Below are 43,150 nucleotides of genomic sequence, written 5' to 3'. Positions count from 1 at the left end.
CTTGGTTCTTTAAACCTGTCAGCTCCAAATATCGGGATAGTGCTCTACTAAGGCTATCGATGGATCGCTGGCAGGTTTTCAATTATACCACCCTTCTTGGTTAAATACAATCGATCAAATCTAAGGTAGTTATCGGGAGACAAGAAAGTCCGATCCTAGGCTAACGCACGAGGCCCGGGCCGGCCCGGCGGACTTTCAATCCCCGCGCGCTTGCTAATCAAGTACTTTGTTCAGTTTAAGGGATTAACCACCTCACCCCGACCCTCTCCTCGAGGAGAGGGAGAATCACTCGCGGAAGGATTACTTTTCAGATTCAAGGATTCACAGCCCCAACGGGGTGCCATCCCATAGCGAAGGGTGTAGCCCTTCGCACATGCAGAGCCGATTCCCCGAAGCCCCGAAGGGGCGGCATCCTACATCTATTGTATGAAACAACCTCCTGCGTTCGGAAACGCAGGATAACGCAACTCACTCCCACACACTTACGCCCGAGGTTTTGTACCCGATACGTACGGCACGGGCGGCGACTTTTTGGCCGGCGGGAATGGGCTGATGGTACAGTCTCCAGGCCTTTCCCCCAATCTCCTCTCCTACCTGGTAGGCAATGCTCGCTCCCTCGGTCCTGGACCGCAAATGCAATTCCTTCCCCTTTTGCTCAAAAACCACCCCCGCCGTCTCGGGCTGCAGCATCCCCGGCCACATCATCTCCACCAAATCATGCTCGGGCACAAAGCCCAAATCCCCCACCTCCAACTGCCATCTTGCCAAAGCGGCGCGCAGCTCTTCCAATTTCTCCCTGTACGCCGGATCTTCCGCCAAATTATGCACCTCATAAGGATCCTTTTCTAAGTCATAGAGTTCCTCGACGGGCTTGGTGTTCATAAAGATATAGGCGGCATCCCCTGTCAATTCCCCCGCCAAGTCCATCTCGATCAGGGTCTTGGTCATGTCGATTTGTTCCCGGTAGGCATTCCGATAGATCAGCGGCAACTCAGGCCGAAAGTTCCGAATGTACACAAAGCGCCCATCAATCGCCGAACGGCTCATATCCACAGCCTCGTCGAAGCGGTCCGCCGAACCGAGGGCATAGCGATGGGGTGTCGCCGCCTTGTATTTCCCCAAAAAGGCTTTCCCCTGCATGTAACTCGGCACGGGAATATTCGCGAGGGAAAGCACCGTCGGACCCAGGTCCATCAGGGAAACGATTTGGTCCACCCGCGTACCCGCATTCCGCTTGTCGGGAAAGCGGACCATAAGCGGCACGTGCAGGCCGGAATTACCCACGGCACGCTTCTGCCGCAGCAGGGGTCCCCCGTGGTCCGACCAAAAGAAAATGATGGTCTTGTCCATCAGCCCGGCCTCCTCCAACTCGGCCAAGAGCTTCCCGATCTGGGCGTCCAACTCCACAATATTGGAATAGACCCGCCCGACATCGCGCTTGACGATGGGTAATGGGGGAAAATAGTCCGGCAGGGGCACCTTGGCAGTATCGGCCAACATGGGATCTTCCTTTTTCATAAATACCCGTGACTCGTGGGTGATCTCAAAATTGAAGACGGAGAAAAAGGGCTGCCCGGGCTTGCGGTTGCGGAAGTGGGCATCCCGGCCAATCTCGTCCCAAGCCGTGAGGGGCGCATTGAACTGGTAGTCGGTCTTGGCGGCATTGCTGGTGAAGTAGCCCGCCGCACGGAGGTATTCGGTAAAGCACTTCACATAAGGGGGTGGCACGGCGGCATATTCGGGCACATTGCGGCCGCGGATATCCTTCTGCCCATAGTAGCTTTTGTAGGTCTCGTTTTCGGGTTCTCGGAAGGCGTAGTGCGGTCCCGTGCGCATGTTATGGGTGCCAATGCTGACGGGATACATGCCTGTGATGATGCTGCTGCGGCTGGGTGCACAGACGCCCACCGTCGCATAGGCCTGCGTAAAGGTCATCCCTTCCCTGGCCAAGCGGTCCAGGTGTGGCGTGGACACCGTCCCATCCCCGTACATCGACAGCAGCGGGCTGATATCCTCGACCGATATCCAGAGGATATTCGGCTGCTCGCCGGACTGGGCAGCAGCCACACCAAAAAGCCCCATCAGTGCCATCACCAGAAAATGCTTCATAAGCTCCATCCTTTGTTTCCCTCAAGCTCGCAAAAAACGGGAACGATCGCAAATCGTCCTCTCGCAGGGGCTGAATTTCCCTACTTGAAGCAATAAGCTTTAAGGTATTGGCTACCAGATTCTTCTGGATTCGACCGAAATCTAAAGCAAATAGCACACTATCAGTTTGCCATTAACGAATCTTCAGTCAATTTCTTTCCTTAGAATTTAAAAACAAATAAACTATGAAACTGAGGTCATTACTTTTGCCAGGATTATTCTCGATTATCTGTGCTTCACTTTGCTTAGCACAAGAAAAAAAACTCATCGGTAAGGTGAATTTAGGAGGAGATGCTGATTATATACTTCAACTGCATATCGAAAATGAGGAGTATATTTATTCAATTTTTGATGTAAAGAACGATAACTCAGAGCTCACTAGTTTTAAACTAATTTTTAATGATCAAAGCACCTTTGATTTAAACTTCAAAAAAGCGATAAACAGTCTAAGCGCATTTTCTGATGATTTTAAGAAGAAAGCATTGAGTGAGTCCCAAATGTATTATTACGCGCTCAATGTGATAAGACCTGCACTACCGCAGGATGAAAATGGGCCGTTGGCTATGACGATAAAATTTGGAGATAAGGCTACTGTAAGAAAAATATCCCATGGGAAATCCAATTTTGTAAAAGAAAACGATGTAAGAAATTTCCTATTGGAAAATCGCTTGAATAAAGAAACAAAACCCGATTCGATTTCATTATTTCAAGATCCTAAGAAACAGGTACTAGAAATAACACTAGAAGAAGCCGAAACTCGATTTCTAAATGAAGTAAAACAGTCCTTCTCCCATAAGGAGTCTATGGAAATTAAAAGGATTCAAAATTTGTTGAAAAGCTACAGTTCCTTTCAAAATACCTCTAAAGACGTGTATAAAGAACAATATTCTTTAATGGTCAGAGAGTTAGAAAAAACTCAGAAATCAAGTTTAACAAGGCCAAACAAAAGAGAAAAATATCTTTCAATTCTTCAAAATTACCTTCTCAATTCAAATTATTACACGGAAGAAGTACTTAAAGCACAAATTAGAGAAAACCAAAAAACCAAAAAAGAAGCATATTCCTCCATTTCAAAGACGGAAGATGAGATCAAAAAATTAATGACGCAAAGGGATGCGAATTCTAAAATGATAACAAAAATAACTAAGGAAATAGACTCATTGAAGATGGAGCTTTCTTCAGGTATTAATTCGCTATACAATAAAATTGACGGATTAAACTATAGCATAGAAACATCTTCAACAACCGAAACCAATTTGAGGCCAGAAGTGGATTCAATTAATTCTAAATTAAAAATTTTTTTCAGGTCGCTAGAAAGCGAATTCAATCAATCAAGAAGCTCAAGTTTTGTATCTAGAGGATTTAAAACAGTTGAAGCTAATGATATCGATGACGCTCAACTCATCGAGACAAAATTCTTTCTTCCTGAAATAAGAAATCTAAACAAAGACCTCCAAAAAACTTCTACTATCGCAAAACATCTTAAGGAAAGAAATGAACTGCTTGGAAAATTGAATGAAAAAGATTCTGGTTATTTTAATTCCCTTAAAGAGCAAGAGAATACCCTATCGGAAAAAAGTGCAGAAAAAACCGAATTGGAGAATTTTAACAGGAAAATTGAAGAGTTCTATATTAATCAGCTTTACAAAACGGGGACTTTTGAAGTTAAAATATCAAATGTGCAACTTGAATTCAATGGCGGGTTTATCGAGAATATGGTTGTAATGACAGAACCTATGTTTCCTTTTTCAGATGACATAGAGACTCACTCTCTACCAAAGGGAATCCCAAGTATGATGAAGTTCATCAATCAATATCCTTTGGGTTTTTCTGCGAAACTGGATCTTACCGAATTGAACGATGAAAAATTGATAGCAGTCATTTACGACAAAACCCAGTTTTCTCTTGATTTTAAAGATGTCGTTACCAATGTGGAGGAATTATTGGTATTGGATCGGACTGACTACAGTCCAATGGACGGAACGATCAAAATAACTCCGAGTACTACGCAGGAAAAAGAGTTATACAAGAATAAAAGCACTGAAATACTTCAGGCTAAGGTATTTTCTGACCTCGCAGGGATTAATGGAGAAAAACCTAATGGACTAATTCAATTTGAGGTTGATAAGGAAATACCTCTTGTAACCAGGCGCTACGGCAAATCCGATATTATTTCCCCATTTAGATGGTTTATCCATAGAAAATTCAATGTAGGATTCTTTAACTATATACGACCTGAATTTGTGGTTTCGAAAATTGAAAGCAACCTTAGGGAATTAGAATTAACAAGAGTAGATCCCAACTCGCTAGTAGCTTCAACATTGGACATCCGTCAGTTTGAGAAAATCAGCGTCGGTGCTGATTTGAACCTAACATTTATGGATATGCCATTTGCGAAATCTACATTTTACTTAAACGCAGGATTCAGATTTGGACGTACCGACCTCAAGGTGCCAGATAATGATACCGGTGTGAATAATACAAGGGGTTTCACAAATACCTTCCAGTTTAATCCCGAGATTGGATATCGAATCAATGGTGATGAAAGATACGGTCTCGTCTTTAACTATTCTCCAAACCTGATAGTTTCGGACGAACGAGGGTTCAATCAAATTGCAGATGTATTTGATGCAAAAGCAGAGCCTAAAGTAGAGCCTAAAGAAGAGAATCATCTCCATAGAATCACACTGATGGCCTACTTCAATTTTAATCCTGGTACCAGGGGTCGATTTTTCTTCAGGTTTAGGTCATTTCACCAATGGGACAAATGGTCAAATAATTTCTCCCAGTACCAACTAGGGTATTCCACATTTATAACGAGATAGACGGCTTTACCGCGATTACTAGTCCGAAGCGCCTGCATCTTTCAGTGAATGGTGCAGCTCTTCGCGAGCTTGTAGCCAACTTCATCCAATCCCATTCAACGAACAATTGGATTGATCAGCCGCACCCAGTCCAATTAGTTACGTGATTTTTCAAAACCTCACCGACCTTCATTTTATTTAAGAAAAACTCCATATACAAAAAATGCACACCTAAGGACCTTCATCCAGCGCCGGACTGAAAGGATCAAACAAGCATCGAAGGAATACGGCCTACACTGGAACTACCCAATTACAAAATCTCCAAAGGTACAACTACGAAAATCTCCAACGTTGCAATCCTCGAGCGGCCGGAAATTCACGCAATCAACTCAAAATGTGTGAGTTATTGTTCCTGATAAAAATATTTAGCATATTGTTACACGGTTTGTTCCAAAGCCGACCATTAGTCACATTAATGTCATTTTTGTCTTTATCTGATTTATTTCTTTCCAAATGGTCTCCCAACAAAAAAACCTGAACATTTCGGATAAATCCGAGGGATTAATCCACCTCCGCAACACGCTGTTGTATGCAGCACTAACGGGTGTTGTTACGACAATACTCTATGCGGCATTCTTTTTCAGCTTCAAAATCTTTGCTTTGTGCTTCATCGTTGCGTTGGCTTCGTTCAGTGGCAGTTTTTTTATCGGGATTCTCTTCGGTATGCCAAAAAGGAAAGGGAATGAGGACGACGGCTATTCCCTCAACAATAGCCTCGTTGAAATATCTGAATGGCTTACAAAAATCATCGTGGGACTCAGTCTCGTCAACCTTATCAAAATCCCTGGATTTCTACTCAGTTTCGGAGAATACATGGTCAAGTCCATTGGGTCACCTGCCAATACCTCTATCGACGTGTTTAGCATTTCGATACTGGTTTATTTTGGATTCCTAGGACTGTATTTTGGCTACAATTACATGAGACTGTTTTTGTCTCTTCAGTACAGAATGGTCGACGACGAACTACTTAACGTCAAAGCCGAGCTTGAATCAAGCAAAGAGGAAGTGAAGGTCCTTGAGAAGCAAACTTCTGTCATGCGTGAGCTGGCTAACGAGTCATTGCAGTCCGAAAATGAAGTAAAACAACTATCTACCGTCGTTGCACAAGATGTTACAAGAATTGAAGAACTTAAAAACATTGCCAGCGAAAGGGCCAAAGTAATTGGTAGTCAAGTGCCGGATGATCCACATAAGGCGAAATGGGGAGGCCTTCCCGAAAGGAACTATCGCAAATTAGAGGGAACTGTTAAAGAACTATTTCTAGGGTTATATGAGGTTACTTTGGAAGTCAGCTCGACCGATCCGGTCCAACACCCGTTATTCGATGGAGAAATTGTGATTTTTGCTCTACACCCATCATTTAAACCAGAAGTGAGGTTGGTAAAGGTGGTAGAAGGGGTATCGAGGCTCAAACTTATTGCCTATGGTTCATTTACGGTGGGCGTATTTGCCGATTCAGCCGGCACCGAACTTGAATTGGATCTTTCACAGCTTCCCGGTGCAACAGAGTATTTTAAAACTCATTGATTTCACCATTCATCTCCCTCGCTGGGTGGGATTTGTAATCCCACCCTCCTATCCTTCCAATTTGTAATTGGCTAATCCAGGTATTATCAAAAAATCTACGCCTTTCCTCCTAATCATGGATCGCGCCCTGAAAACCTGCTTTCGGAAATACAGGAAAACGTGGCGAAAAAAGGAACGGGTTAGATTCCTCGTGCCTACCATTGGCAACGTGTCGGGCGTCACCCAGAGGTCCCGGTTCGTGGAGATGAGTTTCCTCAATCACGGAGATGCTTCTCCCGTACGGCTGTCGGGATCCGCAAGCTACGGTTCAGCATGACTGGCCACAGCTGTCATTCCCTATCTGTAAATGCCCAATTTTAAAAACTCGGAATGACAAGAAAAAGCCTTCGTTATTCAAACAGTGATTGGATCATGCAACTGAAGATACCCTCCTATTCCTGCCAAATTGTAACTGGCTCAATACCATTTCTCACTTTCAGAGCTGGACGGGATTACTATTCTCTCTTTCTCTTGTCACTTTTTTCTTGACAAAAAAGTAACCAAAAAGTCAAGAAAGTCCGATCCTATCAGCGCGCAAGGCCCTAGCCGGCCCGGCGGACTTTCATTCCCTGCGCGCGATCGATTGAGGTAATTTGTGCAGTTTCAGGCGCAGAAAATATCCCGCCGCTTGAATTTAATTCCACTAATTTGAAACACCACCCCCCGCTGGGTGGGATTTGTAATCCCGCCCTCCTATCATTGCCAATTTGAAATTGGCTAATTCGGCAATTTTCGAAAAATTTAAGCCTTTCTTCTTAATCATGGATTGCGCCCTGAAAACCTGCTTTCGGAAATACAGGAAAACGGGATAAAAAAGAGGAAAAGGGTTAGATTCCTCGTGCCTACCATTGGCAAGGTGTCGGGCGTCACCCAGAGGTCCCGATTCGTGGGGAGGAGTTTCCTCAATCATGGAGATGCTTCTCCCGTACGGCTGTCGGGATCCGCAAGCTACGGTTCAGCATGACGGGCCACAGCCGTCATTCCCTATCTGTAAATCCCAAGTTTTAAAAACTCGGAATGACAAGGAAAAGCCTTCGTTATTCAAACAGTGATTGGATCATGCAACTGAAGATACCCTCCTATTCCTGCCAAATTGTAACTGGCTCAACACCATTTCTGACTTTCAGAGCTGGACGGGATTACTATTCTCTCTTTCTCTTGTCACTTTTTTCTTGACAAAAAAGTAACCAAAAAGTCAGGAAAGTCCGATCCTATCAGCGCGCAAGGCCCTAGCCGGCCCGGCGGACTTTCATTCCCTGCGCGCGATCGATTGAGGTAACTTGTGCAGTTTCAGGCGCAGAAAATATCCCGCCGCTTGAATTAAATTCCACTAATTTGAAACACCACCCCCCGCTGGGTGGGATTTGTAATCCCACCCTCCTGTCATTGCCAATTTGTAATTGGCTAATTCAGCTATTTTCAAAAAATCTACGCCTTTCCTCCTAATCATGGATTGGGCCCTGAAAACCTGCTTTCGGAAATAGAGGAAAACCTGGCGAACAAAGGAAAGGAATAAATTCCTCAAGCCTGCCAATGAAAGCGTGTCGGGTGTTACCCAGAGGTCCTGATTGCTTTCGTGGAGCAGTGTCTCCTCAATCCTGGAGATAGTGTTTGAACATTAAAAAGAAGCAGGCATTGAATAACATGGGAAATAGAAAAAGCCGACAAGGAAACCTTGCCGGCTTTTTGGTTTGGTGGCTTATTCGCCCTTGACTGTCGCTTGGCTGACTGCGGAGAGGACTGCCCCTCCCGTAACCAGGTAACCCGCGGCAGTGACAAGCACCGCCGGGAGGCTTACCGGCGCCGCAAGGATGGCAGCACCTACGCCAGCCAACGCCAACCCGATGGTTCTCAGTTGCCTGAAAAAGGGCGGGGTGGGTTTGGAAATCCTGTCTTTTACTTCATTGATATTCATCTTTAGTTTGGTTTTGCCGTGAAACGATTTCCCGGAACCGGTGGGGAGGCTTTGCGCCTCCCCTGTTCCAGGTACATTCTCAGGTTACTCTGCTCGGCTTTGAGCCAAATGCAGAGCTCACGCAGGTCCATATGGTCGCGCTTGAGGTCGCGGATGTCCTGCACCAGGAGCTTGAGGAAGTAGGCGATGACCGATAGCAGGATGGTCACCACCGTTCCCAGGATTAGGGTCAACTGGCCAGTTTGCATGGCTTCCCTTTTGTCTTTGGTGGAAGGTCCATGATCTCCACTTTCCAGTCTTCCCCAGGGTAAGGCTCCATCCGGTCCATGAGGCGCTGGAAGGCCAGGTTGGGCGTTTCGGCTGCATTCTTGAAGCCCATCACCGGCAAGAATGCGCACTTTGGCAGTTTCCCGAGCCGGAAGGGAAGAATCCTTGCGACGGCCGTCCCCCCGATTTGTACGAGTCGGAAATGCCAACCCTCTTTTTCGGAGTAGTCCCAGAAGAGCTCATAGTTCCCGACAGGAACCGCTTCCCTATCTTCCGCTATTGCCAACATCGAGGCCCACGTAACATTGCCGCAGCACAACACGGAGGTCGTGATTAGGCGGCCGTGTCTTCTGATCAACAAAAGTCTCATGGCTTAGCTCCTTTCTGTTAAGAGTATCACCCCCGCACCGTTGGAACTGTTGAGGAGTGGGTAGTTCTCGCCATTGACAATTTGGAGGAACTCTACTCCAAACACCAAGACCTTGTGGGAATGCGGAACCTGGGACTTGAGGATGCTCAGGTTGACGGGCCCTGCGGCAAGTTCGACCGGAATCTCGACAGATGGACTCGTGACCAAGGTGGTGATACCGGCTTCAAAGTCCAGGGACACGCCCGCAAGAAAGAAGCGGAGGTGGGTGGCGCCTTGGGCGAGGATGATGTCATCGCTTGGGCTGAAGGCCGGCACGGTGACTCCCCAATCCGTTGGGGTGTCGATCGGGTCGACGTGGATCTTCAAGGTTTGGGACAATGGCGTGGTGCTGTTGAGCTCCACTCCTGCCAACATCGACCAATCCCCTTCCTGGACCTTCCGCTCTCCCCTCCTGTTGATGGGATCGGATTTGAGGACCTGCATCATCTTGTTGACCAAGCGGACGTGGAGTTTGGTATCGGTGATTTTCTGAACCGCGGGACGCATGGCGGTCCTCAGCAGCTTGACCGCTTCGGCGTTGGCCGTAAACTCCGCGATGTTCTCCCTGACCCTTGCGAACTTGGGGTCTGTCATGATGCGGTTTTTGGACACGCCTCCTTTTTCCCTGGCTTGGAAACCATCTTTGTTCTCGAAGAAATTGATTCTTCCAATATTTCCCTTCAGGGTAAATACACTCATCTGTTTTGCCATAATTGTAGGTGTTTTAAGTGAAACATGGCTCCAAATTGGGCGGAGGGGTGGTAAAATGAAAATGAATGTGCGTTCTGTTCGTTTTTAAACGGATTGATTCGGGGAATGGGGAATGGGAATTCATAATGATGAATGATGAATGGGTGGCCAAGGGGAATGGAGAATGGGGATTGGGGATTGGGGATTGGAGGGGGAGGTTTGAAGGTTGGGGAATTATGAATGATGAATGATGAATGATGAATGGAATAAACCTCACCCCGGCCCTCTCCTCGAGGAGAGGGAGAACACAGCAGCGGGAGGAATCTTTGATCAGATTTAGGGAAAGATAGCCACAGCGTGGCGTTTTGATTGTAGAAATGGGGTTTGATGGTGGATCGCGAGCCTCGGAGAGGCGATTTTGAATTTAAGGTTGGAAGGTTGGGGAATGATGAATATCGAATTTTGAATGATGAATGATGAATGGGAAGTTCAGGCCGGCCCTGTCGTCGAGGAGAGGGTGATCGCGCTAATGAAAGAAACTGTGGTTCAGATTTGGACAGGTTAAGCCACAGCGTGGCGTATTGAATGCAGCATGGGGATTCCCTTGGGATCGCGAGCCACGTAGAGGCGATTTTGTGAGCGATTTCTAATAGGAGCGTTAATGGCCTCGTCAATCCTTGATTTGGACTCTTTATGTTTCTTTCCGTTGTCACTTTTTTTTCTTGTCAAAAACCTGTCTGCCGACAGGCAGGAAGTAACCAATCCCGATGGTGATCGGGAGACAAGAAAGTCCGATCCTATCTGCGCGCAAGGCCCAGGCCGGCCCGGCGGACTTTCATTCCCGGCGCGCGATCGATTGAGGTAATTTGTGCAGTTTGGGGAATTGAGCACCTCACCCCTATCCTCTCCTCGAGGAGAGGGAGACGTTTTAGCTGGGAGGTATTGTGTTCGGATTTGGGTACATGGAGCCCCAACGGGGCGGCATCTTCTAGCGAAGGGTGCAGCCCTTCGCATAAGGGAAACCGATTTCCCCCAAGCCCTGAAAGGGCGGCATCCCTCATTGGACAAGGGTGAACAAAAATCTGCGTTAGGAAACGCAGGATAACGAAAACAAAGGGAAGAAAAGATTCCTCGTGCCTACCAATGACAGAGAGTTAGGCGTCACCCTGAGGAACGAAGGGTCTCCGCAAATCAGGAGATGCTTCTCCCGTACGGCTGTCGGGATCCGCAAGCTACGGTTCAGCATGACGGGACTCAGCTGTCATTGCCTTTCTGTAAATGCCCAATTTTAAAAACTCGGAATGACAAGGAAAAGCCTTCGTTATTCAAACAGAGATTGGATTATGCAACTGAAAATACCCTCCTATTCCTGCCAAATTGTAACTGGCTCAATACCATTACTCACTTTCAAAGCTGGACGGGATTACTATTCTCTATTTCTCTTGTCACTTTTTTCTTGACAAAAAAGTAACCAAAAAGTCAAGAAAGTCCGATCCTAGGCTATCGCACAGGGCCCTGGCCGGCCCGGCGGACTTTCGCTCCTCCGCGCGATCCGATTGGGGTATTTTGTGCGGTTTCAGGCGCAGAAAATATCCCGCCGCTTGAATTAAATTCCACTAATTTGAAAAACCACCCCGGAGTGGGTGGAACATGAATAGCCCCGGGTAAGGTGCTTCTCCTCTCCTTCTATCTACGGGTTTCCTTGTGCACCGCAACCCGGGGTAGAGGGAATCGGCGATTTTTTGGTTTTTGGGGGCGATTTGGGAAATTGGGAAATTGGGTTTTCACCAAAAACCGGGAAGGGATGAAATCAAGTGGCCAGTAGCAGAGGTCAGTTGGCAGTGGCAGTGGTCGGTTGGCAGAAGCAGTAAGCAGGATTATTTGTGCATTCGTCGCGACTCGATGCTGATCTCACCACATAGTTCACAGCGCACACATAGTTGGTCGCGGATCAAAAGCTATGTGCGCTATGTTGTTGAATAATCTTCCTCACAGAACATTTGCAACACGACCGTCCTAGATTCGGAAACGCAGGATAGCGGGGTAAACAAAAAAAAGAAAAAGATTCCTCGTGCCTACCAATGACAAGAATCCCAACATCAATAGTTCAACCCCATTGGGGTTGATCCAAATTTGCATCACACTCTACCCCGGTCCACGATAATTATCGGGAAAAACCTGGGGCTGTTCATGGTTCAACCCCCGTTGGGGGTTTGAATCTGTTGTCATTGCCTTTCTGTAAATGCCCAATTTTAAAAACTCGGAATGACAAAGGAAGGCTTTTGATGATTACGACTGGATTAGGCCTTGGAACGGTTCAAATATTGTACATCGGATCCTACTTAAGGAGACTCAGGATAACCGAATCCAGTCTGTATCAAAAAAATACCATGATTTCTAGGAATTTAGCGAAAAGTCGGGGAATGGTCGGGTGGGTATCGGGACACGGTCGGGACATCGTCGGGAGACGGTCGGGAGGCCGTAGGGAAAAATTGGGGTTTAGGTCGACACAAATTGTATTTATCCATTCAAAATTGACTTTTTTCAATAGGTTCATTTGTGCGGATTTTTACGCATTTATGTAGGAATTAGGAGGAGGTTTTTGCTGAACGATAGTAGAACAGAAAGCGGTCGGGAATAGACGCAAGACTCAAGACACAAGATACAAGGCTTCAGATTCGAGATTCTTGTTCAGATTGGGAAATGGGTTTAGATATTCGGGTTGAAATTGCGGCATGAGGTGTTCAGAAACGGATGATGGTAGGTTGGAATGGTCTGTGAGGCACAGACCATGGGAAAGGAACAGTCCAATCGCCAAAGGCAATTTTACCAGCGTGTCCGGCAGTACAACCGTCGGACAACGCAAAGTGGTCTGTGCGGACACAGACCACGGGGATTGAGGAGCTTATGAGTTTTCTTTGGCATTGAAGAATCTTTCGATTTCGCGGACGGGAATTCCCGAAAACCGGGAAAACTCCTCGATGCTGACAAACTGCTTGGGTTTCTTTTTGTAAAACTTCCTGATTTTCCAGAGTAGAAGCTGGCAATACCTTTCACTTCTCCCTGTCATCGCCATGACATCCTTGGGATACACGACACATCGTTTGACATTGCTCATAGTGTTGTGAATTACGGGTTGTTAAAAGTTACTGGGCCCTGGGTAAAAGCTGCCGTGCAGTCCCACCCCAAGCTTGCGAGATAAACTGACTTGTGCCTGTCGATATACGAGAAGCGCGTACTTAAAATATTAACCCATATACCGAACAATGCATACGTGAAACTAATCCATATTTCTGAAATAAAAAATAACCAATATTGGGTATTTTTTTGAGCGTAAAATTAGAATAGGATTGTTTTTTATTGGAAAAAGTAAATTTTAACTCTAGTGTTTTTGAGTGAGAAGAAGCGGTGAAATGGTGAATAAACATTGGAAGAAGGGAGATGGGATTAGGGAAAAGGGATTGGTGAATTGTGAATTCTGAATTAATAATGATGAATGGGAAAAGGGATTGGAGGGGAGATTCGGAGGATGGGAAATAATGAATATCGAATTTTGAATCATGAATGATGAATGCAAACCTCTCCCCCGCCCTGTCGTCGAGGAGAGGGAGATCGCGCTAATGATAGAAACTGTGGTTCAGATTTGGACAGGTTAAGCCACAGCGTGGCGTTTTGGTTGTAGCAATGGGGATTCCCTTGGGATCGCGAGCCTCGGAGAGGCGATTTTTTGTTTCAGGTTTGGAAGTATGGATGTACGGATGTCGGGATGTTGTAGAATCCTGCGTTTGGAAACTTAGGAAAGCTGTACAGACTTTAATCAGCATATGCATTTGAAAAGAATCGTTTAAATTTATCCACCATCAATTTTTGCCAAAAATGGAAAACAGCATTTTGCCCGTAGAGGCTATCCAAGAACGGGACATCGATTTGATTCTTTTGGAGGAATTGTCGACCGATGTCACCTTTGCGGAGTGGTTTGTACGTGAACTCCAACTCCCTGTCCTGACATCCGTCAACGGCTCATGGAAGAGTATGTCACAAATTGGTCTCGGGGAAACGGACATCCTTTTCACCTATTTTTCGGAGGATCGGAAAATATTTGTCCTCATTGAAAACAAGATTGACGCCCTATTTCAGAATTTACAGTTTGAAAGGTATGAAAAGCGGGCATCCGCTTACGTCAGCGAGGGGAAATGTCAAGAAGCCTATGCGGTGCTTTTTGCCCCAGAGAAATACTGCAACACACAGAACGATTTTGACAATTTTATCACGTACGAATCCGTCTGCAGGAGGCTGGAGTTTATGGGTTCGAAACGAAACCTCTTCAAAAGTTCATTGCTTAAGATTGCCATCGAAAAACAAAGGAGAGGGTACCGACCAGAAAACTCCCCTCCCGTCCAAAGATTCTGGCAGTCCTATTACCAGTTCAAGGAAAAGGCCTATCCCAGCCTTTACATGAAAAAACCGGGAATCGTACCCCTCAACAGTGATTGGCCACAGCTGACTGATCCAAGGTTGAAGGGAGTCACTTTTGTACACAAGCTGCGGCAAGGAAATGTGGACGCCACCTTTGCCGGATTCCCCGAGGAGCTTGCATATAAAATCAAAGAGGTACTCCCCCAAGGCGCGGTACTCCAAAAACACAACAAGACATTTTCTATCCGCATTTTTTCAGGGAAGATCGACCGAACCCAGGAATTTGATCCTCAGCTTGAAGCTGTTCGGAAAGGTTTGGAAAATATCCAATTCCTGAGGGATTGGATAATCGAAAGAAAGGTCATTGAAACTTAACCTGTCGCACAAAAAGCGTCGGAAGTCACCCCTCTATGCGGAAATTGTAACTACGCTTTTCGATTTTTTTTTGGGAATTTGTAATTCCTAACGGCAGGTCGGTCCGCGAAAGGCATCGGGATGTCATCTCCCCCCCTATCAATCCCAATTTGCGACCGACCAATTTAACTAAGCCCAACAGCCCTGTGTGAAAATTTATATGGCTATTTAGTGTGGTCAATAAGTCCACGTAAATGGCCCGTTATAGCACAGACACCCGTGTCTCCGTACACCCTTCGCAAACTCCCCTATTTATGCAAGTTCCCCTTGCACAATTAGGCACTTTTTGCAAAACCAGGAAAGATTAATCAATTCAGTTTAATGCTTTTGATTAACAAAATTCATGTATCTGGTAAAAAATACCCCAAACACGGTATGGCGCGGCATGGGACAAACGAGTATTTTAGCAGGATCAGATTTTCGAACATTGATGTATATGGATTCGAAGGAAAAACATCTTGCATTCATTCGTGAAAAAGAACCCTTTAAGGTCAGGTGCAAAACTGCTATTTTCAGCAGCGATCAAATCGAAATTATCGAAAAATACGGCAATTGGTTTCAAGCTTTGACTGATGGAATAATTGAACCGATTACAGATATGCAAAAGGAGTTTCTTAAAGTGGCGAGAAAGGAAAAAATGCCCGTTTCACCCTACGAATGGGCTTGGTTCAAATATCTGGGTAGGCTCGAATGGGAGTCGCAAAACAAACACATCATGGAAGCGGACTACCGATTGGAGGAGGACAGCTTTTACAACCGTGACATGGCTAAGCAACAACGGGGCATGATGTTCAAAGTCATGACTGACAATCATAAAAGATAATTCGCGGAGAAGATGTCCAATTTTTGCGCCCCGTTTTTTCTCTTAGGTAAATTTTAGGTAAATCGACATAAAAAAAGTGGCTTTCGCATATTGCCTGCCGGATCGAATCAATTATTGGATTAAGTTTGAGAAAGTTCTTGGGAAAGATTGAATGAGTACTGAAAACCAAATAGAGAAACAGCTGATAGATCAACTCTGCGATCTCAAGTATGTCTATCGTACTGATATCGTGGACAGGAAAACGCTTGAGCAAAACTTCAGATCCAAATTTGAAGCGCTCAACCGTGTCCGTCTTTCTGATAATGAGTTTTTGCGGCTGCGTGAGGAAATCATCAATCCGGATGTGTTTGCAGCTTCCAAGCTTCTAAGAGAAATCCAATACTTCCAGCGGGAGGATGGCACGCCGCTCCATTACACTTTGGTCAATAATAGGGATTGGTGCAAAAACGACTTTGAAGTTATCAGCCAACTCCGAATCAATACTGAAAACAGTCATCAACGCTATGACATCATTTTGCTGATCAATGGCCTGCCAATGGTGCAGATCGAGTTGAAAAAACATGATGTATCGGCCAGAAAAGCCATGCAGCAGATTGTGGAGTACAAAAACGAACCGGGTAACGGATACGGCAACTCTCTCCTCTGCTTTATGCAATTGTTTATCGTGAGCAACCGGACCAATACATACTATTTCGCCAATAACAAAAATCAGCATTTCGCTTTCAATGCCGATGAGCAGTTTCTGCCGGTTTATCAGCTGGCAGACGAGGAAAATAAAAAGATCACTCACCTGGAGTCTTTTACTTCGAGATTTCTCACCAAGTGTACCTTGGGTGAAATGATCAGCAAGTACATGGTGCTGGTGGAAAGCGAACAGAAGCTGCTTATCATGCGTCCGTACCAGATTTATGCAGTAAAGGCGATCGTGAATTGCATCCAGCAGAACCGCGGGAATGGCTACATCTGGCATACCACAGGTAGCGGGAAAACCTTGACTTCTTTCAAAGCCTCTACCCTACTTAAGAGCAACCCAGACATTGAAAAATGCTTGTTTGTCGTGGATCGAAAAGACCTTGACCGGCAAACCCGTGAGGAGTTCAATAAATTTCAGGAAGGAAGTGTAGAGGAAAATACCAACACCGAAACACTCGTCAGGCGACTGCTATCGACTGCTTACGCGGATAAAGTCATCGTTACCACGATCCAAAAGCTTGGTCTGGCGCTGGATGGCACCAACAAAAAGGCTTATAAAGAACGCTTGGAACCGCTACGAAACAAGCGGATGGTGTTCATCTTTGACGAATGTCACCGCTCCCAGTTTGGTGAAAACCACCAAGCCATCAAGGAGTTTTTCCCAAATTCCCAACTGTTCGGATTTACAGGAACGCCGATTTTTGATCTAAACGCTAACTACAAACAGATCAACGGACAGGAAGCCTCTTACAAAACCACCGAAGACGTCTTCCAGCAGCGTCTCCATGCCTATACCATTACCCATGCCATCGAGGATCGCAATGTATTGCGTTTTCACATCGACTTCTTTAAGGCACAGGGAACGATTCAAGCCAAACCCGGTGAACCCATTGCCCAACAAGCAGTGGTAGAGGCTATCCTTGGCAAACATGAGGCTGCCACCAATTCCCGCAGGTTTAATGCGATACTGGCCACGGCTTCGATCAATGATGCGATCAAATACTACGAGCTTTTCAAGGGAATCCAAACGCAACGAAAAGAAGCCGATCCCAATTTCAATCCGCTGAACATCGCTTGTGTGTTTTCCCCTCCCGCGGAAGGCAACAAAGACATTCAGCAGATCCAGGAAGACTTAACTCAGGAAAAGGAAGACAATAAACAAAATCCTGAGGAAAAGAAGGCTGCACTCAAGGCCATCATTGCTGACTACAACCGACAGTTTGGTACCAATCATGACATCAACCTGTTTGATATCTACTACCAGGACATTCAAAGACGCATCAAGGACCACAAGTACAGCAATAAGGACTATGCAGCCAAAAACAAGATCGACATCACCATCGTCGTGGATATGCTGCTGACGGGCTTTGACTCCAAGTACTTGAATACCTTGTATGTAGACAAGAACTTAAAATTCCATGGACTAATTCAGGCATTCTCCCGCACCAATCGAGTTTTGAACGATACCAAGCCCTATGGAAATATCCTCGATTTTCGGTCCCAGCAGGAAGCTGTAAACGAGGCCATTACACTGTACTCCGGTGATGAAAATGGCCGTGCCAAAGAAATCTGGCTGGTCGAACCCGCTGCCGTGGTAATCGAAAAGTACAGAGAGGCGGTGGAAGCCTTGGGCGTATTTATGGAGCAGCAGCACTTGGTCAATGAGCCTCAGGAGGTGTACAACCTCAAAGGAGATGCCGCGCGTATTGCCTTTGTGAAAACCTTCAAAGAAGTACAACGGCTAAAAACCCAACTCGACCAATACACGGACATCAGTGAAAGCCAACAGGCACAAATCGAAGCCATCCTGCCCAAGGAAACCCTGCTGGAATTCCGAAGCTCTTACATCGAGACGGCCAAGCAACTGCGGGAGATACAAACTAAGGAAGGAGACGATGCCCCTGCCGATATTCAGCAACTTGATTTTGAGTTTGTGCTCTTTGCCTCAGCGGTGATTGATTACGACTACATCATGAACCTGATTGCCGACAGTACCCAAAGGAAGCCGTCTAGGCAAAGGATGACCAAGGAAGAGGTCATTCGCTTGCTGCGGTCCAATGCCAACCTGATGGAGGAACAAGAAGACCTCTCTGAGTATATCAGTAGCCTGGACTGGAACAGTGGCAAAGACGTGGATAGTCTCCGCAAGGGCTTCGATTCCTTCAGAGAAGATAAATACAACAAAGAACTCGCGCATATCGCACAGGAGCATGGATTGCAAACAGCAGACTTGAAAAACTTTGTGGAAAATATACTTAGCCGGATGATCTTCGACGGCGAAAAACTGACCGACCTGCTCGCACCACTGAAACTCACCTGGAAAGAACGGCGAGTAAAGGAACTTGCCTTGATGACAGACCTCGTACCCCAATTAAAAAAACTTGCCCAAGGGCGTGAAATATCAGGATTAGCAGCTTATGAGTAAAGAAGATAAACTTGCCCTTAGCAGAGTCGAAGGGTTGATACCCGAACTGCGTTTTCCTGAGTTTAAGAATGAAGGGGAATGGGAAATAAATGAGTTCGGTGAGCTAATAAATATTTTAGCTGATTATACCGCAAATGGCAGTTTTGCATCTCTTAAAGAAAATGTCACATATTACAATAGCGATGAATACGCTGTTTTAGTTAGAACTACTGATTTAGATAAAAAAACATTCACGCCTGCAAGATTCACAGATAAAAGAGGATATGACTTTCTATCAAAAACTTCGCTTTATGGAAATGAGATAGTGATGGCTAATGTTGGTAGTATTGGTAAGGTGTTCAGAGTGCCTTATTTTAATAAACCAATGACATTAGCACCAAATACCTACGTATTGAAATTTTATGATTTTGTAGATGAAGGTTTTATATATCAATTAATGGTAAGACCTGAGTTTGAGAAAAAACTTTTGTCAATGGTTGGTTCTTCAACACTAATGGCTATTAACAAGGGTAATCTTCGTTCAATAAAAGTAGCTGTTCCAAAAAGAAAAGAACAACAAAAAATCGCATCCTGTCTTTCTTCTTTAGATGAAGTAATTACCGTCCAAAGCCAAAAGTTGGAACTACTCAAAGATCACAAAAAAGGCTTGATGCAAAACCTTTTTCCGCAAGATGGAGAGAAAGTACCAAAGTTTCGGTTTAAGGAGTTTGAGAAGGAAGGAGAGTGGAGACAAAAAGAACTTAGCGAATTAGGTTTTTTGATAAATGGCCTTACATACAGCCCAGAAGATGTCCGAGATCAAGGTTTACTTGTTTTAAGGTCTTCAAACATTCAAAATGGATTAATAGATTTAATCGATTGTGTCTATGTTAGAGAGGATATAAATGGTGCTAATTTAACGCAACCGAAAGACATTCTAATATGTGTCAGAAATGGTTCAAAAAATCTCATTGGAAAAAATGCAATTATTCCACAGGGTATTCCATTTGCTACCCATGGAGCATTTATGACCGTTTTCAGGGCAAAAAATCCCAAATTTGTTTTTCAACTATTTCAAACCGACTATTACGACAAACAGGTTAAAGCAGATCTTGGAGCGACAATAAATTCAATCAATGGGAAGAATTTCATTAAGTACAAATTTCCAGTGCCGGAAAATCCAAAGGAACAACAAAAAATAGCTTCATGCCTCTCGTCCTTAGATGCCTTAATTACAGCACAGGCGGGGAAGATCGAGCACTTGAAATTACATAAAAGAGGATTGATGCAGGGAATATTTCCTAAAATTAATGATTGAAAAATGAGTGGCATTAAAAAAATATATGGATATAAAACATTGAGAAATGTGGGAGTTAGATTAAGAGATGATCTAAACGATCATAACTATGTTTTGCTTTATGCCCATAACGGAACTGGAAAAACTCGTCTTTCAGTTGAATTTAAAAATATTAGTAAGAGAAAAAAGAGAAATCCTGTAATTGATACACTTTATTTTAACGCGTTTACTGAAGATTTATTTACTTGGGATAATGACTTGGATAACGATGAACACAGAGTGCTTCTTTTAAATAAATATTCTAAGTTTTTTGGAGGAATCGAAGATTTAGATATCGAAAATAAAATCCGCCCTATACTTCATTATTATAGTAATTTCAATTTTAGGATCGACTTTAACTATATCAAACCTAGCGAAAGTGACAAGGAGGATCCGGAATCTCACTGGGCTGTAAGATTTATTAGAGAAGAACTGGTAAATGGTGTAGCACAGAATGTCGAAAAAATAAAAGTATCTAGAGGTGAAGAAAATCTTTTTATCTGGTGTTTTTTCCTTGCAATTTATCAATTGGCAATCGATGGTGCTGAAGGTTATGATTGGGTAAAGTATGTTTATATTGATGACCCAATTTCCTCTTTGGATGAAAACAATGCTATTGCATTAGCCTGCGGTTTGGCCACTATGATAGATAGCGGTATATATCAGGAAATAGAGGAAGCAGGCCAGAAAAAGAAAGTAGAAAAAGAACGAAAAGTAAAAGTTATATTGTCTACTCACCATAGTCTTTTTTTCAATGTGATGTACAATGAATTAAAAATGAAAGGCAAAACCTATTTTCTACATTTAACTAGTCCTCAAAATTATAGATTACAAAATACGGATGATACACCTTTTTTTCATCATATCGCTTTATTGAGTGAATTGCAAAAAGTTGCAACTTCAGAAGTTATTCATACTTATCATTTTAATGGTTTAAGAACAGTAATGGAAAAAGCTGTAAGTTTTTTTGGATATAATAAGATTGACGAAGTAATCCATGGTTTAGAGGATGAAGTGCTTTATCACAGGGCAGTTCAGTTACTAAGTCATGGCAAGTATTCAATATTTGCTCCTTCTCCGATGACTGAGGATAATAAAGATTTATTCAAAAAAATTCTCAAAGGATTTGTTGATAAATATCAATTTAAAATCCCAGGTATTTTTAATTAAAGAATTCAACAGAAAAGTATGACACAAAAAGATCAAGATAGATTAGGCAAAACCCTTTGGGAAATAGCAGACAACCTACGTGGTGCAATGAACGCGGATGATTTCCGGGATTACATGCTTTCCTTTTTGTTTCTGAGGTACCTGTCCCATAACTACGAGGAATCTGCAAAAAAAGAGTTGGGGTCGGATTATCCCAAATTGGATGATTCCGACAAGCGAACACCCCTCTCCGTCTGGTACAAGGCCAATGAGGAGGATGTGCATGAGTTTGAGAAACAGATGCGTCGAAAAGTGCACTATGTAATTAAGCCCGAGCACCTTTGGAGCAATGTGGCAGAAATGGCACGGACACAGCACGAGCATTTGTTACTGACCTTGGAGGAGGGATTCCGTTTTATCGAGAATGAATCCTTTGAGAGTACCTTCCAAGGGCTCTTCTCCGAGATCAATCTGAATTCCGAAAAATTGGGCAGAACTGCTGCCGAGCGAAACAAAAAACTCTGTACCATTATCCAGAAAATCAGTGAGGGCATCGCGGAGTTTTCCGCGGATTCGGATACGCTTGGCGATGCCTATGAGTACCTGATCGGTGAGTTTGCCGCTGGATCTGGCAAGAAAGCTGGGGAGTTTTATACCCCACAGCAGATTTCTACCATCCTATCCGAAATTGTTACGCTGGACAGCCAAGAACCCAAAACCGGAAAGAAAAAGAAACTTGACAAGGTCTTGGACTTTGCATGCGGTTCGGGTTCCTTGTTATTGAATGTGAGGCGCAGGTTGGTCGAGAACTTTGGCAGCATCGGCAAAATCTACGGGCAGGAAAAAAACATCACTACCTACAACCTAGCCCGGATGAATATGCTCTTGCATGGGATGAAGGATACTGAGTTTGAGATATTCCATGGCGACACTTTGGAAAACCATTGGCCACTGCTCAATGAAATGAATCCAAGCAAGAAGACAGAGTTTGACGCTATTGTCGCCAATCCTCCTTTCAGCTTGCGCTGGGAACCCAATGAAGCCATGGCAGAAGATTTCCGATTCAAGAGTTATGGACTTGCTCCCAAGTCAGCGGCTGACTTTGCGTTTCTCCTGCATGGATTCCACTTTTTGGCCAAGGAAGGAACCATGGCGATCATTCTTCCGCACGGGGTGCTATTCCGGGGCGGCGCAGAAGAGCGAATCCGTCGAAAGTTGTTGGAGGATAATCACATTGATACCGTGATCGGCCTTCCAGCCAATTTGTTCTATTCGACCGGAATTCCGGTGTGTATCCTCGTTTTGAAAAAGTGCAAAAAGCAGGACGATGTCCTGTTTATCAATGCCTCGGAACAATATAAGCCTGGCAAAAGACAAAACTCGCTAAGAGAAGGTGAAAAATCGGGTGACAGAGAAAATGATATTCAAAAAATCATAGAAACCTATAAATACAGACCCGACCACGTAGAGCGCTATGCACGGAGAGTATCTATGGATGAGATCGAAACAAATGGCTACAATCTGAATATATCACGATATGTCAGCACCTCAGAAGACGAAGTGCAAATCAACTTGAAAGAAGTGAACACGAAACTGGTTTCCATCAATGAATTGATTGCCGAAAAGACCAAAGAGCACAATGCTTTTTTGAGGGAGTTGGGGTTGGATGAAATATGATTATGCATGACTGGATTACAATTCTTATATCTGTAATCGCTCTGGGTTTTTCAGTAGCGGCGTATTTTCGAGGAAGAAACATAGATCTTCAGAATCAAGTTTACCTGAAAAAATTGGAAGCTTATAGTGATGTCATTGGAGAGTTTTTTAAACTTTTGAAAATTTTGGGCGATGTTCGGGATGAAGCCGAAGAGTTGATTACTGGGGATAAAGCTTTTATGAATATTGTTAAACTTAATGAACTCGGAGATAAAATTGATTTCGAAATTGATCAAATCCATAAAGAAATTGGTTTGAGGTCTATTTATTTTTCTGAGGAATTGATCGCAGAAATCATGAATTACCTAGATACACTTTATGGGGAAATTGACATGAAAAATTCCGAAAACCCTATTGAGGATATAAACTCAATAATTGACTTTCAAACCCAGGAGTTGGAGAAACTGATTACAAAAATGAGAAACGAAATTGGCTTAAATGAGATGAATAGAAAGCTTCTAAAAAGAGTCGAAAAGGGAGATTTTAAGAATCTTATTTAGTCGGAATTTTCATTTTTACTTTTTTGGATCAAATCAAGAATTGGCATTGACATCATAGAGGTTCCGCAATTTTACTCAAGGCAATCTGGTGTCATGACTAATACTAGAATGCGCAAAAGGCAAATACATAAAATTCCTTTTTGACGGGATTGGGTTCTGGGGATGTTATATTCCTTCAACGATTTTCACCGTTAAGTGAAAATATTTTCAGATTTGGGTTCCCAATCGCTTGGAAATTTTTTTAGTTGTATTTTTAGGGAAGTTTAAACCGATTTATCTCGTTACAAGTATGGATATAGTCTTTTCGAAAATAACAGTAGCCGAATTGCTGGAAAAAATTGGAGCTGGAAAGCACATTCCAGGTTCTGGAAGTTCGGCCGCTTTGCAAGTAGTGGTTAATGCGCAACTGCTTTTAACAGTCATAAAAATAACATTGAAACCGAACAAAAAAGAAAAGTACGGTCACGAGTGGGCTCAAATGCAGATTTTAAAGGAGAAAATTGAAAATGTGTATATACCACGGCTAAACCAGCTTTTTCATGATGATTATATTGTCTTTGACGAGGTAATAACGACTCGGAAACTTCGTGACGATCTGAAATCTGAAATTGAGGAAGGAATTCCTAACAAGTTTCTTAAGGTAAAATCCAAGTTAGACCAAGATCATCTTTTAGCTACAAAAATTGTACTTGAGATCGCAAAGTTATCTCACGAAATTGCTAGAGAGGGACTTTATGTTTTTTTGAATGGTTTTAAGGGTGCTAGAGGAGACTCAGCTCTGGCAGTACAAAACTCTTTATCAGTAGTGATGGGTAGCCTCCATATTGCTGAATTAAATCTGAGACAACTTATCGAACACGAAGAACTTGATGATCTTGAGTTGGAGATTGACAAAATTCGATCAGACTATTTTAAAACTTACGCTGAAGCCCAAACCAAAATTAAAATCCTTCAAAAGCAAATCGAGAAAGCAAAACGTTCCCATGCCAAAATTGGTGGTGTTTTATCCAAGATAAACGTTAGCGAAATTGAAAAATCAGTTAGGACCTTCCAACGGGAACTTTACAATGTTTCAACAACCAAAGACCTTGATTCTGTTACCAATTCAGAGTTGGCTTTTAATTTTTTGGGCTATGATATCAAAAAGGTCCCAAGCCTTGGGACGTTTAATGATTTTGATGGCAGAAAAGAGACAGCAGGAGCAATTGACAATGTCAAAAAAATAGTGCGGGTAGCAACTAAGTTTTCTCCACCTGTTCAACGGTACACAATGGCCCATGAGCTGGGCCATGCCATTCTTCATCACAAAAGTTTAAGGGTGTTTCATAGAGATAGGGAATTGGATTTCCGAATTGATAACCCTAAAAGAGACCCAATTGAAGTTCAAGCCGATAAGTTTGCCGCATTTTTCCTTATGCCCCGAAAAGAAATGAAGGCACAATTCTTGGCTCGATTTCAATCTGAAAAACTCAAAATAGATGAGGATGTGGCATTTCACTTGGGAATCAGTCTTAGTGATTTAAAAAAGAAGCACAAAGAAAAAAGACATCTTTCCCGTTTTATCGCCTCTACACCCATTTATGCGGGCAAATCATTTGAGACTCTTGCCAACCAATTCAAAGTCTCTGTAGAAGCTATGGCAATCCAGATTGAGGAATTGGAATTAATTGATTTCAAATCAGTTGGGTATTGAACTGTCAAAAAATCTGAGATGTCCTTGTCAGTTCGGATGTTCACTTGGTCAAAAATTCTTACATAGCAAACTTTAGAATCGGTTCAATCATAACCATAAAGGAAAACATCACACACATGGAAAACTTAAAAGGATTCTTAACTATAATCGTTCTTTTATTCGGTATCTCTTTCCTGATATACATCATTGATGTAAATGAGGTATGGGACATTGCAATCAGTATAGCGATTGCCTTTTCAATTTTTCTGGCATTCAGTTTTCATATGAGATACACTGACAGGAAAAGAGAAATTGAAGACCTTCAAAGAAAGTTGGACTCCGCTGAGAATAGGCTAAAATCAATGAGGATGAAATTACGGCAAATCAAAAAAACCAGCACAAGGAGAAAAGCAGATGACCTGTCTATTAAGGAGATATTTGATAGAATAGAAGAGATGGAGAGATACATGGAGAATTTTGGGAAATAAACTTTCATTTCTTGTTTACATGTAAAAAGAAAGGGGGCAAGGCGAATCCACGCCAGTGATAGGGACGCATTCCTATACTTTCAACTTAATCCCGATTGTTTATGTCTAGGCAGACCAATCATTGATTCTGAAAAAAGGTTATTGAACATGATTAATCACTGAATAATTCTCTTTTTACAACGAAATATCTTGGTCTCTCCTGCCAAAGGAATTACGAATTTGCGAATATTGATAACGATTATTTTGACGGCGAATAGGGATTAAACGTCATTTTTACGATTTTTAAAGAGTTACGCTATTATTCAAGAAACCAAAAACCAGCGTCAGAAAAATGAGCAAAGAAAAATGGAATGAACTCTGTTACCATCTTTCGGAAAAGATAAACGGCGACATTTCCGAAAAGGAATTTGAAGCGATTGTAGACAAAGCACTTTATGTCCTTGGGTGGCGGGAATTTTCGGGAGATTTTGAAATCAGGCCAAGTTTCCAACTTGGATCAACAAAAAACAGCCTAAAACCCGATTTTCTGATCAAGTCAAATTCAACTGGGCAAAAGCTTTTTGTGGTTGAAATCAAAAGACCAAACCTGCCACTATCTGCACAAAATCAGATTCAGCTGTCGACTTATATGCGGCAGTTCAAACTACCTTTTGGCATCTTGATTGGGCCACAGATTCAAGTTTTCTATGATGGTCACCTCAACAAACAAGAAAATGCCGCATTGATCAAAACCATTGACTTTAAGAGGGATTCCTCCGCCGGAGAGCAATTTGTAGAGTTGTTTTCCAAGGAAAGCTTTAGCGCGGACGCACTCCATGCTTTCGCCGCGGATTCTCTCAATGAAATCAACCAGAAGCAGAAAGTAGCGGAACTCACAAAAAGGATCGTTTCGCCTGATTTTCACCAAAAGGTGAAGGATCTTGTAAGGCAACACCTGATTCAAGAATCCGGGGAGGATGTTGTTGACGCGGCGTTGGAAAAGGTGGAAATTGAAATAAGGAAGTTAGGTACTCTTGCTATACAAAATCTGAACGTTATACCCCAAAAAGAAATCAAGCATTCACCAAACCATTTGCTATCAAGGGAAAGGGATAAGACTAAAATGATCATCAATGGAAACGGAATTAGGCTTCCAAAAAATAGATTCGTGTTGGAGTTTATTCGGAATTTTCTTGCCGTAAAACCAAAAACATTCAACCAGCTAAAGAATATTTTTCGCGATGATTTGCAGGGTTCAACTGGCGTCATCAATGAACTTGGATATGTGCAGCAAAAATATCAGCATACCGACGATAAACGGCATTTCACAAAGGAACATGAAATTTTGACTAGTGCCGATAACATTCGTTTTGTGGTTTCAACTGAATGGACAATCGACAATGTTCAAAACATTGTGAAAATCGCAGAGAAGGAAGGATTTAAAATCGACCAAGTTAAAGGGTAGATTTCCTCTATCTAGGAGGTTCTCCAACAATCGCTGCGATGCTATACCATACGCCACTAATCGGAGATTTGCTTAAAACGGCTTTAATCGCAATTTGTAATCCCATTACCCGAACAATCATTAAATATGAATCGAACTGAAATCGTAAACCAAGTGATTGAATCCTTCGAGCAGGAATTCAATTTGATCAAGGACAAATTTGTGGTTTTGGACTTATTGGAAAATCATAGACCGATGACTATCGAAGCAATTCGGGAATTGAAGCTACCAGTAGATGGCGAGGATATGGTTTGGCACCCGGGCGTTTATGTTTTTATTGGGGATGGTTCGGTATATCGAGTTGGAAGAAGTTTGGATAACAGCCGAAAAAGGGTGCTTGAACATTTGACTGACAAAACAAGCTTTAACGGGATCGGGGTTTGGGATATCAATGACAAGCCTGACAAAGCGATTCTGCTGTTTAACTTAAAGGACAAAAAGGGCATCCATTGGCTAGCAGCTTTGGAGATTTTCCTAGAGCGCAAATTCAATCCCAAGATTCCTTCGGGGAGATTGGGATGAACTCAGCATATTATTAACGTCGAAACCAGAAATGAAAAAAGAAAGCCTAGTCATCACAGAAGAATTTCTTAGTGATTGCTTGTCCAAGTATCCAAATACAGGGAAAAATTCCCATGTCGGCCATTTAGGAATATTAATGGCGCAAGAGTTTTTCAAAAGAAAATATCCCGGATGCGAATTCAAAGTCAATATTTCCGGGATTGATTTACAGGTTATTCTAGTGAATGGGGAAGAAAAGGCTTTTGAGGTCAAGTCCACAACCGATCCTGGGATAGCTTGGTCCAAATTTAAAGTTTCAAGTATGCGTAGCCATGATGCGCTTATAAATGGAATGCCATTAATGCGAATTACCAAGATCGGGAAGACTGAAATGGATATCTACTTTTTGACCCACGGAGATGACTTTGACCTAATCCCAGAGCCTAGGTTTTCCATCAAAAGCCGGAATTGAAAAAAGGTTCCTCGCCTTCTTGTTGTGTTTTTTCCCTCGTTCACCCTGTGGCCTGTGTCATTACATACCATTCAGCATTTCCCGAAAAAGCGTCTTGAACACTCTAAATACCAGCCCCAACACGCGATGAAGAGTCCTTTTTCCCACCCCTACTTCCCCTTCCCCAAAGCAATCAAGGCTTCTCCAAACACGGGAGGCACTCTTCCTTTCCAGATTTGGCTGTAATTGGTCGCCATGGCCAGATCCAAACTTGGAAAATAAACAACCTGGGTTCCCCAAAATCCGGCATGGGCGAAGGCTTCCAGGCCATTGACCTCTATGCGGTAAATGCCGATGCGATAGTCCATCATCGGGGCCGAGGTATACGCCACGGGTTGGAGCATCAGCTCCAGGGTGCCTGGGTTTTTGAATACTTTCCCATGAAACAAGGCCAGAAAGAATCGGCTCAGGTCTTCGGTCGTGGAAAGCAAGCCGCCTCCGCCAAAATAATCCATGCTGGGGTGAAAGGAATAGGTGTCCTGTCCTTGAAAATATTGGTGGATTCTTTCCTGATCCACTTGCGGGTTCAGTCCTTCAAAAGCAGTGTGTTCCAGTCTCAGGTTTTCAAAATCGAGCATTTCCGGAATCGCAAGTCCCAAGGGTTTCCCGAGGATGTTTTCTATGATTTCCCCGAGAATGATGTATCCCGTATCGGAATAACTGAATGATTCACCGGGAGCACCGATGGGTTGTCCCGCTTCCACACAAAGCTGCAATTGCTCGGTTCGGGTCCATACATGCCCTCCGGGTTGCAGGACTTTTTCGAAGAAAACGGGCGCATGTGTATGGTCAAAAAAACCGGCGTTGTGTCGGAGGACTTGGAGGATGCTGATTTTTCCCAAGTCATAGTCTTGAGAGAGGATTTGTGCATGTTCGGGTGAAAGGTACTCGGAAATGGGTTGATCCAGACTGAGTTTACCTTCTTCCCAAAGTCTCAAAATCGATGCCGCAACAAATGTTTTGGTAACGCTTGCAATTCGGAAAGTTTGGTCTTGGCTCAGGTTTTGGCCACTGGCCCGATCCGAAACTCCTGCGCTGCCGGACCAGTTGATGTTCCCGTCCCCAGATTGGACCGAAAAGAGAATCCCGGGAATATCCTGATTCAGTTGGCCTTCCAGGAGGGTCTGAAGTGCTTGTTTTTCGGAATCTTGCTGGGCAAAAAGTCCAGGGATTGGAGCAAAAAAGAGGATGAAGAGGAATAGGTTTTTCATAACGGAAGGTAGTTGAAAAATTTGGGGAGTAAAAGAAGGGGGATATAGCAGAGGGCAGTAGCAGAGGTCAGTTGGCAGTGGCAGTGGCAGAGGTCAGTTGGCAGTTGGCAGTAGCAGAGGTCAGTGGGCAGGGGCAGTGGGCAGGGGTCGGTTAGCAGAAGCAGTAAGCAGGATTATTCGTGCATTCGTGGCTATATGATACCTTTTTACCGCATAGTTCACAGCGCACACATAGTTGGTCGCGGATCAAAAGCTATGTCGCTATGTGGGCTATGTTGTTGAACAATCATCCCCTGTATGGACGGGATTACCATTCACACATTCTCTTGTTACTTTTTTTCTTGTCAAAAAAAGTAACCAAAAAAGGACAAGAAAGTCCAATCCTAGGCTATCGCACAAGGCCCTGGCCGGCCCGGCGGACTTTCATTCCCCGCGCGCGATCGATTGAGGTAGCTTGTGAGGTTTGAGGAATTGACCACCTCTCCCCGACCCTCTCCTTGAGGAGAGGGAGACCACCGCAGTCGAAGGAATATTTGATCAGAATGAGGTCCGTGAGCCCCAAAGGGGCGCCATCCCACAGCGAAGGGTGTAGCCCTTCTCGAATCGGCAGGATCACAATACAATAGGGATCCTAGGTTCGGAAACGCAGGATAGCAGGGTAAAAAAAAGATTCCTCGTACCTACCAATGACAGACTTGTGAGTCGTCACCCTGAGGAACGAAGGGTCTCCTCAATTCAGGGGGATGCTTCCCTCCGCAAGCTACGGTTCAGCATGACGGGCCGCAGCTGTCATTGCATTTCTGTAAATGCCCAATTTTAAAAACTCGGAATGACAAATTGAAGCATTGTTGCTAGTTTAAGTTACGGGTTATGGGAAGGCTCTGCTTTGTCAACCGCACTACCGAACCAAGTGCTTTATACAAATCATCATTAAAGAGCCCCAAAAGGGCGCCATCCCACAGCGAAGGGTGTAGCCCTTCGCGAATCGGCAGGATCACAAAACAATAGGGATCCTGGGTTCGGAAAGGCAGGATTGCAGGAAAGAATGGTTTGTGAGCATTACGGAGGATAGTGAGGAATTTCAAATTCCAATTTATACGGCGTAATTACAAATCACGCCTAGCCGGGGAGGGGATTGGGCACACCCAACACGCGAAAATTTTACCTTTATCAGCCGAATGAGGGCGAAAAATCGATAAATTTACCCTCGTTGCTATGATGCGCGTAAATTTTACCCCTGTAGCTGACCATGTTTGATAGAACTATACCCTACAACGATCTCCCTCTTCTCCCCCCAAAAGCAGATTTGGAGACCAAAACAGTATTGCTGAAAACCATCTCTGCCAGCAGGGCTTTGGCACAACTGAACGGTGCGATCCGAAATTTGCCTAACCCTACCCTTTTTCTTGACACGATTCATCTACAGGAAGCCAAGGCAAGTTCGGCGATAGAAAATGTCATTACGACAAATGATGACCTATACCAGGCACTGATCGCAGAGAAGAACTTTCAAAATCCAGAAACCAAAGAGGTCATCAGATACAAAGAAGCACTTTGGTTGGGCTTGGAGCGAATGAAATCCAGACCATTTATCACTACCAATCTCTGCATTGAATTAGTCCAAACGATCAAAGGAAATACCGCGGGAATTCGTAACACCCCGGGAACTACGTTATCAAATCCTGCTGGCGAGGTAATCTACACTCCTCCGGCCGGAGAGAACGTCATCAGAGAAAAACTGGCAAATTGGGAGAAATTCATCCATGAAGATGAGTCCTTCGACCCTTTGATAAAAATGGGATTGATGCACTATCAGTTTGAAGCAATCCACCCGTTTGCTGATGGCAATGGACGGACAGGCCGAATTCTCCTTTTGCTGTTTCTGAATCAAACAGGTCTTCTCGAAATACCGGCGATATACCTGAGTGAGTACATCATCCAGCACAAAAACGCGTATTACCGTCATCTTAGGGAAGTGACAGAGCAGGAAAACTGGGAGGGATTCATCATATACATGCTCGAAATGGTCGAAAGAACTGCCAATCACGGACTCAAAAGATTGGATCAGGTAACTCAGCTCATGGAATCCACTGCTGAACAAATTCGAGTTACCTTGCCAAAGGAATATTCCAAAGACCTGGTGGAAACGATTTTTCGTCTTCCCTATACCAAAAGGCAATCCTTGATCGATGTGGGACTGGGAACTCCCAAAACAGTTGGAAACTACCTGATTGCTTTGGAAGAAGCCGGATTTTTGACTTCCAAAAAAGTCGGAAAGGAAAAGCTTTATCTCAACTCTGCTCTGATGGGGATACTTGAAAACAGTTCCATGGGGTGATCAAAAGGCATAAAGACCTTGATCAAAGTCATCCGAAATACCGAAGCTATTCGTCAATACCAGAGGTCAATGATGGACGAACCGATGGACTTTCATTCCACCCGCGCGATCGACTGAGGTAAATTGTGCAGTTTGAGGGATTGAGCACCTCACCCCGACCCGCTCCTCGAGGAGAGGGAGATCGTGCGCATTGGAAGTATTTTGTTTAATTCTACGAGATTGCAGCTCGGAATCTAAATGGCCTCGGCAATCCTTGATTTGAATTTTTTATGTTTCTTTCCGATGTTACTTTTTTCTTGACAAAAAAGTAACCAAAAAGGTCAAGAAAGTCCAATCCTAGGCTATCGCACAAGGCCCTGGCCGGCCCGGCGGACTTTCATTCCCCTCGCGCGATCTAATCAAGTACTTTGTGCTGTTTAAGGGATTAACGACCTCATCCATACCCTCTCCTCGAGGAGAGGGAAATGTTTTAGCTGGGAAGTATTGTGTTCGGATTTGGGTACTTGGAGCCCCAAAGGGGCGCCATCCCACAGCGAAGGGTGTAGCCCTTCGCGAATTGGCAGGATCACAAAACAATAGGTATCCTGGGTTCGGAAACGCGGGATAGCAGGGTAAAAAAAAGATTCCTCGTACCTCGGAATGACAAATTGAAGCATTGTTGCTAGTTTAAGTTACGGGTTATGGGAAGGCTCTGCTTTGTCACCCGCACTACCGAACCAAGTGCTTTATACAAGTCAGCATTAAAGAGCCCCAAAGGGGCGCCATCCCACAGCGAAGGGTGTAGCCCTTCGCGAATCGGCAGGATCACAAAACAATATAAGCCTTTCCCGAAAAATTTTCCTGTGTTATTCCTTGTTTATCGGAGAGGGGCTTGGGATATTCCATTGGCTAGCTTGCACCCCGAGTTTTTATTTGACATTCACAGAAAAGCAATTACAAATGGGTTCAGGCTGAGGACACTGAGATTTCGCACCGCCCGCCGAGAGGAGATTAAACATGTCATTGGTAATCCCCTTCGCAATGGGCTCGGGCGGATGCGTCCGTACAGGTGATGCTTACCCCTAGCCTTGATCCGGGCCCCGCCAAAATCTTCCACAGAAACATTTCCAAAAGCTCGTTCCTCTTGGGGCTGGCAATGCCGATATCGGCACTACGTGCTTGGCTTCGGGGCAGCCTGACTCGAAAATTGGGATCCCATACGTGCCTGAAGGCTTACAGCTGTTGGAATGGCCAACTTTTTGAGCTATATTGATCGTTCAGGGTGCCTATCGGACAATGGCCATAGGTGGGTCAGCACTGAGACCAACTCCGCGGGGCGGACTCAGGCTTGGTGATTGGTGCCCCGCAGGCATAGGCTTTGAAACCCGTATTTAGCTAAATACGAAAAGATACGATATGGCGCGAAACAATACACATTCAAGAACTTAAAGGCACTATACCATGAAATCGAAGATTTTTTTTGTAGGGTTGGCTTTTTTTATACTGGCAAATGGATGTCAGAAAAACTCGCCGAGTCTAAAACCAGAGGAAGCAAAAGAGATTGCCAAGGAGGCCTTCCTATTCGGGTTTCCGTTGGTGATGAATTATAAAACCCTTTATGCAAATGTGATAGATAAAAACTCTGGCGACTATAAGGGAGAATTCAACCAAAAGTCATGTGATGCACGCCTTTTCACGCCCGAAGACAAAGCAATTGTAACTCCTAATTCCGATACCCCTTATTGCATGTTTTGGAGTGATATCAGGCAGGAACCGGTTGTGTTTTCAGTACCGGCGATTGATACTGCCCGCTATTACAGTTTCCAATTGATAGATATGTTTACCCACAATTTTTTCTACATCGGTTCTTTAACTACCGGTAACCTAGCAGGAAACTATTTGATTGCATTGGAAGGCTGGAAAGGCAAAGTTCCGGAAGGTATTACCAAGGTAGTTCGCAGTGAAACTGACTTGTTCTTTACGATTGTGCGAACCCAGCTTTTCAACTCGGATGATTTGGATAATGTAGCTAAGCTACAAAGTGAATTTAAGGTTCAAACGCTAAGTGAATATAACGGAGAGGCACCAACAACAAAAGAAGCCATTGGCGAATTTCCCAAATGGATTGAAGGTTCCCAATACACCGAGGAGTCTTTTAAATACCTCGACGCAGTGTTGAAATTTGTCAATCCTATTGAAAAAGAAATTCCCGTATTGGAAAGATTTAAAAAATTGGGAATAGGAACAAAAGAGGGATTTGATATTAGCCGATTCGATGCGGAGGCCCGACAGGCCATCAAAGAGGGAGTGAAAGAGGGCTTTGCTGAGATGGAAGCATTTATCAAAGCGAATTCCACAGACCCATTGGGAAGCACCAAAATTTTTGGGACCAGGGATTTTTTGGAACAAAGCGCGAAAAAAAACTACGGTTTCGACAATGCCCATTTAATTAGAGCCGTAGGGGCTTATTTGGGAATTTACGGCAATTCTGCAGGAGAGGCTACATACCCCATGTATTTAACCGACGGCGAGGGACAGCCACCTGATGCCTCAAAGAATAAGTACACCCTGACTTTTGACTCTGGACAGATGCCACCTGTCAGGGCGTTTTGGTCTCTTACTATGTACGATGGTAAGACCCAACTGTTGGTTGACAACAAACTGGACAAATACTTGGTAAACTCCACATCAATGAGTGATTTGGTGAAAAACCGAGACGGTTCCATTACCATTTTTATTCAAAAAGAATCACCGGGAAAAAATTTGGAGCCTAATTGGCTTCCGGCTCCCGACGGACCATTCTATTGTGTAATGAGACTTTATGGACCTGAGGAGTCCGTATTGAAAGGAGCCTGGAAAAATCCTCCTATGATTAAATCCAACTAAAAATTAACCAGATATGAAACCTCTTTTTTATTTACTCGCAGCATGTTTGCATTTTCTGATTTTCTCTTGCAGCTCAAAAAAACAATCTCAGATTACATTTGACCCAGACGAAGCAAAAAATATAGCCAAAGAGGCCTATATCTTTTCTTATCCGCTCCTAATGGGCTATCAGGCCCAATATTTTACCACTATGCCTGGAAGCCCGGGATACCGGGGTCCTTTGAATAAGATCACGAATGATACCGTACCTGCTGACCATACCAGAAAAGATGTGGTGTCTATGAATGGAGACACACCGTATTCTGCATTTGGATTGGATTTAAGGGCGGAACCTATGGTGTTGTCTGTCCCAGAGATAAATGACCGGTACTATGTTTTTCAATGTATAGATCTGTTTACCCATAATTTTGCTTTCATCGGAACCCGCAGCACGGGAACCGAAGCGGGATATTATCTTTTTGTGGGTCCAGGGTATGAAGGTGAGATACCAGAACAAAAGTTCAAAAAGGTTTTTCGCAGCGAAAGTCAATTTGTGACCATTGTGGGAAGAACCCAGCTAAAAGGAAAAGCTGACCTGCCCAATGTCCTTGCTGTTCAGAAAAAATACAAACTACAGCCTTTGAGTGAATTTATTGGTGAAAATCCTAAATCAGCTCCAAAACTCAATTGGATTCCTCTGAATCCCGAAGAATTTGGAGACGCCCGATTCATAAAATACACCAATTTTTACCTGTCTATGAGTGAGCCTTTTCACCCACAAGATACTGCAGCACTGAAGAAGTTCGAGAAAATTGGTATTGTGTCTGGTGGAAGTTTTGATTCCGCGAGCTATTCCCCGGACGTTTTGAATGCCATCAATGAAGGTATCAAGGAGGCTCAAATGGAAATTAAAAACAAGGCCGAAAACATCGCAGAGCGGGTGAATGGCTGGAATATGCTCAATGCTTTTGGCACACGAGAGTTTTACAACGAGGATTGGCTTCTCAGAGCAGCCGCAGTGATGGTGGGCATTTATGGCAACGATAAGGTGGAAGCTTTTTACCCGGTTGCCTATGTAGATTTGGATGATGAAGTGTTGGATGGAAGCAAGCACCGGTACAAGATTAGGTTTACCAAAGATGAAATCCCTCCAGCCAAATATTTTTGGTCCATCACCCTGTACAATAAACATGCTGACGGGGTTGGGGGATATATGATTGAGAATGAAATCAACCGGTATTTGATAAACTCAACAACAGATGGATTAAAATACGATGTGGATGGTGGATTTACGGTATACATCCAACATGAAAAACCTTCCAACGAAGATGAAAAATCGAATTGGTTGCCAGCACCCGATGAACCATTTTACCTGGTGTTGAGAGTATATGGCCCAGAACCATCGGCTTTGGATGGGTCTTGGGAACCGCCTGGTATTGTCAAAAATGACGCAAAGAAATAGGCGTGATAATCACCACGCTCCTTGCAATTTGTATTAGGAATGGCAGGGCGAGTGCTTAATTTCCAGGTCTATCGTCTGATCGACCTGCGAGGTTGCTTGCCAAGAAACAATCACATTATCTGTCACCGTCTTGGTCTGAGTCGTTTCTATCTGCGTTCTCCACCATGGCCTGTGTCGCCACAGACCATTTTTCATATCCTACCTCTCCCCGACCCTCTACTTTAGGAGAGGGAGAACACCGCAGTCGAATGAATATTTGATCAGAATAAGGTCCGTGAGCCCCAACGGGGCGTCATCCCACAGCGAAGGGTGCAGCCCTTCGCGAATGGGGGGTATCACAATACAATAGGAATCCTGGGTTCGGAAACGCGGGATAATGCCGCATTTTTTATTCTTGGCGTCTTAGCGTCTTGGCGTGTATTATTTTTTCTCGTAAAGAGAGCGAAGATCAGTTGGCAGTGGTCAGTTGGCAGTAGCAGTAAGCAGCTTTATTCGTGCATTCGTGGCTTTTGGATGCTTACTTCACCACATAGTTCACAGCGCACACATAGTTGGTCGCGGATCAAAAGCTATGTTGCTATGTGGGCTATGTTGTTGAACAATCATCCCCTGTATGGACGGGATTACCATTCACACATTCTCTTGTTACTTTTTTTCTTGTCAAAAAAAGTAACCAAAAAAGGACAAGAAAGTCCAATCCTAGGCTATCGCACGAGGCCCTGGCCGGCCCGGCGGACTTTCATTCCCCTCGCGCGATCGAATAAAGTACTTTGAGCAGTTTGCGGGAATGACCACCTCACCCCGGCCCTCTCCTCGAGGAGAGGGAGAACGCCGCATCCAAAGGTGTCTTGTTCAAGTTTTTGGAAATCGCAACCACTTCCTGGCGTTTTTTAATTCTTGGCGTCCTAGCGTCTTAGCGAGCCTATTCTTTTGCGGGCGTTGCACCTTCATATTTTTGCGAGAACCGCTCTTTCTCGGCCCGGGCGGACTTTCATTCCCAAACTGGATGAGGAAGACCAATTCAAACGAAGCGGGGGAAAGGATTGAGTCCCTAAACAATTGATAATCTATTCATTGGGGCAGATTGCCTCTTCTGGAAAACCTGCTCGACTTTTGGGCAGGTTTGTTTATTTTACAACATGAGATTTTCCCTGCTACTGCTCCTGATTCTTGGCTTTTTGTTTCCCAATCCGATTCCTTCCGACCCGGGACTGAAGGACCACTTTAAGAATGATTTTTTCATTGGGGCCGCGGTAAACATGCGGCAGGTTAATGGAACTGAAAAGGGTGCAGACTCCTTGCTTTTGCTTCATTTCAATTCGATCACCTCCGAAAATGGGCTTAAATGGGGGCCGGTACAGCCCAAAGCCGGAGAGTACCGCTTTGATTTTGGGGATGCTTTTGTGGAAATGGGAGAAAGGATGGATGCCTATATTGTCGGTCATACCCTAGTTTGGCATCAACAGACTCCGGACTGGGTGTTTCAGGATGGTGAAGGGAAATTTTTGGACAGGGAAAACCTCATCCATCGGATGGAGAATCATATTTCGACCTTGGTGGGAAGGTACAAAGGAAGAATCCATGCCTGGGATGTAGTCAATGAGGCTTTTGAAGACAATGGCAACTGGAGAAAAACCCACTGGTACAATTTGATCGGGGAAGACTTTATCGAACGGGCGTTTCGCAAAGCCAATGAAATCGACCCTAAGGCCGAATTGATTTACAATAATTACAATGTCTGGAAGCCGGAAAAGAGAAAGGCAATTCTGGAAATGGCCAAAAGGCTGAAAGCAAAGGGAGTTCGGATCGACGGAATCGGTATGCAGGGCCACTACCGACTGAATTCGCCCTCCCTGGATCAGATTGAGCAGGCCATTTTGGATATCCATGAGGCGGGCTTTGAGGTCCATGTCACCGAGTTGGATGTGGATGTGTTGCCGAGGCCAACGGATGTCGAGGGGGCCGATTTATCAATCAATTTTGCGGAATCAGCCGAATGGAATCCCTTTAAGGATGGAATTTCCCCTCAAGTAGAGAAGGATTTGGTCACGCGCTATTCCTCCTTATTTGCCCTGTTCAAAAAGCATGGAGACAAGATTGCAAGGGTTACTTTTTGGGGGCTTCATGATGGAAGCAGCTGGCTAAACAACTGGCCCGTACGGGGCAGGACTAATTATCCCCTACTTTTTGATCGGGAGAAGCGCTTGAAAAAGGGATTTATCGAGGATTAAGGTGGTGATGGAGTTGAGTGGGTTCAGTTGTCAGGGGTTGATGGGGAAATCCGCCTTGGAGTGGGAGGAACCCCCTCCCATCAGTGCCAATTTGTAATTGGCTCAATACCATTCCCCACTCTCCGAGCTGGACGGGATTACCATTCACTCATTCTCTTGTTACTTTTTTTCTTGTCAAAAAAAGTAACCAAAAAAGGACAAGAAAGTCCAATCCTAGGCTATCGCACTAGGCCCTGGCCGGCCCGGCGGACTTTCATTCCCCCGCGCGATCGAATAAAGTACTTTGTGCAGATCAAGGTACGAAAATGGACTGGCCTCTTGCTCACATTCGGAAACGCGGGATAACGCCGCATTTTTTATTCTTGGCGGCTTGGCGTCCTGGCTTGCGTTTCTTTATTCTCCTGCTTTGCGAGAGCCGCTTTTTACCGGCAGGGTGGACTTCCATTCCCCTAGCGCGATCTATGTCTAAATTGGCAGTGGCAGTGGGCAGTGGCAGGATTCAACTTGGTGGATTGATGCTTTTGTGGCAAACTGACGCCCATAAGCCAACTTACAAGTAAAAAAAGCGTAAAAATTAAGCAATTTCCACTTGCCTATTTGTAAAATTGTATTGTGTTCGAGTTTGACCCTACAAAAAGCGAGTCCAATAAACTGAAGCATGGAATTGACTTCGTCCAGGCCCAGGAATTGTGGGAGGATGCGAATAGGGTGGTGATCGCCGCAAGGACAATAGATGAGAAAAGGTATTTACTGATAGCCGAATACAAACAAAGTCTTTGGTCTGCGATATTTACGTTAAGGAGTGGAACAATACGGATTATTTCTGTAAGAAAATCGAGGGAAAATGAAAAAGCAATCTATAACGGCTTCTGAGTTTGATCAAAAGTTTGAGGAAAATGAGGATTTGACCGATTTTCTTGTGAAGGAGTCAATATCCAAGCCTGGCTTAAAGCCAAAACGTGTCAGTGTAGACTTTCCAGAGTGGATGGTACATCGCTTGGACATGGCAGCCCAAAAACTGGGAATTACCCGACAAAGCTTGATCAAGGTTTTTATCTCCGAGAAATTGAAGGAAAGCTGAAGTTAACTGGCTTTTCTTATCACGTTTTTTTTCTCGCAGAGACGGCGAAGATCAGTTGGCAGTGGTCGGTTGGCAGAAGCAGTAAGCAGGTTTATTCGTGCATTCGTGGCTATTTGATGCTTATCGCACCACATAGTTCACAGGGCACACATAGTTGGTCGCGGATCGAGAGCTATGTCGCTATGTGGCTATGTGGTTGAAAATCAAATCCCCCAATATCTTTTTCGCTTCAAATCATCATGTTGGCCATACCCTTTGAAGACCACCAAATGATCAGCCCCGTAGGGGCGCTTTGATTGTAGCAGGAGGTGTTTTGACGGGACCACGAGCCTCGGAGAGGCGATTTCATGATTGGATTTCTATGAAGGAAAATCTTTTACCACATAGTTCACAGAGCACACATAGTTCGTCGCGGATCAAAAACTATGTCGCTATGTGGGCTATGTTGTTGAACAATCATCCCCTGTATGGACGGGATTACCATTCACACATTCTCCTGTTACTTTTTTCTTGACAAAAAAGTAACCAAAAAGTCAAGAAAGTCCGATCCTATCAGCCCGCAAGGCCCCGGCCGGCCCGGCGGACTTTCATTCCCATCGCGCGATCGAATAAAGTACTTTGTGCAGAACAAGGTACGAAAATGGACTGGCCTCTTACTCACATCAGGAAACGCGGGATAATGCCGCATTTTTTATTCTTAGTGTCTTGGCGTCCTGGCGTGCATTATTTTCTAGCAAAGACGGCGAAGGCGCAAAGAGTGCGAAGAGGCATTGTGATGTTCATATTCTTGGCGTCCTGGCGTGCGAGATTTTATTCGCGTGCTTTGCAACTTCATTTCCTTTGCGAGAGACAGTTTTTCCCACGCTATGGACCTTTCTTTACTTTGCGAGAGCCGCTTTTCCCAAGCTTTGCATCTTCCTTTTCTCTCCGGAAGACCCGAAAATTATCCCATCCAAATCATTGCAAATGGTTAAAAGTGCTAGTACCTTTAGCTGATTGATTTTTAGTACTTTATCCTTTTTCACATTAACTCTTCTTTTAAAAAAATGGACTTAACAAAAAACTTCCCCCTTCGTGAAATGCTCCGCAGCCAAACAGCGACCCGATTGGGTTTTGATGAGCAGTTTGCGCCGTCCCAGGACATCATCAACAACCTCCGTCTGCTCTGCGAAAATGTCCTGCAGCCCCTGCGGGAAAGCCTCGGTCGCGGCGTCTTTGTCAACAGTGGTTATCGTGCCCCCCGCACCAATGAGGCCGTGGGCGGTTCCAAGACCAGTCAACATCTCAGCGGTCAAGCCGCCGATATCGAGGTCGGGCATCTGACCATCGAGCAGCTGTACCAAAGGATCAAAAATTCCGGCCTACCATTCGACCAGTTGATCCAGGAATTTGACCAATGGGTCCATGTCTCTTACAACGCCGCCGGTGGGCGCAAGCAGTGCCTAAGGGCCGTCAGGGAGAATGGTCGGGTGAGGTATATTCCGGATTGAAAAAAGACATGAGATGTGAGACCTAAGATTTGAGACTTGATCCCGAACGCTTTATGGATGGGTTTCAAATCTGTTGCTCGCAGAGAACGCTGAGGGGCAAAGAGCGCGGGGATTAGTGGGCAGTAGCCAGAAGCAGTGGACAGAGGTCAGTTGGCAGTTGGCCGGTTTGTTCGCGTACCTTGTGCTTCTTCGGAGATTGGTCGGTTTCCTTCAATTAGGGTGTTTTGGAAAAAGAGAGCCCGCCGCAGGATTGGTTTTCCTAGGCGGGCTTTTTGTTGGCTGGCGTTGGCTATTTGGTAACTTTGGTAGTCGTGGGATTGTAGATGCCGAGTGTCAGCATGGAAACCAAGCCATCCACAAAACTGTGGGAAATGTTGACCTCGTAATCCACCGCATCTCCAGCCATCTTGACAGGATCGGACGTTTTGCCTTTGGCGAGGCCGTAGACGAAGAAGTGGTTTTTCTCCTTGAATTCAATGCCCCGCTGTGGGCCTTCGCCGACCGCATAGGTGAGGGAGTAACAGGAACTCATCCCGGATGCAAGGCTTAGCCATAGTCCGAGGTACAAAACGGTTTTTTTCATGGAAATTGATTTGGGGGTTTAGGATTGGGAAAATCATTGTAGATGGAGTGTCGACCGCGAGGATTACCCAGGCATGCGCGGGCATGCAGCTCAGCGGGATATGGCTTTGGGAAATGCCCGTGCGGGGAGGTTGCCGGAGAAGTACACCAAGGGTCGACTGCCGGGCTGCAGGAATCAAAACCTCAGACCGAAGTTGAGCGTGCCGACATAGAAGGGCGACTCACCCGTGGAATTTTTGATGGGATGGGGATTGCTTTGGGCAGCGAGGTAGTAAAAGCCCTGTTGTGTGCTGATATAGGGACTGTAGCGCATACGGTCCCTTTTCTCTTTGGAAAAAAGTTCAAGTCTGTAGCCCAACAAGAGGCCGACTTCATAATCCCAGCTTTCATAGTCTTGGCCGGTGATAACGTTGTTTCGATTAAAACCAGGTCCAATTGCCTGATAGATCTCTGCGTGAAGGCCTTTCCAGAAAAACTGCCGGTAGCCGAAAGTGAGGGCATAATTGGCAAAATCGCCCTCGTCCTCCCGGAATTCAAAGGGTCGGATGTGGAAGCCGGCGTAGACCTCACCTGCATAGTGGCCTTTTCGCCAGGTTTCGTAGGTGACTTGTCCCTTGTAAATGTTGCCGGGGAAAATCGGCCAAAGGATGTTGATTTCAGCGCCCCAGCGTTTGGGGGGGCGTGTTTCCTGCTGCGCAATGGCGGTGCCGATGAAGCAACAGAAAAGGGCAAGGATCATTGTGGTTTTTTTCATCGTACCAATACTTTTGATGTTGAACTTGGTACGAAATTGGGGTTCTAAACAGGGCTTTTCATTGATCAAAGTCAATAAACACTGCTGGTCCCGATTATTTCCTGGCGCGGATGCGGCTGAGCGTTTCAGGCTTGATGCCCAAGTAGGATGCCAACATGTATTGGGGAACTTCCTGGAGGAGCTTGGAGTTGCGCTGCACCAACTCCTGGTATCGGTTTTCGGGGCTGTCGTGCAAAAAGGAATCAAGGCGGCCGGCAACGGTCAGATAAAGATTTTCGGCGATAAACCTTCCCAACCGCTCAAAGTTCTTGTGCCTGTCATACAGCGCAAGGAGATCATTTTTATAAATCTTGTAGATGACCGATGGCTTGAGCGATTCTATGTAATGTTCGGAGGGGTTGCCGCGGAGGAAGCTGCGGTAGTTGGTGACAAAATCCCCCGGGAAAAAGAATGCGGTGACGTGCTCCTCCCCTTCCTGTACATAGTAAAACCGAAAGATCCCCTCCCCGATAAAGGCTATATAATCGCAGACATCGCCCTGACGTAGGATGAATTCCTTTTTGGGAACAGGCTCTTTGTGGCAACAGGCGACGAAATCGGCCCATTCGCTGTCGTTGAGTGCCAGAAAGCGGTTAAAATAACTCCTAATTTGATCCATGTGCAAAAATTGGGAAAAGTATACCCAAGGATGAAGGTACAAAAAAGGTGGGAAACAGGGGTCAGTCGCAGTGGGCAGGGGTCAGTTGGCGGTCACAGTAAGCAGTGGCATTCGTGGCTTTTCGGAGCTCGCAGAGATCGCTGAGGGGCAAAGAGCGCGAAGATCAGTTGGCAGTGGCAGTGGGCGGTTGCAGAGGTCAGTAGCAGTTTGCAGTAGCAGGAAAAAACCATTCGTGGCTATCTGATGCTTTTTTCACCACATAGTTCACAGAGCACACATAGTTGGTCGCGGATCAAAAGCTATGTCGCTATGTGGGATATGTTGTTGAATAATCATCCCCTGTATGGAAGGGATTACCATTCACACATTCTCTTGTTACTTTTTTCTTGATAAAACCTGTCTGCCGACCTTTAGATTTATGAAATGTTAATATTCTAAGAATAGCGGTATAGTTATCAACAATGAGGGGGGTCCGGGGGGAGACTGATAACTTGTTGAAAACGGTGGATAAGTTAATTTTAAAGTCAAAAAAGA

Annotated in this window: 34 protein-coding genes; 23 read left to right on the top strand and 11 right to left on the bottom strand. The window is 44.6% G+C overall.

Annotated features, from left to right (window positions below):
- Positions 1 to 468 precede the first annotated feature (468 nt).
- Complete coding sequence (locus L0U89_RS19185; RefSeq protein WP_234863005.1) at positions 469 to 2,109, bottom strand: sulfatase family protein; 1,641 nt, start codon at positions 2,107 to 2,109, stop codon at positions 469 to 471.
- A 224-nt stretch (positions 2,110 to 2,333) separates the two neighbouring features.
- Between L0U89_RS19185 and L0U89_RS19180 the strand changes: the two genes are divergently transcribed.
- The 3 genes from L0U89_RS19180 to L0U89_RS19170 all read left to right on the top strand — a co-directional run bounded on the left by L0U89_RS19180 (position 2,334) and on the right by L0U89_RS19170 (position 6,855).
- Positions 2,334 to 4,973: a synaptonemal complex protein 1 gene (locus tag L0U89_RS19180; protein ID WP_234863004.1), complete on the top strand. Its 2,640-nt coding sequence runs from the start codon at positions 2,334 to 2,336 to the stop codon at positions 4,971 to 4,973.
- 492 nt (positions 4,974 to 5,465) lie between these two features.
- Positions 5,466 to 6,539, top strand: a complete 1,074-nt coding sequence (locus L0U89_RS19175) for a pYEATS domain-containing protein (protein WP_234863003.1) — start codon at positions 5,466 to 5,468, stop codon at positions 6,537 to 6,539.
- A 115-nt stretch (positions 6,540 to 6,654) separates the two neighbouring features.
- The gene (locus L0U89_RS19170) at positions 6,655 to 6,855 is read left to right on the top strand and encodes a hypothetical protein (RefSeq protein WP_234863002.1); all 201 of its coding nucleotides are present in this window, start codon (positions 6,655 to 6,657) and stop codon (positions 6,853 to 6,855) included.
- Positions 6,856 to 8,277: 1,422 nt separating this feature from the next.
- On the opposite strand, the gene L0U89_RS19165 is transcribed toward L0U89_RS19170, so the two are convergent.
- From L0U89_RS19165 to L0U89_RS19150, 4 genes are read right to left on the bottom strand one after another with little or no spacing between them, the layout of a single operon-like run.
- Complete coding sequence (locus L0U89_RS19165) at positions 8,278 to 8,493, bottom strand: hypothetical protein (protein ID WP_234863001.1); 216 nt, start codon at positions 8,491 to 8,493, stop codon at positions 8,278 to 8,280.
- A gap of 2 nt (positions 8,494 to 8,495) precedes the next feature.
- Positions 8,496 to 8,726, bottom strand: coding sequence for a hypothetical protein (locus L0U89_RS19160; RefSeq protein ID WP_234863000.1), 231 nt, complete (start codon positions 8,724 to 8,726; stop codon positions 8,496 to 8,498).
- Positions 8,723 to 9,130: a hypothetical protein gene (locus L0U89_RS19155; RefSeq protein ID WP_234862999.1), complete on the bottom strand. Its 408-nt coding sequence runs from the start codon at positions 9,128 to 9,130 to the stop codon at positions 8,723 to 8,725. The genes L0U89_RS19160 and L0U89_RS19155 overlap by 4 nt, the downstream gene beginning before the upstream one ends.
- A 3-nt stretch (positions 9,131 to 9,133) precedes the next feature.
- Positions 9,134 to 9,880, bottom strand: a complete 747-nt coding sequence (locus tag L0U89_RS19150; protein WP_234862998.1) for a hypothetical protein — start codon at positions 9,878 to 9,880, stop codon at positions 9,134 to 9,136.
- Positions 9,881 to 12,594: 2,714 nt separating this feature from the next.
- Here L0U89_RS19150 and L0U89_RS19145 point away from each other — a divergent pair.
- On the top strand, positions 12,595 to 12,759 hold the full coding sequence (locus tag L0U89_RS19145) for a hypothetical protein (protein WP_234862997.1): 165 nt from the start codon (positions 12,595 to 12,597) through the stop codon (positions 12,757 to 12,759).
- A gap of 5 nt (positions 12,760 to 12,764) precedes the next feature.
- Here the strand turns inward: L0U89_RS19145 and L0U89_RS19140 are convergent, their stop codons facing one another.
- Positions 12,765 to 12,977, bottom strand: a complete 213-nt coding sequence (locus L0U89_RS19140; RefSeq protein WP_234862996.1) for a hypothetical protein — start codon at positions 12,975 to 12,977, stop codon at positions 12,765 to 12,767.
- Positions 12,978 to 13,735: 758 nt separating this feature from the next.
- On the opposite strand from L0U89_RS19140, the gene L0U89_RS19135 reads away from it, so the two are divergent.
- The 12 genes from L0U89_RS19135 (at position 13,736) to L0U89_RS19080 (ending at position 27,926) form a co-directional block, all read left to right on the top strand.
- Positions 13,736 to 14,650 (top strand): PD-(D/E)XK nuclease family protein, encoded by a 915-nt coding sequence (locus L0U89_RS19135; protein ID WP_234862995.1) that lies wholly within the window; start codon positions 13,736 to 13,738, stop codon positions 14,648 to 14,650.
- A 382-nt stretch (positions 14,651 to 15,032) separates the two neighbouring features.
- Positions 15,033 to 15,512, top strand: coding sequence for a DUF413 domain-containing protein (gene maoP, locus L0U89_RS19130; protein WP_234862994.1), 480 nt, complete (start codon positions 15,033 to 15,035; stop codon positions 15,510 to 15,512).
- A 151-nt stretch (positions 15,513 to 15,663) separates the two neighbouring features.
- Positions 15,664 to 18,630, top strand: coding sequence for a type I restriction endonuclease subunit R (locus L0U89_RS19125; protein WP_234862993.1), 2,967 nt, complete (start codon positions 15,664 to 15,666; stop codon positions 18,628 to 18,630).
- Entirely contained in the window at positions 18,623 to 19,927 is a 1,305-nt protein-coding gene (locus tag L0U89_RS19120; RefSeq protein WP_234862992.1) for a restriction endonuclease subunit S, read from the top strand. The genes L0U89_RS19125 and L0U89_RS19120 overlap by 8 nt, the downstream gene beginning before the upstream one ends.
- A 3-nt stretch (positions 19,928 to 19,930) precedes the next feature.
- Positions 19,931 to 21,115, top strand: coding sequence for an AAA family ATPase (locus L0U89_RS19115; protein WP_234862991.1), 1,185 nt, complete (start codon positions 19,931 to 19,933; stop codon positions 21,113 to 21,115).
- A gap of 18 nt (positions 21,116 to 21,133) precedes the next feature.
- On the top strand, positions 21,134 to 22,771 hold the full coding sequence (locus tag L0U89_RS19110; protein WP_234862990.1) for a type I restriction-modification system subunit M: 1,638 nt from the start codon (positions 21,134 to 21,136) through the stop codon (positions 22,769 to 22,771).
- A 2-nt stretch (positions 22,772 to 22,773) separates the two neighbouring features.
- Positions 22,774 to 23,310 carry a hypothetical protein gene (locus L0U89_RS19105; protein ID WP_234862989.1) on the top strand — a complete coding sequence of 179 codons (537 nt, stop codon included), beginning with the start codon at positions 22,774 to 22,776 and terminating at the stop codon, positions 23,308 to 23,310.
- 229 nt (positions 23,311 to 23,539) lie between these two features.
- Positions 23,540 to 25,003, top strand: a complete 1,464-nt coding sequence (locus tag L0U89_RS19100) for a cyclodeaminase/cyclohydrolase family protein (protein ID WP_234862988.1) — start codon at positions 23,540 to 23,542, stop codon at positions 25,001 to 25,003.
- A gap of 116 nt (positions 25,004 to 25,119) precedes the next feature.
- Positions 25,120 to 25,470 (top strand): dynactin subunit 2, encoded by a 351-nt coding sequence (locus L0U89_RS19095; RefSeq protein ID WP_234862987.1) that lies wholly within the window; start codon positions 25,120 to 25,122, stop codon positions 25,468 to 25,470.
- 331 nt (positions 25,471 to 25,801) lie between these two features.
- Positions 25,802 to 26,914 (top strand): type I restriction enzyme HsdR N-terminal domain-containing protein, encoded by a 1,113-nt coding sequence (locus tag L0U89_RS19090; RefSeq protein ID WP_234862986.1) that lies wholly within the window; start codon positions 25,802 to 25,804, stop codon positions 26,912 to 26,914.
- A 126-nt stretch (positions 26,915 to 27,040) separates the two neighbouring features.
- Positions 27,041 to 27,475 carry a hypothetical protein gene (locus tag L0U89_RS19085; protein ID WP_234862985.1) on the top strand — a complete coding sequence of 145 codons (435 nt, stop codon included), beginning with the start codon at positions 27,041 to 27,043 and terminating at the stop codon, positions 27,473 to 27,475.
- A 31-nt stretch (positions 27,476 to 27,506) separates the two neighbouring features.
- On the top strand, positions 27,507 to 27,926 hold the full coding sequence (locus tag L0U89_RS19080; protein ID WP_234862984.1) for a hypothetical protein: 420 nt from the start codon (positions 27,507 to 27,509) through the stop codon (positions 27,924 to 27,926).
- Between the two features lie 149 nt (positions 27,927 to 28,075).
- Here L0U89_RS19080 and L0U89_RS19075 read toward each other — a convergent pair whose 3' ends face one another.
- On the bottom strand, positions 28,076 to 29,176 hold the full coding sequence (locus tag L0U89_RS19075) for a serine hydrolase domain-containing protein (protein ID WP_234862983.1): 1,101 nt from the start codon (positions 29,174 to 29,176) through the stop codon (positions 28,076 to 28,078).
- Positions 29,177 to 30,425: 1,249 nt separating this feature from the next.
- On the opposite strand from L0U89_RS19075, the gene L0U89_RS19070 reads away from it, so the two are divergent.
- From L0U89_RS19070 to L0U89_RS19040, 7 genes are all read left to right on the top strand, one after another.
- The gene (locus tag L0U89_RS19070) at positions 30,426 to 31,514 is read left to right on the top strand and encodes a Fic family protein (RefSeq protein WP_234862982.1); all 1,089 of its coding nucleotides are present in this window, start codon (positions 30,426 to 30,428) and stop codon (positions 31,512 to 31,514) included.
- A gap of 1,440 nt (positions 31,515 to 32,954) precedes the next feature.
- Complete coding sequence (locus L0U89_RS19065) at positions 32,955 to 34,379, top strand: DUF1254 domain-containing protein (RefSeq protein WP_234862981.1); 1,425 nt, start codon at positions 32,955 to 32,957, stop codon at positions 34,377 to 34,379.
- Positions 34,380 to 34,599: 220 nt separating this feature from the next.
- Positions 34,600 to 35,820 carry a DUF1254 domain-containing protein gene (locus L0U89_RS19060; protein WP_234862980.1) on the top strand — a complete coding sequence of 407 codons (1,221 nt, stop codon included), beginning with the start codon at positions 34,600 to 34,602 and terminating at the stop codon, positions 35,818 to 35,820.
- A 1,139-nt stretch (positions 35,821 to 36,959) separates the two neighbouring features.
- Complete coding sequence (locus tag L0U89_RS19055; protein WP_234862979.1) at positions 36,960 to 38,051, top strand: endo-1,4-beta-xylanase; 1,092 nt, start codon at positions 36,960 to 36,962, stop codon at positions 38,049 to 38,051.
- 612 nt (positions 38,052 to 38,663) lie between these two features.
- Positions 38,664 to 38,924: a BrnT family toxin gene (locus L0U89_RS19050; RefSeq protein WP_234862978.1), complete on the top strand. Its 261-nt coding sequence runs from the start codon at positions 38,664 to 38,666 to the stop codon at positions 38,922 to 38,924.
- Complete coding sequence (brnA, locus tag L0U89_RS19045) at positions 38,896 to 39,132, top strand: type II toxin-antitoxin system BrnA family antitoxin (protein WP_008629058.1); 237 nt, start codon at positions 38,896 to 38,898, stop codon at positions 39,130 to 39,132. The genes L0U89_RS19050 and brnA overlap by 29 nt, the downstream gene beginning before the upstream one ends.
- Positions 39,133 to 40,178: 1,046 nt before the next feature.
- Positions 40,179 to 40,622 (top strand): D-Ala-D-Ala carboxypeptidase family metallohydrolase, encoded by a 444-nt coding sequence (locus L0U89_RS19040; protein WP_234862977.1) that lies wholly within the window; start codon positions 40,179 to 40,181, stop codon positions 40,620 to 40,622.
- Positions 40,623 to 40,911: 289 nt separating this feature from the next.
- On the opposite strand, the gene L0U89_RS19035 is transcribed toward L0U89_RS19040, so the two are convergent.
- From L0U89_RS19035 to L0U89_RS19020, 4 genes are all read right to left on the bottom strand, one after another.
- Positions 40,912 to 41,205 (bottom strand): Bor family protein, encoded by a 294-nt coding sequence (locus L0U89_RS19035; RefSeq protein WP_234862976.1) that lies wholly within the window; start codon positions 41,203 to 41,205, stop codon positions 40,912 to 40,914.
- A gap of 174 nt (positions 41,206 to 41,379) precedes the next feature.
- On the bottom strand, positions 41,380 to 41,958 hold the full coding sequence (locus tag L0U89_RS19030) for a hypothetical protein (protein ID WP_234862975.1): 579 nt from the start codon (positions 41,956 to 41,958) through the stop codon (positions 41,380 to 41,382).
- Positions 41,959 to 42,052: 94 nt separating this feature from the next.
- Entirely contained in the window at positions 42,053 to 42,616 is a 564-nt protein-coding gene (locus L0U89_RS19025; protein ID WP_234862974.1) for a Crp/Fnr family transcriptional regulator, read from the bottom strand.
- A 307-nt stretch (positions 42,617 to 42,923) separates the two neighbouring features.
- The coding region (locus tag L0U89_RS19020; protein WP_234862973.1) for a hypothetical protein at positions 42,924 to 43,150 on the bottom strand (227 nt) is incomplete at its 5' end.

This window comes from Mariniradius sediminis (assembly GCF_021491425.1).
Taxonomy (GTDB): Bacteria; Bacteroidota; Bacteroidia; order Cytophagales; family Cyclobacteriaceae; genus Mariniradius; species Mariniradius saccharolyticus.
The sequence above is the reverse complement of the archived record's forward strand: the minus strand, read 5'-3'. Positions and strand labels throughout refer to the sequence as shown.

Coding starts and splice junctions, on each gene's coding strand:
- L0U89_RS19140 (WP_234862996.1), bottom strand. CDS start 12,977: ATGAGCAATGTCAAACGATGTGTCGTGTATCCCAAGGATGTCATGGCG.
- brnA (WP_008629058.1), top strand. CDS start 38,896: ATGAAAAAGCAATCTATAACGGCTTCTGAGTTTGATCAAAAGTTTGAG.
- L0U89_RS19095 (WP_234862987.1), top strand. CDS start 25,120: ATGGAAAACTTAAAAGGATTCTTAACTATAATCGTTCTTTTATTCGGT.
- L0U89_RS19070 (WP_234862982.1), top strand. CDS start 30,426: ATGTTTGATAGAACTATACCCTACAACGATCTCCCTCTTCTCCCCCCA.
- L0U89_RS19075 (WP_234862983.1), bottom strand. CDS start 29,176: ATGAAAAACCTATTCCTCTTCATCCTCTTTTTTGCTCCAATCCCTGGA.
- L0U89_RS19080 (WP_234862984.1), top strand. CDS start 27,507: ATGAAAAAAGAAAGCCTAGTCATCACAGAAGAATTTCTTAGTGATTGC.
- L0U89_RS19180 (WP_234863004.1), top strand. CDS start 2,334: ATGAAACTGAGGTCATTACTTTTGCCAGGATTATTCTCGATTATCTGT.
- L0U89_RS19105 (WP_234862989.1), top strand. CDS start 22,774: ATGCATGACTGGATTACAATTCTTATATCTGTAATCGCTCTGGGTTTT.
- L0U89_RS19030 (WP_234862975.1), bottom strand. CDS start 41,958: ATGAAAAAAACCACAATGATCCTTGCCCTTTTCTGTTGCTTCATCGGC.
- L0U89_RS19025 (WP_234862974.1), bottom strand. CDS start 42,616: ATGGATCAAATTAGGAGTTATTTTAACCGCTTTCTGGCACTCAACGAC.
- L0U89_RS19085 (WP_234862985.1), top strand. CDS start 27,041: ATGAATCGAACTGAAATCGTAAACCAAGTGATTGAATCCTTCGAGCAG.
- L0U89_RS19040 (WP_234862977.1), top strand. CDS start 40,179: ATGGACTTAACAAAAAACTTCCCCCTTCGTGAAATGCTCCGCAGCCAA.
- L0U89_RS19035 (WP_234862976.1), bottom strand. CDS start 41,205: ATGAAAAAAACCGTTTTGTACCTCGGACTATGGCTAAGCCTTGCATCC.
- maoP (WP_234862994.1), top strand. CDS start 15,033: ATGTATCTGGTAAAAAATACCCCAAACACGGTATGGCGCGGCATGGGA.
- L0U89_RS19115 (WP_234862991.1), top strand. CDS start 19,931: ATGAGTGGCATTAAAAAAATATATGGATATAAAACATTGAGAAATGTG.
- L0U89_RS19170 (WP_234863002.1), top strand. CDS start 6,655: ATGGATCGCGCCCTGAAAACCTGCTTTCGGAAATACAGGAAAACGTGG.
- L0U89_RS19065 (WP_234862981.1), top strand. CDS start 32,955: ATGAAATCGAAGATTTTTTTTGTAGGGTTGGCTTTTTTTATACTGGCA.
- L0U89_RS19150 (WP_234862998.1), bottom strand. CDS start 9,880: ATGGCAAAACAGATGAGTGTATTTACCCTGAAGGGAAATATTGGAAGA.
- L0U89_RS19125 (WP_234862993.1), top strand. CDS start 15,664: ATGAGTACTGAAAACCAAATAGAGAAACAGCTGATAGATCAACTCTGC.
- L0U89_RS19175 (WP_234863003.1), top strand. CDS start 5,466: ATGGTCTCCCAACAAAAAAACCTGAACATTTCGGATAAATCCGAGGGA.
- L0U89_RS19135 (WP_234862995.1), top strand. CDS start 13,736: ATGGAAAACAGCATTTTGCCCGTAGAGGCTATCCAAGAACGGGACATC.
- L0U89_RS19165 (WP_234863001.1), bottom strand. CDS start 8,493: ATGAATATCAATGAAGTAAAAGACAGGATTTCCAAACCCACCCCGCCC.
- L0U89_RS19055 (WP_234862979.1), top strand. CDS start 36,960: ATGAGATTTTCCCTGCTACTGCTCCTGATTCTTGGCTTTTTGTTTCCC.
- L0U89_RS19110 (WP_234862990.1), top strand. CDS start 21,134: ATGACACAAAAAGATCAAGATAGATTAGGCAAAACCCTTTGGGAAATA.
- L0U89_RS19090 (WP_234862986.1), top strand. CDS start 25,802: ATGAGCAAAGAAAAATGGAATGAACTCTGTTACCATCTTTCGGAAAAG.
- L0U89_RS19155 (WP_234862999.1), bottom strand. CDS start 9,130: ATGAGACTTTTGTTGATCAGAAGACACGGCCGCCTAATCACGACCTCC.
- L0U89_RS19120 (WP_234862992.1), top strand. CDS start 18,623: ATGAGTAAAGAAGATAAACTTGCCCTTAGCAGAGTCGAAGGGTTGATA.
- L0U89_RS19185 (WP_234863005.1), bottom strand. CDS start 2,109: ATGAAGCATTTTCTGGTGATGGCACTGATGGGGCTTTTTGGTGTGGCT.
- L0U89_RS19145 (WP_234862997.1), top strand. CDS start 12,595: ATGAGGTGTTCAGAAACGGATGATGGTAGGTTGGAATGGTCTGTGAGG.